Here is a 57,671-nt window from a genome sequence, read left to right on the forward strand (position 1 = left end):
GTCGGCCAGGGTCAGGTCTTCGCCGATGGGGCTGTTCAGCTTCAGTTCCACGCCGAGATTCAGGATTGCATCGATCTCCTGCTGGAGCACCTCTTTGGGGAGGCGGAAGGCCGGTATCCCGGTGCGCAGCATCCCCCCCGCGTAGGGGGCTGCCTCGAAGATTGTCACCCGGTAGCCGAGCAGGGCGAGATCGTGGGCTGCCGACAGGCCGGTCGGGCCTGAGCCGATGATGGCCACCCGGGGGGCGGACGTTCGTGACGTGGCCGCTGTTCCGGCCTTTTGCGCGGCGGACATGGTCAGGATATGGTTGCCGGTCCGGTCTCCCACCCATCCGTTCTGGCGCGAGATTTCCTCAAGCCTCGTGGCTACGGCGCGGGGCGATGCCACGCCATGCCGGTCGCAGGCAAACCGCTTGAGGGCACGGATATCAACCGGGTGACCCTGTTCCCCTTTCCGGCAGGACTTTTCGCAGGGGGCGGTGCAGACCCTACTGCATACGGAAACCAGGGGATTGGTCTGCCTGGCGATGAGAAAAGCCTTCTCGTAATCCCCTTCGGTGATGGCCCGTACGTACCGCTTGGTATCGGTTCCCAGGGGGCAGGCGCTCTGACATGCCGTCATGGCCTGATAGTCCTCGATGCCCAGGATCTTCACCTGATATTTGCCGCTTGGGTTTGCCATCGTCTTCTCCTCTGTTCGTTGTGCTCAATTCAGGGCTGGAACGACATTGACAACACTTATTCGGGAGCAGGGGGAGGCCCGGATGGTGGGAAGGGTGCCCTCAGGAAATAGAAGTTGTGGATGAGCGTGAGCAGCGCGATGAAGTGCAGGGTGTAGAGCACGGATACCACGTTGATATCGAACGGAAGCCCCGCTGCCTGAACCTTGGCGACAATGGGCTGCATCAGTACCCGGAGCATGACGATCCAGACGAAGGCCAGGGCGATTTCCGTCAGGAAGTTGCAGATACCCCGTTTGGGCTGACTGAATTTCTGGAATGGGTAGTAGCCGAAGATGGCACCGTGGAAGTTCTGCATGCCGATGATGGAACCGGCGACGGCGGCGAAGGAGAAGGTCGGGCCCATGAACGTGAGGCTCGTGGTCCAGCAGAGCCAGCCGAGCACGATGGAAACGACCGTATTGGCGATCTGCCCCCAGGGCTCGCCGAGCTTGTAAAATGGCCACTGCTGGAAGGTCAGCACGTTGGAGAAGGCCTGTATCCAGACGATGATCCAGACCAGGAACCCAAAGAACCACTCTGCCTGGAAGGGGCCGCGGGGATCATAGGGGGCGCCGGCAAAGGGAGTGCCGCTCAGGTTCACCAGTCGCCAGAGGATTGCGGTGATCAGAAGGATGATCAATCCCCCGCCGATCCCCCGCACGGCCGGAGAACATTTCTGGTTGAGGGGCCAGCCGTTCCAGACCATGGAATACCAGAGGGTGACCGTGAAGAGGATGATCCCCCACCAGAACCCGACCGGGAAAAGGGGGATTCGGGGATAGATCGTGCTCGTGAAGAGAGGGCCCGCGATGGCGGCGGCCACCAGGAGAGCGGTCGTCCCCAGCCCCGGCTTCAACCAGCTCTGGCCCGGACGCCAGCTGCCGAGGGGGGGAGCGAAGGGCCAGCCGCCGGAAACCAGGGGCGAGAAAACCACCAGGCTGTAAAGGACGTAAAAGGAAGCGGGGAGGAGTACGGTGAAGAGGAACGTCGTGGGGATGTAGAACATCATCGCCCAGCTTATGGCCATGAATATCACCAGGTAGAGCCCTAGTTGAGCGATGCCCGGGACAGCGGCCCTTGTGCCATCATTAACGTTATCCAGCCCGTTGTTCACCAGTTCTTCCATGGTCGCCCCATGCTGCCCGTCATTCATTGCGGTCATGATCAACTCCCATCCTTTCAGACCCTGTTGTTTCCTGAGCGCTTATACATGCCTGATACGCAGAACATTGTTATGTATGTTTTAGTTATGCGTAGCTCCAGTTGATTGCTTGCGGGTTGACTGCCTTGCGTAAAGCACTGGATATGCCAAACGCTGTTGTAAAAATCGAATAGGCAATGGAAGTGTTTAGAAAAGGCAGTACTGGCAAGGTTTCACGGTTTTCAGGGAGGGTTGGTTGGTCGCTTGTTTTGACCAAAATGGCAAGTACCATCGTTTTATCATTTGGTGAATTGCTGTTGACGGGGAGTGGGGATTGTTGATTAAATGGTGAAAAGCGAATGCAAGGTATCACGGCCTGGATTGTTGCGAATAGTGGCTTGAGGCAATTTTTGAGCGCCGGGATTGCAAAAGATGTGAAGTTGATGGGGTGAAACATTATAAAATTAGTAAGCATTTATAAAACTGCTGAATAAGTAAACAATAGATTAGTGTGCTGCAATGTTTTCCCGGCACCATAAATTGTTATTATCGCAAGACTGGCGGGCGGTTACATCGTGACTGCCAACCATATGTACTGGACAAATATACATGTGTGGTATAACGTAGTTTTATATAAATCCCGGTGGCAGGTATTCCATGTACAAATATTCCGGTAAAACCAGACCGGTCCGCGACACGAACGACACGGATCTGCGCTCGCGCTTGAGGTTCTGTGTCGAAACCGGCCAGATATGGCTGCACGAGCATCGCATGCTCCTGATCCACGCCGAGGTCCAGGCGTCGTTGCGCAGGGAGTTGATCGACACCCTCGGCATGGACCGGGCCCGGGGACTTCTCACCCGCATGGGGTACGCGGCGGGGATGCGTGACTTCGAACTGGCCCGCACCAGGGCCGGAAGCGATGGAGATGTGGAGGCGTTCATTGCCGGCCCACAGCTGCACATGCTGGAAGGTATCGCCAAGGTATCCACGGTCTCGCTGGAGTACGACCGCAGCGCGGGCAGCTTCTATGGCGAGTTCATCTGGGAAAACTCCTGGGAGAGCGAGTGGCACAAGCAGTACTACGGCACCTACTCGGAGCCGGTCTGCTGGAGCCAGATAGGGTATGCGTGCGCCTATGCGTCATCCTTCATGGGACGTCCCATTCTGTACAAGGAGCTGGAGTGCGCCGGCATGGGGGAGAACCACTGCCGCATCGTTGGAAAACCCCTTGAGGAGTGGGAAGACGCGTCGGAATATTCGCGCTTTTTCGACAAGGAGTCCATTGCCGAGCAGCTGATCGATCTGCAGACCCAGGTGGTCCAGCTCCGTTCGGCCATTAGCGAAAAAGAGAAGCTTCCCGCTGACATCGTCGGCAATTCAAAAGCATTCCGCATGGCCTACGACATGCTCCAACAGGCGGCCAAAAGCCAGATAACGGTCCTGCTTCTTGGGGAGACCGGCTCCGGCAAGGAAGTCTTCGCCAGGGCCCTCCATAACCGCAGCACCCGTCGCAACGAATCGTTCATTGCCATAAACTGCGCTGCCATCCCCCACGATCTGGTGGAATCGGAGTTGTTCGGGGTGGAGAAGGGGGCCTTCACCGGGGCGCTCAATGCCCGGCCGGGCCGCTTCGAGCGGGCCAATGGGGGGACGCTGTTTCTCGATGAAATCGGCGATCTGCCGCTATCGGCGCAGGCCAAACTGCTGCGGGTTCTCCAGGAAGGTGAGATCGAGCGTCTGGGGGACCACAAGGTCCGCAAGGTGGATGTGAGGCTGGTCGCGGCGACCAACGTCGACCTGAAGCAGCTGGTCAAGGAGGGTAAGTTCCGCTCGGACCTCTATTACCGGCTCAACGCTTTCCAGATCAACATCCCCCCGTTGAGGGAGCGCACGGAGGACATCCCCCTCCTCGCCAACAGGTCGATCGAGAAGTATTCCGCCATCCATGGCAAGAAGCTCAATGGCTTTACCGATAAGGCGATGCGGGCCATCTTGGCCTACCCCTGGCCGGGCAATATCCGTGAATTGCTGAACATGGTGGAGCGGGGGGTCATTCTGGCACCCAACGGCACCCGTATCGAGCTGGAACAGATGTTCTCCTCCAGCAGCATCGATCCGGCCATGGAGTTCGCCCTCGACAGCAACGGCAGCCTGGGTATCGATACTCAGGAGCCCGTGAAAGACCTCTACGAGTTTGTGGTTAAGGGCAACATGACTCTTGACCAGGTTGAGGCCACCCTGATCGAATCGGCCGTAAAAACGGCCAACGGCAATCTTTCGGCAGCGGCACGGGCGCTTGGTGTGACCCGGCCTCAACTGGCCTACCGGCTCAAGCGCCTGCAGGAGAATGGTGTGGCGCACGCCGGCGTTGCCCTGGCAGCCGTTCCGGAGTGAGGTGGCGAGGAACACGCCATGCAAACCAAAGCTACCGAAAATTTTCTCAAGAGATTCCGAAGCAACAAATCCCTTCCGAAAGACGAGGCATTTCTCCAAAGCTACGCCCTCCTGTCGGTCGTCTTTGACGAAGCGTTTCAATTGATGGGGCTCCTGAAGCCGGATGGAACCCTCATCAAGATCAATAAAGCCGCCTTCCGTTCCATCAAGGGGAAGGAATCGGAAGTTATCGGCAGGCCTTTCTGGGACACTCCGTGGTGGGCGCACTCCCGCGAGGAGCAGAAGCGAGTGCGCGAGGGGGTCAAGGCTGCTGCCCGGGGGGAATTCATCCGCTTTGAAACCACCCACGCGGCGACCCATGACGGAGGAGTTGCGTACATAGATTTTTCGCTTAAACCCGTGAAGGATGAGAAGGGAAATGTGGTCCTGATCGTTCCGGAGGGGCGCGATATCACGGAGCGACGGCGCGCGGAAGAGGCCCTGCGGGAGGCCGCGGTCAAATACCGGATCGTCGCCGACAACACCTTCAACTGGGAATTCTGGCTGAGCCCGGAAGGAAGGGTCATTTACACGTCCCCTTCCTGCGAGAGGATCTGCGGCTATGAAGTCGAAGCATTCAATGCCGACCCGGGCCTGATCTGGGATATCGTTCACCCCGATGACCGGAGGCTTGTGGAGGGGCACCGGCACGAGGTGAGAGAGGCAAAGGTTCTGGGGGAGCTCGAATTCCGCATCGTTCACCGTGATGGCCATATCCGCTGGATTCACCATGTCTGCCAGCCCGTGTTCGACGACAACGGAACATACCTTGGTATCCGGGGGAGCTTCTCAGACATCACCGAGCAGAAAAAAGCCGCCGCCGCACTTCTGGACAACGCCCGGATCAACCGGGAGTTGGAGATAGCCAAGGAGATCCAGCAGTCGTTCCTGCCGGTTTGCCCGTCGGCGTTGCCGGGGGTGCTCATGGCGTGCTGCTGTCACCCGGCGACCCATGTGGGGGGCGATTACTACGATTTCTTCACTCTGGAAGAAGGCGCCATCGATATGGTCATTGCCGATGTCACCGGCCACAGTGTCGGCTCGTCCCTCCTGATGACCATGGCCCGCAGCGTGCTCAACGCCAAGGTCACCGCCGCCCGGCCTCCCGGAAAACTTCTCGAAGTGGTGAATGACCTGCTCCACGATGACCTCTCGCGGGCCGAGCTTCAGATCAGCATGTTCTATATCCGGCTGGACGCTGCTAACCATACCCTGTCCTACGCCAATGCCGGGCACAATCATCCCGTTCTCTACCACTCGGAGGAAGGGAGTTTCGTGGAGCTTGACGCCGACGGAATGATCATGGGAGTCATGAAAGAGGTCGGGTTCGAGGAGAAAAGCATCCGGGTGGCGGCGGGAGACATTTTCATCCTCTATACCGATGGCGTAACGGAAGCGGAAAGTGCCGGGGGAGAGCCGTTCGGCACCGGGCGGCTCTGTGAGGCCATTGCTGAATACCGGCACAGTCATCCGAGGGAGATCATGGGCGGGATTTTCCAGAAGTTAACCCTGTTTACCGGCGCCAGGCCCCTCTCTGATGACGTGGCCATGATCATTGTGAAAATAGCTTAGCAACGATAGACGAGGACGTGAGACGACGATGAGCAAACCCCGCGGTAACCGAAAAATCGCCTGCGACGCAACTAACAGCGACCTGCGCTCACTGGTGCATTTCTGTGCCGAAACCGGTCAGATATGGCTGCACGAGCACCGCATGCTCCTGGTTCATGCCAACGCACAGGGGGGGATGCGCAAGGAGTTGATTGACACCCTCGGCATGGAACGCGCGCGCGGGCTTCTCATCCGCATGGGCTTTGCATCGGGCATGCACGATGCGGAAGTCTTCAGCAGGCGGGATCAGGGGGCAACCGACTACGAAGCTTTCATGATCGGCACTCAACTCCATACCCTTGAGGGGATCGTCAAGGTTACCACGCTCAAGCTGGAAGCCGACCGCGCCACCGGCAGGTTCTACGGCGAGTTTCTCTGGGAAAACTCCTGGGAGGGGCAGTGGCACCGGCACCAGTACGGCACCCATTCCGAACCGGTCTGCTGGAGCCAGATCGGCTATGCCTGTGGCTATACCACGGCCTTGATGGGGCGGCCGATCCTGTACAAGGAAATCGAGTGTATCGGCAAGGGGGACAACAACTGCCGCATAGTCGGCAAGCCCATCGAGGAATGGGAAGACTCGGCCGACTACCTGCGCATCTTCAACCAGGAGTCCATTGCCGACCAGCTCATCGATCTGCAGACCCAGGTGGTGCAATTGCGTTCGGCCATAAACGAGAAGGAAAAGCTCCCCACGGACATCGTCGGCAATTCCAAGGCATTCCGGGTCGCCTATGACATGCTGCAACAGGCGGCCAAAAGCCAGATAACGGTCCTGCTCCTCGGGGAGACCGGCGTTGGCAAGGAGGTCTTCGCCCGGGCGCTCCATGACCGCAGCACCCGTCGCAACGAATCATTCATTGCCATCAATTGTGCCGCCATCCCCCACGATCTGGTGGAGTCGGAACTGTTCGGGGTGGAGAAGGGAGCCTTCACCGGTGCCCTCAACACCCGACCGGGGCGCTTCGAACGGGCCAATGGCGGAACGCTGTTTCTCGACGAAATCGGCGATCTGCCCCTTTCGGCCCAGGTGAAACTGCTGCGGGTTCTGCAGGAGGGGGAAATCGAGCGTCTGGGTGATCACAAGGTCCGCAAGGTGGATGTGAGGCTGGTTGCGGCGACCAACGTCGACCTGAAGCAGCTGGTCAAGGAGGGTAAATTCCGCTCGGATCTCTACTATCGGCTCAATGCCTTCCAGATCAATATCCCTCCTCTCAGGGAGCGCAAGGAAGACATCCCTCTCCTTGCCACCAGGTTCATCGAGAAGTATTCCGCAATCTACGGCAAGAAGCTCAACGGCTTTACCGATAAAGCCATGCGGGTCATATTGACCTACCCCTGGCCGGGCAATATCCGGGAGTTCATGAACATGGTGGAACGGGGGGTCATTCTGGCACCCAACGGCACCCGTATCGAACTTGAGCAGATGTTTTCCTCCAGCAACAATGATCCGGCCATGGAATTCGGCCTCGACAGCAACGGCAGTCTGGGTGTTGACCACGGTGAAGCGGAACCCGGCAAAGATCTCTACGACGAGGTCCTGAACGGCAGCATGACCCTGGACCAGGCCGAGGCCATGCTGATAGGGGCCGCCGTGGAGAAGGCCAATGGCAACCTCTCCGCTGCTGCCAGGGTGCTCGGCCTGACCCGGCCGCAACTGGCCTATCGTCTGGGACGGCTGCACGATGACGAGCCGGCGACCGGTGGCCGGGCATGAGTGACGCCCTGGGCATGCGGGTGCAAAGGTACCTGAGGGACCACAATGTTGCCACCGTGGCCACCAGCGGCAGCGACGGCCCCTGGGCGGCGGCGGTATTCTATGTCAGCGATGGCTACACCCTCTATTTTCTGTCATCGCCAACGAGCCGGCATTGTCTTGATTTGGCCCAAACGGCGCGTGTCGCCGTGACAATCCAGGAGGATTATTCCGACTGGCTCGAAATCAAGGGGGTGCAGATCGAAGGCGTTGCCGGCGAGATTTCCGGTGCGGAGGAGGAAAAAGCCCGCAAACTGTACGGTCGGAAGTTTCCCCTGGTCGGTCTGCTGGCACAAGCTCCTGCGGCGATTGTCAAGGCGATGGCCAAGGTGCGCTGGTACAAGGTTGTCCCGCACCGTCTCTATTTCATCGACAATTCACTCGGCCTGGGCAATCGCGATGAGGTTGATCTGAGCATGTCAGATAAGGCTTGAATCGGTAGTTCCGGGAGTAATCATGGTATTTGAAGGGCATTCTACGTTTGGTGCCGAGGCGGGGCTCGGGGCAGAGTTGTGTTGCTCGCTCGCCGTCAGGGCGGTACTGTTCGATCTTGACGGTACGCTGGTCGATTCGGTCGGCGCCTACATCGAGGTGGCGCGGGTCGCTGCCGAGCCGTTCGGCTTTGAGGTGACAGAGGAACAGGTGCGGCTGGCGCTCTCTTCTGGGGGCAGCTTCTGGAAAGGCATTGTGCCGGAGGATCGGAGTGATGGCGCTGCCATTTTGAAGGCTATTTCCGCCAATGCTGCCCGGGAGTGGCCGCGGATATTGCGGGAGCACGGCAAGCTGTTCGACGGGGTGCTGGAAACGCTCGATGCGCTGAAAGGTCTCGGGATACTGCTCGGCATCGTGAGCGGCGCCCGCCCGGAAGTTCTGGAACTGCTTCGGCCAAACGGTGTCCTGGAGCGCTTTGACGCGGTCGTGCTCGGCAAGGATGTCTCCAAGAGCAAGCCCGACCCCGAGGGGATCCTTAAATGCCTGGATCACCTCAGCGTCGCACCCGCCGACGCCCTCTACGTGGGTGATGCCCCGATAGATATTTTCGCCAGCCGCGCCGCCGGCGTGCGAGTGGTGAGCGTGCTCACCGGGGCCGGCGACAGCGCCTCCCTGTCGATGCATGCTCCTGACCGGTTGATTTCCTCCCACACCGTGCTTCCTGCCATCGTCACCTCGTTCTGAACCGGCGGATTCTAGGCTGGCTCACGGTCAACATCCATTTCTGCTTTGTCACATTCCCCACCAAAGGTTCCCGTAAGGGGCGGAGCGAGAGTTCCGCCCCTTACGCCGCCATGCCGACACAATCCGGCAACGTAGAATTGCCGCTTCAAGAACATCCCCCAGGCACCTCTTCATCAACGATGACGGTTCCCGGGGGGATGTTGAATTGTTCTTCATGCCGCAAGCGCATCTCCTGTTGCTTCCGGTGTGGTGTGCTGATTACCGGAGAAGCGGTCGAGGGTGTGCAATGAGCTGTAAGGGTTCCAGGTTGCAGGTTGTCGGGACGGCAGCCGATCAACCTCGATTTTCCGCAGTCCGCCGATTTTTTGCAGTGCTCCGACAATCACTTCAGAAAACGCTTCATCGTTGATATGCAGCGGGACGGTTTCAAAATGGATGGTGCGCGTTAACGCCTTGGCGAAGGTTTCGGCGAAAACGCGAGGCCCCTCCGGGTCCGGTTGGGGGCCATCCTCATGATCCAGGCACGAGAACCCCTTCATGGGCACGAGGACGGCAACGGGCCCCGTGCTTTCATTGCAGTAACCTGCCATGATTTCGGCTATCCGCTGGATTTCCTCCAGACTAGTCCGGACGCAGGTGATGTTGGCGTTATGTTTGTGCCCCCGTCTGCCGGGAAAGTTAACCCGGGCCTGGGCCATGGGACCGGTTACCAGAAAATCGATGTTGCCCGGAACGATCACCGTCGGTATCCCCTTTTGCAGAGCCGCTCTGCCGCGCTCCGGACCGGGATCGAACGCTCCTCCGAAATGGTGGTCTATCAGTTCATGAAGGGACAGGTCCACCACTGCGGAGACCGGCTCGAAGTTGACCATCCGCTCCATGGCCTGGCCACCGGTTCCCGTGGTATGGAACGTCACGCTTTCGTATCCCCACGCCTCAAAGTGGATTCTCATCCGGGCCGCGGTGGCCTCCGTTGTGCCCAGGGTCGTCAGGACGGCCAGCGGGCGCGAAAATTCGTCATGGAACTCCCGTTCCCGGACCAGGCCGGCAATTGCCAGCGCCCCGTTTCGCAATACTTTACGGGTGATCCGGTTCAGACCAGCCAGATCGGACACCGAATTCAGCATGAAAATATCCATGTTCCCAATAAATGCCTCGGTATCCTTGGCGGCGATGGTGGAGATCATTACCTTGGGGAAGCCAATGGGGAAAGCCCGCATCACTCCCGTGCCCAGGGTGGTGCCCATTGTTCCCCCGAGACTGATGACCCCCTGAATCAGATCCGCTTTGTACAGGGCAAGCGCACACTTGACGCCGCCGGAGATCATGATGTCCACGGCGTCCCCCTCGCTGGTGACATTCCGTATGTCATCCCAGGTTTTTCCGGCAGCGCGCAGCACTTCATCCCGGGTGACTGCGACCGGACCGGGCCTTTTGCCACGGATACCCATATCCATGATCAACGTGGTGAAACCCGCCTTCGCCAGGCACGATTCGATGTAGCGGGCTTCCACGCCCTTGGTGTCCATGGCCGCGATTAACAGTACCTTGCTGGTCTTGCCATCAGTCTTTAACATGTGAGCCTCCTCTTTCTGTGATGGGAATTGGCTGTTGCGTAACCGCGTTTCTATAGCAATGTTTAGCAACAGGCGTTCCAGTGGAGGAGGCTCTTGATAAAATATACAACTAGCTGAAATATTTATAGTAATTGTTGTGCGTGGCAATGCTTATGAGCTGGCTAATAGTGATTTTTGCCCATATGTTGGAACGGCGCCCAAATGATGGCAGAAAATTAGAACTGTATTTTGCTAAACGGAATGGTTTTGAGGGGCTGTTCACTGCAGAGCCAAGCCGATGCGGCCGTCAGCATGGCCCGCAGCCCCGTTTCCAGTGTTGGGTGAATGACAGGCGCGAACTGGGGAGAATGATTGCTCGGTATCCTGTTGATCTGTTTTTCCGTTCTCGCTTGCGCGTAGACCTCCGCGTCCGTGCCGCCGACGAACCAGAAAACATACGGTACGTGCCAGCTCCGCCCGAAGATGCTGAAGTCTTCGCTGGCCGATGCAGGTGCCGCCTCGTAGGCATTGTCGCCAAATTGCGCCTTGAAGGCTGCCGCCACCCTGCGGGTGGCAGCGTCATCGTTCTGAGTAAGAGGGTAACTGCTGAGAGTGGTGAACTCAGGCGGTCGCTCGGCATTGGAGGCATCGCATTCGGCACAGCAGATGCGCCTGATCGACGACAGCATGTTCTCGCGCACGTCTGCGTCGTAGGTGCGCATGTTGAGCTTGATCACGGCATCGTCGGGAATGATGTTCTCCTTTGTGCCCGCCTGGAGTGAGCCGATGGTCAGCACGGCATTATCCAGGGGGGATATCTCCCGCGAGACGATGGTTTGCAGACGCAGCACCGTGGCGGCTGCCATGATCACCGGGTCGATGGCGGTCTGCGGCTGCGAGCCATGGGAGCCGCGACCGAACAGCCTGATTTTCAGACTGTCTCCCGCTGACAGGATGACCCCCGGACGGTAGCTGACCGTACCGGCTGGCCCCACCATCACGTGCTGGGCGAGGATGATATCCGGTTTGGGAAACCGTCCGTCATCCCAGTCATTGACCATGCAGGAGGCGCCGCGTCCCACTTCCTCACCTGGCTGGAACACGACCATGACGGTGCCGTGCCAAACGTCGCGGTGCTCGGCAAGAATGCGCGATGCTCCCAACAGCCAGGTTACGTGGAAATCGTGGCCGCAGGAGTGGGCCACGTCCACCTCGATGCCATCCTCATCCTTGGCCTTGACGGTGCTGGCGTAGGGGAGACCGGTGTTTTCCGCCATGGGGAGCGCATCCATGTCCGCGCGCAGCATCACCGTGGGTCCCTCGCCATTGCGCAACACTCCCACGACACCGGTAACGCCCACCTCGCGGGTTACCTCATAGCCCAGCGCCTCAATGTAGTCGGCCGCTAGACTGGCGGTGCGGACCTCTCGCATTGACAGTTCCGGATGCTGGTGAAAGTCCTTGTACATCGTTTCGAGTTCAGCCAGCAGCGTGTCGCCGCGGCCAGTCATGGCTTGGATGAGCGGGTTCATAACAACCTCCAGACGCGGCAGCCTTATGCAGACCATGCAACTGTTGCAAGTTTAGCATGTCCGCTCGTGCAACGCTAACGGAGGGAGCAATAATCAAGGGTTACATATTTTGAAAGGGGAGGTGGAGAGAGAATCAGTGTGCGTGCGGCAAGGCTGGCAGACCCTGCCGGTTTATGCCGAGCTTGCGCATCCTCGCCTGGAGGGTCGTGCGTTTCAGTCCGAGGATTTCAGCCGCCCCTTTTGGCCCGCCGACTCGCCATGCCGTTGTTTCGAGAGCACGGATGATATGTTCCCGTTCGGTCACTTCCAGAGGTGAGATGGGGGTTGCGTCGGCGGCTATGACCATTTTAGGGAGGGAGTCGATCTCCAGCTTGTTTCCCTGGCTGATGATCACCGCCCGTTCGATAACGTTCTGCAGTTCCCGGATATTGCCGGGCCACAGGTACCCCTCCAGTGACTCCATGACATGGCGCGGAATAAGCTCGATGCTTTTTCCGTTCCTTTCGCAAGAGGCTTTGACAAAATGCCTGACCAGGAGGGGGATGTCTTCCCTCCGTTCCCTGAGGGGAGGGCATTGGATCGGAAAGACATTGAGGCGATAGTACAGGTCGCTGCGAAACCGCCCCTCGGCAAGCAGGGCTTTCAAATCCACATGGGTCGCGGCCAGGATGCGTACATTGACCTTTATCGTTTCAGCGCCGCCGAGCCGCTCGAATTCTCCTTCCTGCAAGACGCGCAGAAGCTTGCTCTGCAACTCCATGGGGAGATCACCCACCTCGTCGAGAAAAAGGGTCCCCCCGTCAGCCAGGTCGAACTTGCCGGGTTTGCGGCAGTTCGCTCCCGTGAAGGCTCCTCTTTCGTGGCCGAAAAGTTCGTTTTCCATGAGCGTTGCCGGCAATGCGGCGCAGTTGAGCCGGATGAGGGGGCGATCACGGCGGTTGCTCAGGTTGTGGATGGCGCGGGCGATGAGCTCCTTGCCGACGCCTGTTTCTCCGAGGATAAGTACGGACGCATCGGTGGGGGCAACCTGTTCAACGAGCTGCAGGGCCTTCATGAAGATGGGATTGCCGGTGACTATTTCATCGAAGTTGTGGGAGAGTTTGATCTCGTTCATCAGGTAGACGTTTTCGGCTTCCAGACGGTTTTTGAGCGTTTGCACCTCGTCCAGGGCCCGCCTCAGGGCTTCCTGGGTCTGGAAATGCTGGGTCATGTCCTTGATGAAGCTGCAGGAGTATTCCCTCCCTTCGAACCGGATGAAGTTTTCCTCGACCTCTACCGGGAATTTCTCCCCGGAGCGTTTTCTGAAATGATCCGAAAAGGTGCGAAATTGCATCCACTTCAGCTCTGCCCAGTGCTGCGGCCACAATTCCGTGGGGATCCCCGGGGCGATGTCCTGGGCAGTCAGGCGGATGAATTCATCGGGCGAGTAACCGAAACACCGGCATGCTGCGTCGTTTACCCGTGCAAAACGGGTCGTGGAGTCCACCCAGACAATAGGGGTGCCGGTTCGCTCAATGGTGAAATTTGCCAGCCGAAGCATCTCTTCCAGATGCTGCTCTGTGTCGGCCATGGAATCCCCCACTGCAATGAAGCGTGGTCACGGTGAATATCCCGCCTTTTCCAACGCTGCCCAGGCCAGTTGCCTGCCGGTTCCGGTGAAAAACCAGGAATCGACCTGCGCCGCCGTCCAGTGCAGGTGTTCCTCGGGTTCCTGCCGGAACCAATCGGCATCGATTGCCAGCCCCTCGGCCGTAACGCGCCACAGTTTGTCCGCATCCTTCACGATCTTGTCGCTGTCGGAGATCGCCTCCAGGCGAGAGTCGTGACCATCGATAATTTCCAGGATCTCGCGGCTTTTTTGCGGGTCATAATCCACGCATCTCAGAATTTCCCGGGCCAGTTCGACCCCTTCGACCTCGTGAATCCGCCGCAGATCAGGATCGAATCCCGGTCCAAATGCCTTCGAGTGCAACGCTTCCGGGAGCTTTATCCACCCGATGTCGTGACAGATGATGGCCGGGATGGCCACGTCGGGATCGCCCGGCTCATCCTCGAGCAACCGCAGGGCAAAACGATAGGCTACCTCGGTATGAATATCGTTGTTCCGGGTATTCAGATGAGGCTTGGCCAGGTCGTAGATATGTTCGTAAATTTTCGACATTTCCCGCATGGGCGTGCCTTGTCCCTCTTCGGAACCGTTGAAATTGATCAGCCGCGTCAGAGCCGCTCCTGACACGGGGGGTCAGAATGCGTAGGAGATTTTGAACTGGGTCTGGGGGCCGGTGGCGATATTACGGGCGCCATACTCCCAGTACTGCTTGAAGGTCATGCTGAATGGCCCCTGTTTTGGCCAGTACTTGATGCCGAAGCCGATGCCTCCCACCCTGCTGTTTGCGTCCTCGACCGTGGCCCCGTTGACCTTGTCGTCAGTGGTCTGCCAGTAGTTGTAGCCGACTACGCCTCCGCTCAGCCCGTTGCTGAGTCCATAGCCCACTGCCCAGTCAATGTGGAATTCCTGGCCGGGGTCGGTGCCGGTGTCGCTGTTTCTGGTGTTGAAGTCGTACATGAGCTTGGCGGAGACGTCGAAACCCTCCTTGAGGTATGAGACCGCCACGACCGGTTCGAAGGTCCAGTGGTTCCTGGAGAGGATCTGGGTTGCTGGCCGGTTCTTGTCATAGTCCCCGGTGGGGGCCCAGGTGTCCAGCGCAAAGACGGCATGGAGCGAGGGGCTCAAGTGCCAGCCAAGGATGAGGGGGCTGAAGATGAGGTCCCCCATCCCCGTGTCGCGGGAATCGAAATTGAGCGGGGGGATGGCCGAACTGCTTTTCACATCGGCGTGGTAGAAGGGAAGAAAGACGTGGGCGCCCCAGTTGGCTCCCAACAGCTTGAACGGACTGACGTAGATGAGTCGGGGGACCTCGGCCAGCACATCAGCCTTGAAATCCGCCGGCACGCTGTTTCCGGAATTGTCCCGGATGCTGTTTTTCTGGACGAGCAGCAGGTAATTCACGAGATAGACGCCGGGAGGGGGAAGTGCCCCCACGGCGAAGTCTTCGACTCCGTTCGGATAGTGCTGCCCTCCGCCGGCCCACGTCATGGGGGCGGAGAGCAGAAATACGACAAGAGCGATGCCAGATAGGGACAACAGCCAGCGGCGGGAGAACCGTTTCATGATTAATCCTCTTTCTCGTAGATAGTGAATTGATTGCCGCCCGTTGCAACCGGTCAGGCGGCGTACACAGACAGCTCTTCTTCCTGGCTGAAGTAGCGCATCGCCGCGTCGGCCAGGGCCTCCATCTCGTTCTCGCCGGGGTTCAGATGGACCGGGGCGATGAAGGCGATCTTCCTCTTCAGGCTCTCCAGGAGCCTTTGAGAATAGACCAGGCTCCCGGTGAGGGCGATGGCGTCCACCTTCCCCTCCAGCACGGCCGCGCAGGCGCCGATCTCCTTGGCCACCTGGTAGATCATCGCCTCGAACACCTCGGCCGCCTTCCCGTCGCCCGCCGTGATCCGCTTCTCGATCTCGATCACGTTGGTGGTACCCAGATAGGCGTACAGCCCTCCGCCGCCGGTCAGGAGCTTTAGCACCTCCGTCTTCGTGTACTCGCCGCTGAAGCAGAGTTTGACCAGGTCGCCGGCCGGCAGTGTCCCGGCCCGCTCCGGCGAGAAGGGGCCGTCTCCGTCCAGCGCGTTGTTCACGTCGACGATCTTCCCCTTCTGGTGTGCCCCCACCGAGATGCCGCCCCCCAAGTGGGCGACGATCAGGTTCACCTCATCGTACCGTTTCCCCAGTTCCGCCGCGATTCTGCGGGCAGTGGCCTTCTGGTTCAGGGCGTGGAAGCTGCTCGTCCTCGTGAGCTGGGGAATCCCGGAGTAGCGGGCCGAGGCGCAGAGCTCGTCGGTCATGGGAGGATCGGCGGTCAGGACCGGGATGCCGTACTGGTTCCCCAGATCGAAGGCCACGAGCCCCCCCACGTTAATCGGGTGGCCGCCGTAGATGCCGCTCTTCATGTCGGCGATCATCCGCGGGCAGACCCGGTAGATGCCGCCGGGGAGCGGCTTGACGTTGCCGCCGCGGCAGGCGATGGCGTCGATGTCATCCATGGCGAGATGGTGGTCCCTCAGGAACCCGAGGAGGGCGTCCTTGCGGTAATCGTACTGGTCCCAGATGGTGGGAAACTTCCTCAGCTCCGCGTCGTCATGCCTGACCGACACGTTGATTTTCATCTCGCCTGCCGAGAAGATGCCGATCTTCGTCGACGTGGAGCCGGGATTGATGATGAGTATTGTCTTGTCACGGTTCATGGTCTGCCCCCACAGTCCCTGGATGTGGCTCAGTTGGCGATCCTGAGGGACTCCCGGACCTGCTCCTTCCGGTTGTTCCCGTGCCAGCGCTTGAAGAGGTTGTGCTCGATCCCCACCTGGTCCAGAGCCTTGCCGATGCTCTGGTGAACGATGTCCATGATCGACTCCGGCTTGTGGTAGAAGGCCGGCATTGGCGGCAATATCTGGGCGCCGCAGTCGGTGGCGCGCGACATGAGCTCCAGGTGCCCCTTGTGCAAGGGCGTTTCGCGCACCATGAGCACCAGGGGTCGCCGTTCTTTCAGCGTCACATCGGCGGCGCGTATCACCAGGTTGTAGGTGAACGAGTTGGCAATGGCCGAAAGCGTTTTTACCGTGCAGGGCGCCACGATCATGCCGCGGGTGCGGAACGAGCCGCTGGCCACCGAGGCGCCGATATCCTTGTTGTCATACACCACGTCGGCCAGTGACCTGACCTCGTCAAGCGAGTACGACGTCTCGATCTCCAGGTTCTTGCTGGCGGCCTCGCTGACGATGAGATGGGTCTCCTGCCCCAGTTCCTTCAGCACGTTCAGCATCTCCACCCCGTAGATCACGCCTGTTGCGCCGGTGATTGCCACTACCAATGGAAGGCTCATGGTCTTGCTCCTTTCTCCGTTTGTCGTTGACGGGGTGGCGGGATAATCCCGCGAGACGTCCGGACCGGGTTCCGGCGTCACTGCGCTTTCCGCATTTTCTCCGCTTCCATGGTCCCGCACAGATGGGCCGCCAGCAGGAAGATCTCGTTGGCGGATATGATTCCCACCACCGAACCGTTTTCCATGACGGGAAACTGGGCCACCATCAGCTCCTTGCCGTATTCAAGGCAGTGTTCCATGGTGTCGTTCGCATCCACGGTGGCCGGATTGCGGACCATGAAGTCCCTGACCTTGAGCCGGTTGACGAAAAAACTGACCTCGTCCGGATTCTGGGTGCGCGTGACATAGTGCCCCATGCGCATCACGTTGTGCCGCGTCACCAGGCCGCGCAAACGTCCATTGTCCACGACGAGCAGGGCATTCAGGTTGTTGTCGAGAAGCAGCCGCTTTGCTTCCGAGGCCAGGGTGTCGCTCGAAATCGTCAGAGGGTTGTTCTGCATCCAGTTGCGGACTATCATCGCGCACTCTCCTTTTTAACCGGCCACTGCCTGGGCCGGCGTTCCCTCGTACAGCCGCACGAACTCGTCGACGGCGACCCGGGCGAATTCCTTCGTGTAGAGGTGCAGGTCGACTTCCTTGACCCGCTCCGGTTCATCCAGTTTTTCTTTCAGCCGGGCAACGAAGGCGGCATCGGCGGCCGGATCGTAGATGATCCGTCCTTCAAGGTCCTGGGACGACCACCCTTTCAGAGGGATCAGGAAGGTCCACTCCCCGTTGGCCCGGTTGAGCCGTTCGGCAATCACGTCGGCGGCCTGGCGCAGTTCGTCGGCGGTGGTGCGTACCTGGACCCTCAGGGAGTCCTGCACGTACTGGGGCCGGTCTTTAGTCTTCTCCAGCATGTCGGGGCGGCCGCCGTAGGAGAGGATGTCGAGGCCGCAGGGGGCCAGCACCATGGGTATGCCGCTCTCCACCGCTGCCATCAGCCGGTCGGGCCCCGGGTCCCGGTTCCCCTTGAAGAGGTTTTCGACTATGCCGCCGGTGCAGATGTCCAGCACGCCATGGAAGGCGCCGGCACGGATCATATCCTCCATTGCCTTGTCCCCCTTTCCCTGCGCATGACAGACGATAGGGGTGAAACCGGCCTCATCCAGCATGCCGAGGGCGGTCTGCACCGCCATTTCGCCGAAGCCGAAGGAGGAGATGGCAACGCATGGCTTGTCAAACGTGATGTTTGTTCCCTGGGTCATCTCGACCATGCCGCAGATGGCGCCGACCGCATTGGTGATCTGCGCCTTCAGGAGCGGGTTCATTTTCACGACGTCGAGCACCGTATGGTGCATGGTGATGTCGTGGGTCCCCACGTACTTCCCCACGTAGGACGGATGCGCCGCCATGGGGGAGGCCATGAGCTTCGGGATCCCGAAAGGGACCCCTTTCATGACGCTGGTGCCGACGAGCGATGATGTCCCGCCGCCAACGCCGAAGACTCCCTGGATCTTTCCTTCTTTCATCATGTCGGCGACGATCGAGCTGGCGCCCCTGATCTGGTTTTCCATCGCCCGGTCACGGTCGGAGCGGTAGCATTCGCGCACTGCCTCAATGGTCATGCCGCCGCGCTCGGCCACCTGCTCGCAGGTGATATCGCCCGGGAAGGGAGGGGGTTCCTCCATGCTGAAATCGAGAAAATAGGCCCTATGTCCCCGCGCCTCGATCAGCTGTTTCACGAAAATGATGTCCTCGCCCCGGGTGTCCAGGTTGCAGATGATGACGATTCCCTTTTTCTGGGCCATGGTGTCTACTCCTTTGGGATCGGAACGTCCCCCCTCCCCCGCCAGGGGGGAGGGAGTGCTTGGATATCCTATTTTTTCTTCACTTCCGGCCGGGTGAGACGCGGGATCATCTCGGCGACCGGGCTTGCGCCGGTGAAGCCGTATTCGTTCCAGCGGTCGGAAACCTTCTGCAGCACCGTCCGGTCCATGAAAATCTCGTTCGGCTTGTTTTTCCACTCGTATGGTATGGTGGCATCCAGGATGATGCGGCTGACCACATCGCGCGCCTCGATGGGGAGGCCCGGGTCGAGCGGGGTAGAGCGGCCGCGAGTGATGATCTGGGTTGAGCGTTTCGGATCGAAACGTACGGCCAGCGCCCACCAGACACGATCCATGTCGTCGGCGGCTATGTCATGGTCGACGATGATGATCCCCTTGACGCCGTAGTGACCGGTGGTGCTGCCGTTGATGGCATCGGCCACGTGGTTCGAGTGCCCCGGGTACATCTGCTTGACCGAGGCGACGACCCAGAAACGGCCGGTGGCCGCAGCGGGGAAGTAGACACTCTGGATTCCCGGCACCTTCATGGTTTCCAGGTCGTGCCACAGGGTGGCCGTACGGTTGATGGACTGGACCATGTGGGTGTCATTGATCGGCTTGCCGACCGTGGTTGACCAGAAGATCGGCTTGTTGCGATGGATGATCCGTTTCACGCGGATGACCGGCTTGGGATAGTCCTTCATCTTGTTGCCCGAGTAATAGCCGGTGTACTCGCCGAACGGCCCTTCTTCCATCAACTCCTCGGGATCCATCCACCCTTCGACGATGATCTCGGCGTTGGCCGGCAGAGTCAGTCCCGTAAGATCCGACTTGAATACTTCGATTGGACGGCCGCGCAGGGCGCCCCCCACGTCGTACTCATCGGTCTGGGCGCTGACCAGGGTGGAGGAGGCCAAAAACAGTATGGGATCGCCCCCCACCACGTAGGCGACAGGCATCTTCTCGCCCCGCTCCTGGTACTTTTTCATGTGGAAGTCGCCGTGCTTGCCGCTGATGATCTGGGAGCCGAGGATGTTCTTGCCCAGGATCTGGGAACGATAGGTGCCCAGGTTTGTCCAGCCCGTATCCGGGTCCTGGGTCACCAGGTAACCGGAGGTGCCGAAGAAACGGCCGCCATCATCGGGATAGAACCAGGGTGCGGGGAAGTTTTCCAGGTCCACATCTTTTTCTTCAATGATGTTTTCCATGACCGGCGGATTCTTGACAAAGGTCGGCTTGATCATCTGCTTGGTGGTCAGCTCCATCCATTTCCGGGAAAGCTGGCACATGGTGAGTGACGGGTCCTGTTCCAGGCAGATGGCGATACGTTCGGGGGTGGTGAAGGCACTGGTGAAAACCGGGATGGTGTTCCCCTTGACGTTCTCATAGAGCAATGCCGGCCCCTTCTGCTCTTCGTTCACCTTGGAGATGTGGGCAAGTTCGAATTTCCAGTCCACCTCAGCCTTGACGCGGTGGAGTACCCCATGAGCTTCCAGGGCTGCGATGTAGCTGCGAATGTCGTTGATGGGGGGTACCGCGGGCCGCGAGTCGAGTTCTTCGTTGATCTCTTTCACTTTAAGCTGTGTTGTGCTCATACTGCCTCCTTATCTGTTGGGTTTGTGAAGCAACCGTGGCTCCCGAGGGGTTAGTTCAGCCGCTTCCCTTCCAGCATGCTGGCCAGGATGTAGTCCATGGCCGAAGCGCCGCCCCTGGCAGCTCCCGGCGGTTGCTGTTTCTGGCTCCAGACCGTTTCCGGGCGCGCCTGCAGGATGAAGATGTTGCCGCCGAAGGGGAGGTCCTTATCCACCGCCCATTCGATGTCCATGGGGCGGCCGTAATGTTTTTCGATCAGCTTTCCCATCTTGGCCAGTTCGGTGATCTCGTCGTCCATGAGCGACTGTACCTTCTGCCGCTCGAACGGGACCTCGATGGGGCGGGACACCTGGGTCTTCTGGTCCACCGTGTAGTAGATCTCCTTCTGTGAAATGGTCCGCTCCAGGATATCCAGGGTGATCTTGTTGACCACGAAGTTGTCCGGGGTCACTTCCCCCGAAACCACCGACTCGCCGAACCCGTAGTTGGAGTCGATGACGATCACCGAGCGGTCGCCGTTGCCCGGATGAAGGGTGAACATCACCCCGGCGGTGAACGAGTTGGCCATCTTCTGCACCCCCACGCTGATCGCCACCTGCTCGTCGGCATACCCCTGGTTGATACGGTAGGCGATGGCCCGGCCGGTGTAGAGGCTGGAGATGCAGCGCCGCATGTTGTGCAGCACCTCGTCCGCACCGCGGACCCAGAGGTAGGTGTCCTGCTGGCCGGCAAAGCTTGCGCCGGGCAGGTCCTCGGCCGTGGCGCTGGAGCGGACCGCCACCGGCACCGCCGGCAGGCATGAGCGCACCGCCAGCTTGCGGTATCTCTCCGCCACCAGGTCTTCTATCTCGGCGGAGAAGGGGTGGGCCTCGATCATTTCCCGGATCGCCCCGCTGGTATTCTCCAGTGCCCCCATGTCACCGGCGTCGAGACCGGACACCATGGATTGAATCTCCCGGTCGATCCCGGCGTCGGTCATGAAGCGGCGATACCCCTCGGTGGTGAGCGCAAAGCCGGGAGGGACCCGCACGCCGGCGTTGATCAACTCGCCGAGTGATGAGCACTTTCCTCCCACCAAGGGGACCGAATCCTTCCGGCACTCCTCGAACCAGCAGACCAGCGGCGTGTCCTTCCCTGCCGAACGGACGGTTCCGTACTTGTTTCCCCACCTTTTGTCATGCATGTTCACTGCAGTGCTCATGTCCTTTGCCTCCTCTGTCCGGTTTCCTCAGCGGTCTATGGTGACGACGCCGGTGGCGCCGTCGACCCGGAGCATCATGCCGGTCCGGATGATCTTCGTCGCGTGGCCGGTGCCGACCACCGCCGGCATGCCGTATTCACGGCAGACGATTGCCGCGTGGCTCATGACTCCCCCCACATCGGTGATTGCCCCCTTGATCCTGGCAAAGGCCGGTGCCCAGGAGGGCGAGGTGGTGGGGGCCACCAGGATTTCTCCCTCCTGCAGCAGGCGGATGTCGTCCGCGCTGCGGCAGACCCGGGCTTTCCCCTCCACCACGCCGGGGCTGCCGGCGAAACCTTTCAGGGTGGTGATGCTGTCCGGATCGGAGATGTCCTGTACTTCGGACCAGTCCGAGATGGAGGAGTTGGTGACCCCCCAGAGCACGATGGTGAACGGCTCCCGGATCACTTCGGGGGGGATGCCGACGGCCGGCGGCGGACTCCACTCCTGGAACTTTTTCATCACCCCTTTGCGCCAGGCGATCTCCTTGGGCCATACCGCAGTGCCCCGGGGCTTGACGCCGGTTGCCCAGGCGGTGACCATGTCCCACAACCCCTGCTTGATCTCATCCCGGCGCAGATACCAGACATCCTCCACGTCCTCGAACATGCCGTGATCCTTCATTATGGCCGCCACTTCGCGCATCTTTTTCCAGAACACGGTATGGAACCAGTGCTCGACATAGAAGAGGTGGTTCTCCACATAGGGGAAGACCGTCTTGGCGGTGCCGAGCAGTTCGTCGAAGGTCTTGCGGTCCTCGTCCGATGTAATGAGGTCGCGGTACTCCTCGGTGATCCTGTCCCGTTCGGCTCGTACCTTTTCCATTGGCCGTTCTATGTCCATCCCCTGCCTGAGCTGATTGATGTAGGTGGCGATGCCGGAAAGCGGAATGTTCAGGTCGTCGTTCCACGACTTGTCGCTGTGGGACCAGCCGGTGCCGGTGGAGACGTGAAACCAGGGATACCGGGCCTCTTCCAGGGCATCCAGCCAGGTCCTGCCTTTCGGATGCGCCTTCAGCGCGGTCTCGGCATCCTGCCACTCCCCGAAGGTGGTCAGGATCAGGTCAACCCCCAGTTCGATGGCTTTCTTGGCCAGTTTTTTCAGCTCGTCGTCGGAGCGGTACATGATCACGTCGATACCGGCGATCATCTGGGTCACCCGCTGCAGCGGGATGCTCGGGAACAGCTTCTGCACAAAATCGAGGAAAAAGACGTAGGCGGCATAGCCGAGGTTGAGGAATTCGAAGTGGTACTGCCAGCACTGGATACCCAGGTTGATCAGGTCGTCGTAGGCTTTGATCAGATGAAATCCCTTTGATTCGCCGATTCCTTCCGTGACCACACTGATATCTTCAAGATCGGGGAGGCTGGGGATCGGCAGTTCTTCGATCTGCTTGATGATCCCCTTCATCTTCAGTTCCCACTTGGCCTCCAGCTCATTCCAGTTTTTGTAGTAGTAGCCGGCGCGTTCCATGAAGTTGGGTACGCGGCTCCCTACCTCTTCCGGGTCTGTTACCGGAACCGGCGAGATATACACGTAGCCGTTGATGATCCGGTGGTCGACGCCACGCACCGGCGGCACCTGGAAGATGCGGTTGTTGTACTGGGACAACCCCAGGTACCAGGCCTCATCCCAGATCGTGTCGAAGGGGTAGATCGGTTCGGGATAGTGGAGTCCATCATAAAACCAGAAGGATTGCGCTTCGTAAGTCATCCGTTCCGGGTCATCAGTGACGAACTGATACTGGTACGGATACATCCTCTCCCAACCTTCTGTTCCAGGGATTGTCCCGACATCATGTGGTTTTGGAAATTTCATCGCGTGTCTCCCGAATGTTCGTTGATGCTCCATGGTTAGTGATGCGAGGCCTCGTTGCCGTTGACGAAGGTTCTGGTTTGTGGTGAGTGGGACATTTGGGAGGGGTATGAGCATGCTCTGTGCCAAACAGTGTTTTGCAATGAGTGGGGCGCCCAGGTCTATCGATTGTGTTGAGCGAACAAGGCTGTTTTATCTGGCTAATGAGCGATTTGCGCGCTTCGTAAATTGCCTGCAAGAAGCCCGGGCTGAATCGGCAGTGGCGATCAGGCCTCTGTATTCGGCAGTTGACCATTTTGTAACTATTCTCGTTTACTCGTCCGGGAATTGGACAATTTTGTCAATTCGTGGCGGGGATACTGTTTGCCATGGCACCGCGGTAACGGCGCATAATGCGACGGAACGGAGAATTGGCGGTAGTTTGTTGTCCCTGGTTTGGGTGAGAGGCGGGCAGTGTGGTGGATTTCGCCGTGACATATTTGTCATGTGCATGTAATCTGTATAACGACGTTTTTGCATGGTACGAAACTGGTTCATCTGACAATCTGCTAGATTAAACAATGATAATAAAATATCGTTATGAAATGACGGTTCAAAAGATGATTCTGGTACCAATTTGCGGTGAGGTGGAAAAATGACTAAACAGCGACGTTCCGATAAATCTGGCTGCACATTGACGGACGGTGATCTCCTCGGACGGGTGCATTTCTGCAGGGAATCGGGGAATATCTGGCTGCACGAGCATCGCATGCTCCTGGTGCATGCCGAGGCGCAGGCCACTCTGCGGAGGGAGCTGATTGATACGCTCGGCATAGAGCGCGTGCAGGGGCTTCTCACACGCATGGGGTACGCGGCCGGCATGCACGATGCTGAACTCGTCTGTACGCGCGTTGAGGGTGCAACGGATGTGGAACTCTTTATGACCGGACCGATGCTTCATAAGCTGGAGGGAGAAGCCAATGTCATTACGGTCAAGGTCGACTTTGATCGAGCCACAGGAAGCTTCTACGGCGAGTTTATCTGGGAAAACTCATGGGAAGGCCAATGGCACAAGCGCCACTATGGAGCCTGTTCCGACCCGGTCTGCTGGAGTCAGATCGGCTACGCCTGCGGCTACTCGACGGCCTTCATGGGACGACCGATTTTGTACAAGGAAGTGGAATGCATAGGAATGGGGGATAATCATTGCCGCATCATCGGCAAGCCGATTGATGAATGGGATGACGCACGTGACTATGCGCGTCTTTTCAGCCGGGAGTCCATTGCCGAGCAGCTCATTGACTTGCAGACCCAGGTGGTACAGCTCCGCTCCGCCATAAACAGAAAGGAAAAGCTCCCCTCAGACGTTGTCGGCAATTCAAAGGTCTTTCGGGCGGCCTATGATCTGCTCCAACAGGCGGCCAAAAGCCAGATTACGGTGCTGCTCCTGGGGGAGACCGGCGTCGGCAAGGAGGTGTTCGCCCGCACCCTCCACGCCAGCGGTGCCCGCAACAAAGAACCTTTCATCGCCATAAACTGTGCGGCAATTCCCCATGATCTGGTGGAATCCGAGTTGTTCGGCCACTACTGTCCGGTTAATAGTTAAACAAATTCAGCTGGTTGCTGTTAGGGTTGTCGGGATTTCGCTTAAGAGCTTCCGCAACCAGCGATGAAATGGGCTTTTTCTCGAACAGATTGACCTCGAGAATCTGTAGAAAAGTGTAGAGCGAGCACGGGATGCCGAGTTTCTTCTTGGTGATCGCCACCAGCAGATAGATGCACAAGGCTACCCATATCTGACTCTTTACCGCATTGACCGATGTCCCGATGAACGACTTGATCCGCAGGTGCTGCTTGATCCATTTGAAAAACAGCTCCACCTGCCAACGCTGCTTATAGACCGCAGCTACAGTCTCTGCGGGGATCTCGAAGTTGTTCGTGAGAAACACCAATCGTTTGTTCCGTTCCTTGTCAACAAAGCTGACCCGGCGCAGCTTTTCCGGATAGCCTTTTTTCGACTTCTGAGTTACCAGGGTGATGATCTGGTCTGCCCGCACGCCTGTTTCTTTGTCCTTCGGATTGGAATACAGCCGCTTGCACTTCAGATTGTCCTTGGCGCGAACGACAAAGAAGGCCCCCTGCTGGTGAATGGCGTGCAGCCTAGCGAAGTCGACATAGCCTCTGTCCATCGCATAGAAGGTATCCTTTTCAACCGGCAGATGATCCAGCATCCTGACATCGTGGACCTTGCCGGTGGTTATGGCCACCCAGGTCGGGATTGGCCCGCGCAGATCAATGAGCGTGTGCATCTTGACCGCTGCCTTGGTCTTACGGAAATCGGCCCAGGGAAACAGGGAAAGGCACAGGTCAATGGTTGTCGAGTCGAAGGCGTACAGAGGTTGAGCAAGCTCGACTGCAATCGAATCGCTCTGATACTCCTTTTGCGCCATGCGGATCAGAACGTGGCCGAAGTCCTGAAAGATGCGCCAATCCCTGCGTTCGTTGGCATCGGCAAGAGTCGTCCGGGAGACGTCACCACGGAAACCGATGTGGTAAAGCTTCTCCTGATGAGAGTTCAGGCAGGTTTCGATATCCCGCAAACTCTCGCGACCGGCCATCTGGGCGTATCCCAGGCAGAGGAACTGGTCATAGGTTGAGAACTTCTTGACCCTGTGCTCCCCTCGGTATCGGCTGACACAGAGATTGAATTCGTACCGAGGCAAAAACTGCAAAAGCTGCTTGAAAACCGTTTTGCCGGATTGCATCGCCACCCTCCTGTGAAGTCAGGAAGGTAGCATCCGAAACGAATTCAAATCGAAAAAAGAACAATTGTGTCAAAGAGCCATAAGAATCAAACCGTTACAGAAGTACATTCAAACTTTACCGGACAGTAGTGTTGTTCGGCGTTGAAAAGGGTGCCTATACCGGGGCAGTAACGGCCCGTGCCGGGCGCTTCGAACGGGCGAACGGCGGTACTTTGTTTCTCGACGAGGTGGGTGATTTGCCCCTTTCGGCGCAGGCCAAGCTCTTGCGTGTCTTGCAGGAAGGTGAGCTCGAACGCGTCGGCGACCATAAAACCCGTAAGGTCAATGTGCGCTTGGTGGCAGCGACCAACATCGATCTGAAGCAACTGGTCCAGGAGGGGAGGTTCCGGTCGGACCTCTATTATCGGCTCAATGCCTTCCAGATCAACATCCCCCCTCTCAGGGAGCGCAAGGAGGATATTTCACTGCTTGCCCGACGTTTCCTGGAAAAATATTCCGCGATCCACGGCAAGAAGCTGCGCGGCTTCACCGATAAGGCCAAGCGTGCGCTCCTGGCCTATCCCTGGCCGGGCAACATTCGCGAACTGCAGAACATGATTGAGCGTGGCGTCATTCTTGCCCCAAGCGGCACCCGCATCGAGCTGGAGCATATGTTTTCGGCCAGCGGCGACGAGCATGCCCATGAACTCGGGCTCGACGGCAATGGCGATCTTAACGGCAGCCGCGGGAAAGGTGCTGAAGAAATTTGTGAGATGGTTTTTAGTGGCGCCATGACGCTGGATCAGCTGGAGGCCATGTTGATTGAAACCGCTGTGAGCAAGACCGGCGGCAATCTTGCCTCGGCTGCCAGGAAACTCGGCCTGACCCGGCGACAGTTTGCCTACCGATTGAACCGGCTGCATGAAGGAGAGGTGGCGGGAATAGGGGGCACTGCCTGACCATGGGGCAGGCAGGGCTAACCTGTCCGTAATCAGAACGAACTTTCTTATTAATTGATTAAACGATAAAACACGGTTACATGATTATTTGATCATATGATCAAATGCCTTGCCTTTGCTCGCCGATCAATGCATCAAGCCCGGTTACCTCCATGATCGCTTGCCTGATCCGCTTATGCCCTCCTTCGTGTGTCCGCAGCCGGTCCAGGTCGTAACTAGTCGTAACAAGACTGGTTTTTCAGAAAAAATAACAACCAATAATTACAGCATGCTGGCGAATGATTTTGCTGCTGGAATTGCGCTGTGTAAATGGACTGATAATTGCAAAACAGTATTTTACAAAAAGTACGATGGGTGCCGTTGCCGCCGGTCCCGTAGGTGCGGGGAGGGAGAGGGATTTCAATTCAAAAGGAGAGTAGACATGCTTAAATCATTCGATGAACTGATCGCTGCCGTTCAGGAAAAGCCGAAGAAGAAAATCGCCATCGTATCCCCGGAGGGGACGACGGTGATGAAGCTGGTCAAGCAGGCGCTGGAGGCGAAACTGGCCGAGTTCATCCTTGTCGGCGACGAGGGGAAGATAAAGACCATGTCGGCCGAGGCCGGCTTTGATTCGAATCTCATCAACATAATCAACATCCCGAATCAGAAGGATGCAGCGGAAGAGGCGGTCAGGCTGGTGGTTGTGGGCAGCGCCAACGCCATCATGAAGGGGAACCTTCCCACCGCCACCTTCATGCGGGCAATTCTGGACAAGCAGAAGGGGCTGAACGACAACAGGGTAATCAGCGAGATCACCATCTACGAAAAGATAGTGGACGCACCGGGAGGTGGTTTCCGTTTCCTCACCGATTGTGCCATCAACGTCCAGCCGACCCTGGACGAGAAGAAACAGATCATCGAAAACGCCGTCGGTCTGGCCCACAAGCTGGGAAACACATTGCCGAAGGTGGCGGTCATCTCGGCCGTCGAGGTGGTCAATCCGGCCATGCCCGATACCATCGAGGCTGCGGCCTTGAGCAAGATGGCGGAGCGGGGCCAGATCGAAGGGTGTCTTGTCGAGGGGCCGCTGGCCTTTGACAACGCCATATCCATGGAGGCGGCCAAGTACAAGAAGATCAAAGGCGAGGTGGCCGGCCAGGCGGATATCATCATGGCCCCCAACCTCCTCTCAGCCAATCCCCTGCGCAAATGCCTGGTCTACTACACCCAGCAGCGGATCGCCACCGCGGTGATGGGGGCGAAAGCGCCGATCGTGCTCACGTCCCGCTCCGATTCGGCCGAAACCATGCTCCTTACCATTGCCCTGGCAGCGTACATATCCTGACTAAGGGAGCGTCCTGGCGGTCAATGGTAGGTGTGAAACAGGCAGCCGAGCCTCGTGCAAAAGCCATCTCGTCTCCCCGCAATGGGAGGAGGTTGCGCGAGGCTCGGCCGCCGGCATGGATGTGCCGGGGAGTGGAGGGGAAAGGCTGCTGTACCGAAGAAGGGGCGGGGCAGGGAGGTAAACGATTGACGGGACGGTGCCGGATCGTTCGTTGAGGCAAAGGGTTCAGCTGTTCTGGGTTTTGATCTCAGCCCGCTGGCGTGCGCCCTTCAGGGCGGTTTCCAGGGTGATTGTGTCCAGAACTGCTTTGGTGAGGTCGTCGATTTCGTTCGCGATGCTCTTTAGCTCCGCAAGTATCGGGACGTCTAAAGGGCTTCCGTGGGGCACATCAAGCTCGGATTCCATATTTTCGAACATCTGGATTATATCCAGCAACGTCGTTCGCTGAATGTTGCCCGAAAACCGATAGCCGCCGCCAACGCCGCGTACTGCCTGTACCAGTCCTTCGTGGACCAGGTCGCGCATGATTTTTGCGAGATGATGGGGAGATACGCCGTATTTGGAAGCGATCTCGCCGGTCGACAACTGCCGCTCAGGGTCGCTGGCCAGTTCCAGTACGGCAAATAGGGCGAAAAGGCTGGCTTTATTGAGTCTCATGGTATTCCCTCTCCAGGGTGAAACGTATGTGGAGTTTTGCCATGCACTTTGTATTGCAGAGGGCAGCCGGCAACCTTTCGGTCAGTCGAGCGGTTTCTCCAGCTCGATATACCTGCCCGTCCGTAAGCCCATGCTGCGAAAGAAGGACAAGGTCAACTTGTTATCGCGATCAACCATGGTGCGTACCGTGGTGACCCCGGCCTGTTTCAAGCGGGCGGATATTTCGTCGAACATGCGCCGGCCGATGCCTCCCTCACGCGCTTTCGGCGAAACGGCAATGGCAAACACCCACCCGCAGGGTGGTGACCCGAATTCCCAGGCGCGAACCTCGCCGGCAATGAATCCGACAACCCTGCCGTTCGATTCTGCCACGAGGAAGATCCGATCGCTTTTGCCGCCGGTAACAAAACGGTCAAATATCCCGCGCCAGTAATCAGCCTTTTCCGTCTTGGAAGTGACGGTATCCAAGGAGATTACATCGTTGAGATCGCTTGGCTTTGCGTTACGGATGGATAATTGATCGCTCATTCGTGACCTTGCCGGCACTCGCATCTGGAACCGGGCCGGCGCTCTTTCTCTGGCCCGGTGTGCGAGATAGCCCAAAAATATTTTCCGTGCTTGAATGATCCTCTTGGTAAAAGTGGTACCATAATACCGTAATAGGTCGGGGGATTCAAGGATATTTCCGCAGATTGTTTTTTATCTCGTTATTGCGGGAGGTAAATCTATGAAAATGCAACTGTTTATTGCATGTGAGCTGCTTCGTGCCAAGTGCGCCGGAATTGTCTTGACATCTAAAATATTAAAATGGTACCAAAATACTATAATATCTCGTCCCCGGTGTCCAGGTAGACGGCACGTTTTTGAACAGATCGTTTGATATGTGAGGTGTCTATGTCCCCGTCAGATATCTATGGGAGAAAGATAAATTACCTCCGGTTATCGGTAACGGATCGCTGCAATCTCCGGTGCACATACTGCATGCCGGCCTCTGGCATCAAGAAGCGCGCACACTCTGACATCCTGAGCTACGAGCAGCTGCATCGGATTGCGGAAGCGGCGGTAGACATCGGTGTCGAGAAGATCCGGATAACCGGTGGTGAACCGCTGGTCAGAAAGGGGATGCCCGGTTTTCTTGCCGGCCTGAAGCGGATTCCCGGCTTGAAGAAACTCGTCCTGACCACAAACGGCGTGTTTCTGGGGAGTATGGCCGGTGAATTGAGAGACGCCGGTGTTGAAAGTGTCAACATAAGCCTGGATTCGCTGCGTCCCGACGTGTTTTCCCGGATTACCCGGCGCGGCGATTTGTCCAGGGTGTTGGAGGGAATCGCCGCTGCCGAGCATGCCGGGTTTGAGCATATCAAGCTGAACATGGTGGTGATGCGCGGGGTAAACGACGCCGAGGTGCTGGATTTCGCAGCGCTGACCCTCGATAGGCCATTGAAGGTGCGATTCATCGAATATATGCCGACGCTGAAGGAACGGAACTGGCAATCCTTCATGGTCCCCGGGGACGAATTGCTGTCCCGGCTTTCAAAACGGTATCCACTGCGAAAAGTGACCAATGACGCACTTGACGGGCCGGCCGTCTACTACCGGATTGACGGGGCCGCGGGAACGCTCGGATTCATCACGCCGATATCCAGCCATTTCTGCCAGAACTGCAACCGGATCAGGGTCACCTCTTCGGGAACGGTAAAGAGCTGTCTGTTTGACGATGGGAAAACGAGCCTCAAACCTTATCTTGACAATGGCGATGACGCCGGACTGCGGGAAACGCTGCGCCAGGTTGCCGGCATGAAACCCCACAGGCACATGTTCATGTCCCGGGAAGCCGACAACCATTCGTTCACCATGTCGCAGATTGGCGGGTGACGGACGCGAAGTCCGAAGGAGAATCCGATGGGTAAAGTCATGGCAGTCTGCGTGAGCAAAAACAAAGGCGAACGGAAGACCCCAGTGGATAGTGTCCGCCTGCTCCCGAACCATGGCATCGACGGCGATGCCCACGCGGGGGATTGGCACCGCCAGGTAAGCCTCCTGGCGCAGGAAAGCATTGAGAAGATGCAACGTATGGGACTCTCGGTGCAGGCGGGGGATTTTGCCGAGAACATCACCACCGTGGGAATCGATCTCCCCGGCCTGCCGATCGGAACACGGCTCAACGTGGGAGAAACGACCCTGGAAGTTACCCAGATAGGGAAGGAATGCCACACGCGCTGTGCCATCTATTACCAGGCCGGTGACTGCGTGATGCCAAAGGAAGGGATCTTTGCGAAAGTCGTGCGCGGTGGCGGGATACGGCCGGGGGATGCCATCGACGTCGTGAAGCCTGTGAACTGAAACCTTACCCACGGTGGGGAGTCGCAGATTTTGTGATTCTGGCGGCTCTATTTTTTCGACCAACGGCTCTCGGCGTGACCTGTGCGGCGGCGACAGAGTCTACGCCGTTGTTATGTGCTGTTTTTTGTAAAATACCAGAAAATCGCTTGGAGAAAGAACCATTACTCCCTGACACAGTTCCATTGGGAAATGCACTTGATTTCCTGTAACTACGCATATCGAACATGCGGCTATGGTGACTTCCAAGAATGGTTCATCATCAATATCGGGGAGAGGTTGGGGAAGCGGAGAGGAAGCAACGGTAACCCCACGATGTTCAATATGATCGAGGAGTGCTGCCACCTTGTCTTTGTCAAATGTGAACTTAGGGCGGTTGAGCCGGTGCGCAGCTGTTTCGCGCGACCGGTTGAGCGCGTGGTGTACGCCCGGCATGGGCGTGAACTTATGGGTGCAAGTACCCTGTGCGTAGAATCCAACAGGTCGTGAGACAGCGTAAAAGGCCGGGGTGTCCAGGCAAGTCAGCACCACATGACGAAGTCCCGCGGATTCAGGATGCCAAGGTAAATGCTGCGGTTGTATGGCGGCAGTTCACGTTCTTATCCGGGGAGATCAGCTCCACATGCGTTTCGTGAAGACGTCGCCACTCATGGTGATGTGGAGGCCGGGGGAGAATAACCCCCGGCTATCCGATTGGAAGGGAATTCTGCTATTACCCCTCTATCTTGGAGGGGCCATGTTCGGAAATTTTTCAGCAAATGTCTTCTCGCTGGTTTCCATCATCCGCTTCCCCTCTGAAATCATCACATCTGCTTCTTCAATTTTGTCCTTTCCGTCCTCTATCATTTTCTGCCCTTTTTTCTTTAACTCCTCACCTTCGATAAGCAGGCTATTCCCCTCATTCCACTTTTTAGACAGTTCCCGGGCAGTTTCACCCTGGAGAAGCATCGTATCGCCCACGGTAGGCTTAGAACTCGCACACCCACCAGCAAGCATGGTTACAACGATAAGGCACACCTTGCTCCAACACGCTTTTCGCATGATATCTCCTTTGGGGTTGTTATGAATATGTCTGACGGGGCCGAGGCTGACCCGCCCACTCAGGTTTTTCGGGCGGGCAGCATCCACGGGTCTGTTGGGCGCGTGCCGTTGTAGGATCAGGCGGCACGTCCCATCTCTTCACGAATAACTTTGCGCAAGGTCTCTTCAAGGTTGGCTGAATCATTCTTTAGGTACTTACGCAAGGCATCGTTAATCAGTGTCTGATAGCCTTTGCCCGCTGCATCCGCACGATTACGAAACTCTTCGAGGATGGCATCGTCTAGATAAATGGTGATCCGCGTTTTCCCGGTCTGCGGCACGACAGCGCCACGCTTTGCTTTAGAAAAATCGTATTCAGCTTTCATAGCATTTCCTTTCTTTCACGGTTGCCGGACGTGCCGAAATAAGCCGGATTTCCTCACCGCGGTATGTGAAGACGACAACAAGAACTCTCCCGATAGCATCCACACCAATCGACACGAATTTCTGCTCTCCGTCCGCGTCCTTGCCTTCGCGCTTCAGGGCCATGGGATCAAACAGTACTGGTTCAGCATCGGAGAACCTGATCCCATGCTTGCGGTAGTTGGTTGCAGCCTTGTTCGGATCGAAGGTAATTTTCATGATTTACCCACATAATATGTATTTTGTATGCATATATCAAGGGAAGAGAACAGAGAGATTTGTAGGCGTCAAAGGGCTTATTAAGCAGGCCTCCAGCGATGACTACAGTCATTGCATCGTTTCTTTTCCGTTTGCAGGAGCAGAGGCAGTCCCAATAATTCCCAAGTCAGAAATTAATTCAACGAATTCATCTGGATGCTTATCTCGAAAGTCATCATGGCGTAGTTAAAAGTTTATACGGTGGTTCCGCATCGCTTCGCACCGCGTAAACTCTTAACACGTTGACCGGGTTTAAGAATGAGGCGGGTTTTCATTGTTCTCTCGGGGCAGTAAATTTCGCCAACTATACGCAACTTTTGATGAAATATAAATTAAAAATCATGAACGTGTGACGCCACGCCCACACCCGGTTTCTTCCCGAACCACCGAACTTCTCCGCAATATCTGGTAATTTCACAATCCGTTTCAGGTGGCCCCGATGTGGCCGGAGCAAGAAGAAAAAAAGTGCTTGACACTAAATTGGTAATGAAGTACTAATTTACATAAATAGAGCTTGAAACGTTGTTTGAATAGCAGGTCTTGTACGAAACTATCCAATGGGGAGGAAAAGCAATGGCGACAACAGACGAGATAATCGCAAGGACCGCACCGGGGCATCTGATCGATCACAATCTTATCGACCGCGAGGTGGAGAGCCTCTGCGACGGCATGGTCCGGTACGAGAAGCGGCCGGCCAAGCGTCGTGACGGTTCGGTGGTGGAGGGGCTCTATAACGCCTGGATCATCTTCAATAACCCCAAGCAGTACAACTCCTATACCACCGACATGGTCAAGGCCACCATCCTGGCCTTCCGTCGCGCCTCCGTCGACCGCGAGGTGAATGCCGTGGTCTTCACCGGCGTGGGCGACAAGGCGTTCTGCACCGGCGGCAACACCAAGGAGTACGCGGAGTACTACGCCGGCAATCCCCAGGAGTACCGGCAGTACATGCGGCTGTTCAACGACATGGTCTCCGCCATCCTCGGCTGCGACCGGCCGGTCATCTGCCGGGTGAACGGCATGCGGATCGGCGGCGGCCAGGAAATCGGCATGGCCGCAGACTTCAGTATCGCCCAGGATCTGGCCAACTTCGGCCAGGCAGGCCCCAAGCACGGTTCGGCCGCCATTGGCGGGGCAACCGATTTCCTGCCGCTCATGATCGGCTGCGAGCAGGCCATGGTCTCCGGTACCCTCTGCGAGCCCTTCTCGGCCCACAAGGCGGCCCGGCTCGGCATCATCGCCGATGTGGTCCCGGCCCTCAAGGTCGGCGGCAAATTCGTCGCCAACCCCACCGTTATCACCGACCGCTTCCTGGACGAGTATGGCAGGGTAGTCCAGGGCGAGTTCAAGACCGGCGCTGACTTCAAGGCGGGGCAGGCCCAGATCAAGGAAGGGGAGATAGATCTCAGCCTTCTCGATGAGAAGGTGGAAGAACTCTGCGCCAAGCTCCTCGACACCTTCCCCGAGTGCATGACCAAGAGCCTGGAGGAGTTGCGCAAGCCGAAGCTCCAGGCGTGGAACCTGAACAAGGAAAACTCCCGCGCGTGGCTGGCGCTTAACATGATGAACGAGGCCCGCACCGGTTTCCGCGCCTTCAACGAGGGGACTAAGGAGACCGGCCGCGAAATCGACTTTGTGAAGCTTCGCCAGGGTCTGGCCAAGGGAACTCCCTGGACTGAGGAACTGATCGAGAGCCTCATGCCGACCGGCCAGAAGTAAAGGATGCAGAACGCGTCCGGTGCCTCTTCTGGACTGGGGCACCGGACGCAGGAAGCGCGGAAAGCATTTCGAAAAGAGTCTCTAATCAAATAATGTTTGACAGAAAATAAGTATTGTAGTACTAAATTACCAAAGAGCAACAATGTTGCATCGGTCCCGATAGGCGGAGCCCGTATTAAGGTTACTTACGAAGGGGTAATAATATGAGGTATGCAGAGACCGGATATGTTCTGGAAGTCGATCTGACCAAGGGAAGCATTGAGAGGGTGGCCACGGATCCGAGGGACACCGAGATGTATCTCGGTGGGTTGGGAACCAATGCCAAGATTCTGTGGGACAGGGTTCCCCCTGAAGTCGAGCCATTCTCTCCGGAGAATCTCCTGATTTTCGCCGCAGGCCTGTTGTGCGGGACGCCGGCAACGGGATGCAACCGCACCATCGTCTCCACCGTTTCTCCCCAGACCAAGCTGATGGCTTTCTCGATGATGGGGGGATTCTGGGCGCCGGAACTGAAGTATGCCGGTTATGACAAGATCATCTTCCGCGGCAAGTCGCCGGAGCTGGTCTACCTCTATATCAATAACGACAAGGTTGAGATTCGTGACGCCTCCCACCTGAAGGGAAAGGGGGCCATCGAGACGGCGGAGATCATCAAGAAGGAGCTGAACGAGCCGCGGGCCCAGGTGGCCGCCATCGGCAAGGCCGGGGAAAACCGGGTCTTCTATGCCTCCATCGAACAGGGGCGGTCCAGTGCCAGCCGCGGCGGGATCGGCGCCGTCATGGGGGACAAGGGGCTTAAGGCCGTCGTCGTGCGCGGGACCAAGGACCTCTGTGTGGCCAAGCCGGAGGAGTACATCGGTCTCTGTAACGAGGTGCTCGACTACATCAAGCACCGGGAAGAGAATCCGATTCCGGACGTCATGCCGATCCTGGCCGGCCTCGGGTCGCCCCAGGAGATGAAGGTTCACGACGAAAAGTGGCACACCGAGAACTTCAACTGGGGTAACGCCCGTACCCGCCGGAAGGACTTCTGGACCGACGAGGTGTCGCACGCCTGGGAAAAAACCATGGATAAGGCCCGGACGCGCCTCATCAGCTGCTACAACTGTCCCATGAAGTGCGGGGCCACCATTTCCATGGAGGGGCTCCCCACCTACATGATGAAGTGCTTCACCAAGCTCACCTATACCATGGCCGCCTATTCGGACCTGGATTTCGGGCTGCGGATCGCCCAGAAGGCCACCGAGTACGGGCTTGACGGCTTCTCCGCCCCGCAGGTCATGGCCTTTGCCTTTGAACTCCTGGAAAAGGGAATCCTCAAGGAGTCCGACTTCCCGGGCCTGCCCGAGGGGAACGAAGAGAGATTCTTCTACCTCCTCGACAAGATCGTCAATCGCGACGGCATCGGCGACATCCTGGCCAACGGCACCTACTGGGCGGCGCAGGAGATCGGCAACGGGGCCGAAGAGTACGCTCACAACAACATCAAGAAGCATGAGCAGCTGCCGCTCAAGCTTTCCATGCTCAACCCCATCTACTATCTCATGTACTGCACCGGGGAGAAGATCAACATCACCCAGATCGAAGGGCAGTTCCCCCAGGCGCCGTATCCGAAGCTCGAGCAGCGGGAAGCCTTTGTCAAGGACTGGATCCAGGTGCCGGACGAGAAGTTCAAGAAGATCTTCCTGGAGTGGGAGCCCCGCGGCGAGAAGTCGATGCCGCACTTCCCCACGGTCGACATGTGCTGCGACATCGTCGACTGGCAGGAGATGATGCACTACATCGACGACGCCCTCGGGCAATGCGCCGGCCTCTCCTCGTTCCCCCTGAAGCCGCCGTACCACATCCACAACTATCCCAAGTTCATCGCGGCAGGCGCCGGTATCGAGATGGACACGGAGAAGCTCAAGAAGGCGGCGAAGCGCTACCGCACCCTGGTCAGGGCCTTCAACATCAGAAGGGGGATGAGAAGGGTCGACGAGCAGCCCCCCGCGAACCACTGGAAGAACAGGTTCCCCGAGCTGGAGAAGGAGCTTCTGGATTCCTACTACAAGCTCAAGGGATGGAACGATGACGGCATCCCGACGAAGGAAACCCTGGACGATCTGGGTCTGGGCTACGTGGGCGAGGAATTCATCAAGCGCGGGATTCTGTCGGCCAGCTGAAAAGGCTTCCGCGGCAACAGAGTTACTTGAGAGTGGAGGGCGAGAACTTGAACAGCGAGACGAAGAAGAGAATAGTCAAGACCATAAATATCGATGCCGACAAATGCAATGGTTGCCGGGCCTGCGAAGTTATCTGCTCCGCCTTCCACGCCATGCCGCCGTACAGCAGCAACAATCCGGCCCGCTCCCGGGTCAGGGTGGTGCGCGACCCGCTTCGGGACATCTATGTGCCGCTCTATGCCGGGGAGTACACCGAGTCGGAATGCATCGGCCGGGACAAGTTCATCATTGACGGCAAGGAGTACGACGAGTGCGGGTTCTGCCGGGCATCCTGCCCCTCCAGGGACCTGTTCCGGGAGCCCGATTCGGGCCTTCCCCTCAAGTGCGACCTCTGCGACGGCGAGCCCGAGCCCCTCTGTGTCAAGTGGTGCCTCGTGGGTGCCCTGAGCGTCACGGAGCGGGAAGTGGAAGAGCCCGATGAGAGCGTGAAGAGAACCGAGATGGAAATAGGTCTGGAATCCCTCATCAGCAGATTTGGCGCTGACGTGATCGCCGATACGGTTGAGCAGCTCACCAAAAAACGCTAACTCGACAGAACAGGATGGGTGCCATCGTGGAAACCGTTACTCCATACAAAGAGATCATAGATGTCATCAAAGAAAAGGGGGGCGACTCGCTCAAGTACTGCTACCAGTGCGGTCTGTGCGATTCGGTCTGCCCCTGGAACCGGGTACGGCAGTTCAGCATGCGCAAGATCGTCCGTCAGGGGACGTTCGGCCTGACCGAGATCGAGCAGGAAGACATCTGGCGCTGCAGCACCTGCGGCACCTGCCCCAGCCGCTGCCCCAGGGGGGTGAACCAGATCGAGGCCGGGGTCGCCATGCGCCGGATCGGCGCGGAATACGATGTCTATCCCGGCCACGTGGGGACGATCCGCAACGTGGTGGCGAGCCTCACCTCCGAGGGGAACTCCCTGGGGGGCGATCGGACCCAGCGGGGTGATTGGGCCAAGGACCTGCCGGTCAAGCCCTATGCCGAGGGGATGGAGCTTCTCTACTTCACCGGCTGTTACCTGAGCTACGACCCGAGGATGAGAAAGGTGGCCGCTGCAACCGCCGCCATTCTCAACAAGGCCGGGGTTGATTTCGGCATCCTCGGATCAAAGGAGAGCTGCTGCGGCGAGAGCATCCGCAAGACCGGCAACGAGGAGCTGTTCAAACGGCTGGCCAAGGAGAATATCAAGCAGTTCATCGACAACGGCGTCACGAAGATACTCGTTTCCTCGCCCCACTGCTACCACACCTTTGTGAACGAGTATCCTGAGTTCAAGGTGAACTTCGAGGTGGTTTTCATCTCCCAGTACATCGGCCAGCTCATCAACGAGGGGCGGCTCACGATTACCGGTGAGTTTCCCAAGGCGGTCACCTACCACGACCCCTGCTACCTGGGGCGCCACAACGGTATCTACGACGAGCCCCGGGAGGTGTTGAAAAAGGTTCCCGGCCTGGAGTTGCTGGAGATGGCCGACAACCGGGAAAGCAGCCTCTGCTGCGGCGGTGGCGGCGGCCGGATCTGGATGGAGACGCCGAAGGAAGAGCGGTTCTCCGACCTGAGGCTCAGGCAGGCGGTCGATGTGGGAGCAACGGTGCTGGCCACCTCCTGCCCCTACTGCATCACGAACTTCACGGACAGCAGCCTTGATCTGGCGGAGCATGAGAAGGTCGAGGTGAAGGATCTCACGGAAATCATCCTGGAAGTGATCTAGGCACTGAGCCGGAGCAACGGAAGCAGAGTATTGAAAGCACTCCAGTCGAAGGGCGAACTTCTATGAATACCTCAGACAGAAACATTGGTGACGTACTTATTGTCGGCGGCGGGATCAGCGGTATTCAGGCCGCTCTCGATCTGGCCAATTCGGGGTTCCGGGTCTTCCTGGTCGACAAATCTCCCGCCCTGGGCGGCAAGATGTCGCAGTTGGACAAGACCTTCCCCACCAACGACTGTTCCATGTGCATCGAGTCGCCGAAGTTCATCGAATGCGCCAGGAACCCCAACATCGAGATCATCACCTATACGGAAGTGGAGCGTGTCGACGGCGAGGCGGGTGACTTCAGGGTTACGCTGACCAAGAAGCCCCGGTACATCTCCGAGGAGAAGTGCACCGGCTGCAACATCTGCGTGGACTACTGCCCGGTCAAGATTCCCGACCCGTTCAACCAGAACCTGTCCGAGAACAAGGCGGTCCATATCTACTTCTCCCAGGCAGTTCCCTTGGTCACCTATGTGGACCCGGAAACCTGCCTCTATCTCAAAGAGGGGAAGTGCCAGATCTGCGTCGGCGCCTGCAAGACCAAGGCGATCGATCTCCACCAGAAGCCGGAGACCATGGTGGTGGAGGTGGGGGCGATCATCCTCTCCCCCGGCTACGAGACCTTTAACCCGAAGCTTCGGGGCGATTTCGGCTACGGCCGGATGCAGAACGTAGTCACCAGCCTCGACTTCGAGCGGATTCTCTGTGCCACCGGTCCCTACGAGGGTGAGATCCTGCGCCCTTCGGACAAGAAGCACCCCCACAAGATCGCCTGGATCCAGTGCGTCGGCTCCCGGCAGGTGAACGAGGGTGGGAACAACTACTGTTCGGCCGTCTGCTGCGCCTACAGCCAGAAGCAGGTGATCCTGGCCAAGGACCACGACGCCGACCTCCAGGCCACCATCTTCCACAACGACATCCGGGCCTACGGCAAGGACTTCGAGCGCTTCCACCAGCGTGCGGAAAAGCTCTCCGACGTGCGCTTCATCCGGAGCTACGTAACCGTGGGGAGGGAGATTGAAAGCACCAAGAACGTCACCATCCGGTATTCGACCCTTGACGACGGGGTGAAGGAAGAAGAATTCGACATGGTGGTCCTGTCGGTGGGCCTCAATCCGCCAAAGGATGTTGAGTCGCTGGCCCAGAAGATCGGCATCGAGCTCACCAATCAGAAATTCTGCAAGAACAACCCCTACAACCCCATCGAGACCTCCCGCAAGGGGGTCTTCGTTAGCGGCGCCTTCCAGGGGCCCCTCGACATCCCGGAGTCGGTCGTGACCGCCAGCGGCGCTGGCGCCCTCTGCGGCCAGCTCCTCTCCTACCGGCGCGGCCGGCTGGAGCGGGAGCGGGTCTACCCGCCGGAGAAGGATGTCTCCCAGGAGGAGTTGAAGATCGGGGTCGTCGTCTGCTACTGCGGCGCCAACATCGGCCGGGTCGTCAATATCCCCGAAGTGATCGAATACGCGGCCACGCTTCCGAACGTCGCCTGGGCCGGCGAGAACCTCTTCGCCTGCTCCACGGAGAACGCCAAGCAGATCTCTGACGCCATCGTGGCAAAGGGGCTCAACCGGGTTGTCCTGGCCGCCTGCACCCCGCGGACCCACGAGCCGCTCTTCCGCGATACCTGCCGGGAAGCGGGGCTCAACCAGTACTTCTTCGAATTCGCCAACATCCGCGAGCACTGCTCCTGGGTCCACTCCCGCGAGAAGGAGAGCGCCACCCAGAAGGCAAAAGAGATCGTCAGGATGTCCGTGGCCCGGGCCGCGCACCTGGAGCCGCTGCAGGAGTTCCAGCTGCCGGTGGACCACACGGGGCTCGTGGTCGGCGGCGGGGTGGCCGGCATGACCGCCGCCCTCAACATGGCCGAGCAGGGTTTCGAGGTCTACCTGATCGAGAAGGACGACGACCTGGGTGGCATGGCACGGCGCCTCCACTACACCCTGGAGGGGATGGATGTCCAGTCCTACCTCGCGGACCTGGTCAAGAAGGTCTACCGGCATCCTCGGATACATGTCTGGACCGATGCGAATATCACCGACGTCTCCGGCTACGTGGGGAACTTCGTCACCACGGTGGCCTCCCAGGGTCGCAACCGGGAAGTGAAGCACGGCGTGGCCGTGATCGCCACCGGCGCCCAGGAATACAAGCCCACGGAATACCTCTACGGCCAGAGCGACCGGGTCTTGACCCAGCTGGAACTGGAAGGGGAGATCGTCAGCCAGAGCGAGAAGGTGACGGGCGCCCAGAGCGTGGTGATGATCCAGTGCGTCGGCTGCCGCCAGGCGGACCGCAACTACTGCAGCCGCGTCTGCTGCAGCCAGGCCATCAAGAACGCCCACAAGCTCAAGGAGATCAATCCGGAGATGGAGATCCAGATCATCTTCCGGGACATGAGGACCTACGGCCTCAAGGAGACTTACTACCGCGAGGCGTCGGAGAAGAACGTGAAGTTCATCCGCTACGAGGCGGACACCAAACCGGTGGTGGAGGCTGCCGGGGATGGCTTCAAGGTCACGGTCCCCGATCCGGTCCTTGGCCAGATGATGGAGCTGGAAGCCGACCTGGTGGTGCTCGCCGCCGCGGTCATCCCGGCCGAATCAAGCCAGGACGCCGGGAAGTTCTTCAAGGTCTCCAACAACCCCGACGGCTTCTTCCAGGAGGCCCACGTGAAGCTCAGGCCGGTGGATTTTGCGGCGGACGGTGTCTTCCTCTGCGGCACGGCCCACTATCCGAAGCACCTGTCGGAAACCATCAGCCAGGCCTATGGCGCAGCAGGACGCGCCGTGGGGATCCTCTCACGGGAGACGGTCACCGCCTCCGGGGCCGTATGCGATGTGACCGAGAGCGACTGCGTATCCTGCGGGGCCTGCATCACCGCCTGTAAGTACGGCGCCATCTCCTTTGTCGACACGCCCCAGGGGAAAAAGGCGCGGGTCGAACCGATCCTCTGCAAGGGTGACGGTCTCTGCAACGCGAAATGCCCGACCGGGGCCATTTATCTGAAACACTACACGGACGACGAGATATTTGCCCAGATCGACGCGGCCTTTCCTGAGCACTAGGAAGGCACTACACAGAGGGCAGCGGCTGTTGCCCGGGAAGGAGAGTACAGATGAGTAACGGACTAGATCATAAACCCAGCGTAGTCGGTTTTCTGTGCACATGGTGAGCGTACGGCGCTGCCGACCTGGCTGGAGTTTCCAGACTGCAATATACAACTGAAACAAAGATTATCCGCGTAATGTGTACCGGCAGAGTGGACCTGGCATTCGTGCTCAGGGCATTCTCCAAGGGGGCTGACGGGGTGTTCATCGGTGGCTGCTGGCCCGGCGAATGCCACTATGTCACCGAAGGTAACTACGATGTGCTGAAGAACGTGCACATCGCCAAGAAGATCCTGGAGAGGATCGGCATCAATCCCGACAGGCTGCGACTCGAATGGATCTCCGCCTCGGAGGGGATGCGGTACGCCGAGGTGATGAACGACTTCGGCAAGAGGCTGAAGGAGCTGGGGCCGTTGGGCAAAGGGGAAGGAATAGAGCCGGGCGCCCTGAAGCTCAGGCTGGAAGCGGCCAACAAGCTGGTACCGTACGTGAAGCTGGTGGAACGGGAACGGCTGCGGCAGCGCTTCAAGACGGAGCAGGAGTACACTGATTTCTTCGCCAGTGATGAGCTGAAAAAGCTCTTTGACGAACTGGTGGCAAGCAAGCTGGCGGTGAGCCAGATTACGCTTCTCCTGCAGGACAAGCCCCTGAACACGGGAGAGATCGTAACAACCCTCGGCATGAACGCATCAGAAGTATCACGGCACTTGAAGAGCGCGACCATGCACGGGCTGGTCAGGTTCGACGAAGAGCTGAAGCGGTACGCACTGGCCTGATATGAAGGCGGATGCGGACTACGGAAGAAAAGGAAGGCGACCATGGATATCTCAAAAATAGACCAGATCATTGACAAGCATGACGGTGAAACCAGTTCGCTCATACAGATCCTGCTGGATATCCAGAGCGAGCACAATTGGTTGCCCAAGGAGGCGCTGAAAAGAGTCTGTGAGAGACTGCAGGTGCCCATGAGCCGCATCCAGCACATTGCCACGTTTTACAAGGCCTTCAGCCTCGTTCCGAAGGGGCGTCATCAGGTTCACGTCTGCATGGGGACCGCCTGCCACGTCCGGGGCGCCCAGCGGGTCCTCGACACGGTGCAGGAGGTGACCGGCGTCAAGTCAGGCGAGACGGACTCCGACATGAAGTTCAGCGTCGAAACCGTTAACTGCCTCGGTTGCTGCGCCCTGGGACCGGTAATGGAAGTGGACGGCAAGCACCATGGCAACATTGCCCCGTCCCAGATTGCATCCGTGCTGAATAACTGCGAGTAAGGGTGATTTATGACAAGGTTGAACTCCCCTGAAAAATTGGAATGTGCCAGGAAGGACATCGTCTCCCGCATTGACCCGACCAAGCCGTGCATCTCGGTATGCGCCGGCGCCGGCTGCCTCGCCTCCGGGGCAGCCGAGGTCATCGCGGCCTTCAAGACGGAGCTTGAATTCCATGGCCTGACGACTGAAGTGAACACCAAGGGAACCGGTTGTCCTGGCTTTTGCGAGCGTGGACCCATCGTGATGATCTACCCCGAGGGGATCTGCTATCTCAAGGTGAAGCCCGAGGACGTCCCCGAGATCGTCTCCCACACCATCAAGGAGAAAAAGGTGGTGGACCGCCTCCTCTACGAGGATCCGGCCACGGGAACGAGGGCACTGCGGGAGTCGGATATTCCCTTCTACAAGAACCAGCAGCGTAACATCCTCAGCGAGAACATCCGGCTCGATTCCAAGAGCATGGACGACTATCTCGCCATCGGCGGCTACTCGGCCCTCTCCAAGGTCCTCTTCCAGATGACTCCGGAAGATGTGATGGGCGAGATCAAGAAGTCGAACCTGCGGGGGAGGGGAGGGGGCGGCTTCCCCGCCTGGAGGAAGTGGGAAGAGTCCCGCAATGCCCCGGACCCGATCAAGTACGTGATCGTCAACGCCGACGAGGGTGACCCCGGCGCCTTCATGGACCGGGCGCTCATCGAGGGGAATCCCCACTCGATCCTCGAAGGCCTGATCATCGGCGCCTATGCGGTCGGCGCCCATGAGGGGTTCATCTACGTCCGCCAGGAATATCCCCTGGCCGTCGAGAACATCAACCTCGCCATCCGGCAGGCCAGTGAGCGCGGTTTCGTCGGCAAGGATATCCTCGGGTCGGGTTTTGATTTCACCGTTAAGGTGCACATGGGTGCCGGCGCCTTTGTCTGCGGCGAGTCCTCGGCACTCATGACGGCACTGGAGGGGCGAGCCGGCGAGCCGCGGCCCAAGTACATCCATACCGCCGTCAAGGGGGTCTGGGACCACCCGAGCGTCCTGAACAACGTGGAAACCTGGGCCAACGTTCCCCAGATAATCAATAAGGGGGCCGACTGGTTCACCTCGTACGGCACCACGGGGAGCACCGGGACCAAGATCTTCTCCCTGGTGGGGAAGATCACCAACACAGGTCTCGTGGAAGTGCCGATGGGCGTTACCCTGAGGGACATCATCACGAAAGTGGGGGGGGGCATTCCCGGCGGCAAGAAGTTCAAGGCCGTGCAGACCGGCGGCCCCTCCGGCGGCTGCATCCCCGAGTCGATGCTGGACCTGCCGGTGGATTTCGACGAGCTGACCAAGGCGGGCTCCATGATGGGGTCAGGCGGCATGATCGTCATGGATGAAGACACCTGCATGGTGGATATCGCCCGATACTTCATCGACTTCCTCAAGGACGAATCCTGCGGCAAGTGCACCCCGTGCCGGGAGGGGATCCGCCAGATGCTCGCGGTCCTAACCAGGATCACCGCTGGCAAGGGAAAAGAGGGTGACGTCGAACTCCTGGAGGAGCTGGCGGAGTCCATGGGGGCGGCACTTTGCGCCCTGGGCAAAAGTGCCCCCAACCCGGTCCTCAGCACCATCCGCTACTTTAGGGACGAGTACGAGGCCCACATCAGGGACAAGAAATGCCCGGCCCTCTCATGCAAGGAGATGATCGCCTTCCATATCGATCCGGAGAAGTGCAAGGCCTGCGGCAGCTGCTTCAGGCAGTGCCCCGCCGAGGCGATCCACGGCGGCAAGAAGCTGATTCACATCATCGACCAGGAAAAGTGCACGAAGTGCGGAACCTGCCTGGATGTCTGCCCGTCACGCTTCGGCGCGGTTCGGAAGATTTCCGGCGAACCGGTTCCGGCCCCTGTCCCTGAAGACAAACGAGCTATTGCCTGAGAGAGAAAACCATGAGCGAAATCAACTTGACGATTGATGGGAAAGAGGTTGTCGCCACCGAAGGGATGACCATTCTGGATGCGGCGAAGTCAGTTGGGATTTCCATCCCCACGCTGTGCCACCACGAGAAGCTTGAGCCCTACGGCGGGTGCCGCATTTGCACGGTGGAAGTGGAGGTCCGCGGGTGGCCGAAGCTGGTCGCCGGCTGCATCTATCCGGTGGAGAAGGGGCTGGTGGTACGGACCAGGACCGAGAAGGTGGACAAGGTCCGCAAGGTGCTGCTGGAGGAGATGCTGGCGCACGCTCCCGACTCCGAGGAGCTGAAGGCGCTGGCCCAGGAGTACGGGGCGGACAGGGATCGCTTTGAGAAACATCCCTCCTTCTGCATCCACTGCGGCCTCTGTGTCAGGTACTGTGCCGAGATAAAAAAGAAGAATGCCGTAGGATTTGTTGACAGGGGGTCAAACCGTGAGATAAGCTTCATTCCGGAAATAGCCGCCAAGGAATGCTGGGACTGCAAGGAGTGTTTCCCGCTCTGTCCCACTTCGGCGCTGCAGGCGGCATACGTGCTGGCCGGGGCGCTGATGACACCTCCCGAGGAGGCACATTCAGGCGGCTGCGGGTGCTCATGTTCATGCGGCTCCGCGCCGGAACAGGCCGGATAGAATCTTACCTCAAGGAGGAATCACGTGAACCCATTGGCTGTTGAATTGAATGATCTGCTTGCCCAGCACAATCCCTACGTTCTGGAGATGCTGTCCGATCTCGGCAAGAACCTTTTCTTTCCGAAAGGGATCCTGACCCAGTCGGCTGAGGCAAAGGAGAAGGCTCACAAATTCAATGCAACCATCGGCATTGCCACGGAAAACGGCGGGCCGATGTACCTGCAGTGCATCCAGGACAAGCTGTCCGCCTTTGATCCAAAGGACATCTATCCCTATGCTCCCCCCGCGGGCAAGCCGGAGCTGCGCTCCCTCTGGCGGGAGAAGATGCTGCGGGAAAACCCCAGCCAGCAGGGTAAGCACTTCAGCAACCCCATTGTCACCAACGCGCTGACCCACGGTCTCTCCATCGTGGGCGACATGTTCCTCGACAAGGGAGATCACCTGCTCCTCCCGGACATGCTCTGGGGGAACTACAACCTGACCTTCGGTACCTGCTGTGGGGCCGTCATCAGGAAATATCCGACCTTCACCGTAAACGGCGGCTATGACGTCGATGCGTTCAAGGCGGAGCTGAAGAACAGCGCCGAGGAAAAGGGGAAGGCGGTTGTGCTGCTCAACTTCCCCAACAACCCGAGCGGCTACACCCCGACCGTTGCCGAGGGGGATGCGCTGGTGGCCGCCATCAAAGAGGTGGCGGAGGGTGGCTGTAACATCGTTGCCATCACCGACGATGCCTATTTCGGCCTCTTCTACGAAGACAGCCTGAAAGAGTCCCTCTTCGGCAAGCTCGCCAACCTTCACCCCCGCATCCTGGCGATCAAGCTGGATGGCGCCACGAAGGAGGAGTTCGTCTGGGGCTTCCGTACCGGCTTCATCACCTTTGCCGATGGCAACAGCTATGAGAACGCACCGGTCATGACTGCCCTTGAGAAGAAGGCCATGGGGATCATTCGCGCCCGCATCTCCAACTGCCCGCACCCCTCCCAGACGTTCGCCATTGAGGCGCTCCGTTCGCCGAAGTTCCTTGAGCAGAAGGAAGAAAAATTCCAGGTTCTCAAGGGGCGCGCCCTCAAGACGAAGGAAGTTCTGAACAGCGGCAAGTTCGACAAGGCCTGGGACTACTACCCGTTCAACTCCGGCTATTTCATGTGCCTGAAGCTCAAGACCGTGGATGCCGAAAAGCTGCGTGTCCATCTGCTTGACAAGTACGGTGTCGGGGCCATATCCATCGGTAAGACCGACCTGCGCATCGCCTTCTCCTGCATCGACGAAAAGGATATCCCCGAACTCTTCGCCACTATTCACCAGGCGGTGCAGGATCTTTCGTAATCTCTCCTCGTATCGGATATTGTTAACAAGTAAAGGCGGTTGGGTTTTCCCAGCCGTCTTTTTTTATGTGCGCCAGGCATGGCGCGTGGCGCGCAAGCGCCATCCACTCAACTGTGGTGGTTGAGTGGTGACTTGGAGGTGAAAGTCCTCTACGGACCCTGATGACGGGAACCGTTAGCCGAACAGCAAGGGTGTCCGGGGTGACCCGGAATCTGAAGGAAGCTGTAAGCAAAGCCCCGGCCTGACGAACAGGAATCGCATGAGGCAGCCATACCGGCCGAAGAAATCAGCACAAGAAGCCGTAGGAGTCGCGCGGCGCAGATGCTGGCGTTACGACTGGGTGCTTGATCTCGATATCAAGGGTTTCTTTGATGCAATCGATCATGAACTCCTGATGCGGGCGGTATTTGCCCACTGGCAATTTCTTCAGATATGGGCTGGACGATAAGAGCCGGATGAGCCGAGAGGTTCACGTCCGGTTCTGTGAGAGCGTGGGGGTGAGATTCCCCGGCGCTACTCGACTGGGAGGACGGCGGGAGTAATCCCGCCTCCTACCCAATATTTCTCAGTTCTATTCCTCATTTTATTACATAAAATAGCTTGCCCAAAATTATGTATTGTGGTACTTAAATACCATAATACGTAGGTGAGTGTCACCTGGTGCTAGTTTCTGCCGAAATCATGGAGAATTCCTATTCGGGTACGCATATGAAAGAACAGATTTTCATCCGTAACGCCAGACCGTCTGATTTCGACGCCGTAATTGCCCTGGATGAAACGGGCCATGTCGAAGGAAAACAGGCCTATTGGCGCAGGATCTTCGAGCACTACGTGAACTGCGGGGACGATGCCTGCCATTTTCTTATATCCGAAATCAATGACACGGTCGTCGGCTTCATTGTCGGTGAAGTCCGTGCCTGGGAATTCGGCTCCCCCCCATGCGGATGGGTCTTCGCGCTTTCGGTTTCGCCACGGAATCGGAAGATGGGGATCGGGCAGCGGATGTTTGAGGAGATCTGCGACTGCCTGAAACGTTCCGGGGCTGCAACCGTGCGGACAATGGTGGAACGCGAGGACAAGCTGACCTTGTCGTTCTTCCGCAACCAGGGGCTGTCTTCCGGCAAGTATGTGGAACTGGAGACATCATGAGCGTAGCAGGGGAATCGACCATGAAGAGCATCTACCACTACGACAAAGGTAAACTGGCGGCAACGGAGAAAGAGTTCGTGGGTGAGTTTCCGCTCCTCTTGAATGTCAACGGCCGGGAGATCGCCACCCTCATCGCCTCGCCCCATGATCTCCGTTTTCTCGTCGCCGGATTCCTGCGGTTGCAGGGGTTCGTGGAGAAAGTGGAGGACTTCCAGCTTCTCTCGGTCTGCAATGATTTCGGCATTGCGCGGGTTCAGATCAAGGGGGAACTGCCGGAGAAACTGAAGCCGGTCCTCACGTCGGGATGCGGCACCGGGATTACCTTCACGATTCCGCAGGCCACTAAGGGACGGTCCGGTTCCCCTGCGGACAGGCATTTCTCGCCTACGGCAGTTTTCGCCATGATGGAAGAGCTGGCCAGGAAGGCGGAGGGGTACCGCAGCCACGGCGGGATGCACTCGGCGGCGGTGGGGGACGGTTCCATCGTCCTCTACGCGGAGGATCTGGGCCGGCACAACACCCTGGACCGGATAGCCGGGGAGGCGCTGCTGAGAGGGATAGACCTGGCCGGCACGATGCTGGTCACGTCGGGGCGGGTCTCAACGGAGATGGTGGCGAAATGCGTTCTTCTCGGCATTCAACTCATTGCCTCCCGAACCTCTCCCACGGATATGGCGGTCAGGATGGCGGATGAAGCGGGTATAACCATGATCGGCTACGTGCGGGGCGGAAGGTTTGAGCTCTATACCCATCCCGAGCGACTGCAGGTTGACTTATCGGAGGAGGGGGGCTGTGCGTGTGCCACCGGCATATAGTCGCTGGAGTGGCCAGGACGGAATCTGTCCGGGATTAATTTCAATCACGGGCAAAATTCTCTTGACTTAAAATCGGTATTCCGGTACTTGTTTACTTGAAGGTGACAGTGTTTTATTTGCCGCATGTGGGAACAGAGGCAAGTCATATACAAACTGCCTGGGAAAGGCCCGAAAGGAGACGAAAATGAGTGTTACTACAGAACTGACGGATTACATGGGGTTCCAGGGACTTCTGACCGACGAGGAGAAACTCGTTCGTGAGACTGCCCGCAAGTTCGTCAATGATGAGGTGCTGCCGATCATCGAGGAGCACGCCCTGAACGAGACCTTTCCCAGCCACCTGATCCCCAAGATGGGCGAGCTCGGTTTTTACGGTCCGAACCTCCCTGAGAAGTACGGCTGTGCCGGTCTTTCCAACGTGGCCTACGGCCTGCTGATGTACGAACTGGAGCGCGGCGACTCGGGCCTTCGCAGCTTTGCCTCGGTCCAGGGCTCCCTGGTCATGTATCCCATCTATGCCTACGGCAGCGAGGCCCAGAAAGAGTACTGGCTCCCCAAGCTTGCCGCCGGTGAGAAGATCGGCTGTTTCGGCCTTACCGAGCCGGACTTCGGCTCCAACCCGGCCGGGATGCGCACCAACGCCGTGCGTGAAGGAAACGGCAAGTGGCGGATCAACGGCTCCAAGATGTGGATCACCAACGGCAGTGTCGCCGACGTGGCCGTGGTCTGGGCCAGGACCGACGAGGGGGTCAGGGGCTTCCTGGTGGAGAAGGGTACCCCCGGCTTCTCCGCTCCCAAGATGCACGGCAAGTGGAGCCTGCGGGCCTCCGTCACCTCCGAGCTCGTCTTCGAGGACGTCATCGTTGACGAGGAGAAGAGCCTCCTCCCCAACGTGAAAGGTCTGAAGGGCCCCTTGGGGTGCCTCACCCAGGCTCGCTACGGTATCGCCTGGGGCGCCCTGGGCGCAGCCGACGCCTGCTACCAGGCTGCTCTCGAATACTCCCTGAGCAGGATCCAGTTCGACAAGCCCATTGCCTCGTACCAACTGCAGCAACGGAAACTTGCCGAAATGGTCACCGAGATCACCAAGGGGCAGCTGCTGGTCATGCAGTTGGGGCGCCTCAAGGATCAGGGTAACTACTCTCCGGCCCAGGTTTCCATGGCCAAGATGAACAACGTCCATGTGGCCATCAATATCTGCCGCACGGCCCGGACCATGCTGGGGGCCAACGGCATCATGAGCGAGTACCCGATCATGCGCCATGCCAACAACCTGGAGGCGGTCTACACCTACGAGGGTACCCACGACATGCACCTCCTGATTATCGGCGAGAAAGTCACCGGCATTTCGGCCTTCCGGTAAGGAGCGACAGATATGAGTGACGTTTATGTAATCGAATCGCTGCGCACCCCCCTCGGATCCTTCGGGGGGGAGTTGTCCGATGTGGAGGCGCCGCGCCTGGCCGCCACCGTCATCCGGGAGCTGCTTCAGCGCTCCGGTCTTCCTGCCGAAGGCGTGGACGAGGTGATTATCGGCCAGGTTCTCGCGGGAGGGACGGGGCAGGCCCCAGCCCGGCAGGCCATGCGCTACGCAGAACTCCCCGACAGCATCCCTGCCTTGACCATCAACAAGGTCTGCGGCAGCGGCCTCAAGGCGCTCATGCTCGGCGCCGATGCCATCCGTCTCGGTGATGCCGGCGTGGTTGTCGCCGGCGGCATGGAGAACATGTCCCTGGCCCCCTATCTCCTCGCCAAAGGCCGTAACGGCTATCGGCTGGGTAACGGCGAACTGGTCGACCTCCTGGTACATGACGGCCTTCAGGACCCTTACAGCGGCAACCACATGGGGGTGATCGCCGAGGCCACCACGGAAAAACACGGCATTTCCCGCGCGGATCAGGATGCCTTCGCCTTCCGTTCCTACCAGAAAGCCCAGACAGCGGTAAAAGAAGGAATCTTCCGGGATGAAATCGTTCCGGTCGTAAAAAAGGGGCGCAAGGGGGACGTGACCGTCAGTGACGACGAAGAGCCGTTCAAGGTTGATTTCCCCAAGCTGATGGGGCTGAAAGGCGTCTTCAAGAAAGACGGGACCATCACCGCCGGCAATGCCTCCACCATTAACGACGGCGCTGCCCTGACGCTTCTGGCCAGCGGCGAAGCGGTGAAGAAATATAATCTCAAACCCAAGGCGCGGCTGGTGGCCTATGCATCCAACAGTCTGCATCCCGACCAGTTCACCGAGGCGCCGGTGGGGGCGATCGAAAAGGTCTGCGCCAAGGCCGGTCTGAAGCCCGCTGATATCGATCTGTTCGAGATCAACGAGGCCTTTGCCGCCGTGACCATGCTTGCCATCAAACAACTGGGACTCGATGAGGAAAAGGTCAACGTCAACGGCGGGGCCGTGGCCATCGGCCATCCCCTCGGGGCAAGCGGCGGACGCCTGGCCGCAACCGTCGTCCGCGAACTGCATCGTCGCCAGGCTCGCTATGGGCTCGCCACGCTCTGCATCGGGGGTGGCGAAGCGGTGGCGGCAATCTTCGAGCGGGTCTGAAAACCATTTGAAACACAGAGCAACTGAGCAACGGAGAAAGACAAAAATTTCTATTTTATTCAAACCCTGTTTTCTCTGTTGCTCAGTTGCTCCGTGTTATTCCGTTTTTGAAATGGAGGCAGGTAATGGTTAGCAAAATCGGTGTACTCGGCGCAGGGCAGATGGGGAGCGGCATCGCCCATGTGCTGGCCCAGCAGGGAATAGAGGTGGTGCTGTTCGATATCGCCGAGGCGCAGCTTGCCAAGGCTGTGACCGGCATCGAAAAGAACCTGGAGCGCCAGGCCAAGAAGGGGCAGCTGGAAAGCGCCGCTATCCCGGCCATCATCGGGCGCATCCGCACCACCCAGGACATGGAGGATCTGGCCGACTGCGATATGGCCATCGAGGCGGTGACCGAGAAGGAAGCCCTGAAGCTGGAGATCTTCAGGAAGCTGGACGGAATCGTGAAAGCAGGGGCGATCCTCGCCTCCAACACCTCGTCGATACCCATCACCCGCATTGCGGCGGTGACCGGACGGCCCGACAAGGTCATCGGCATGCACTTCATGAATCCGGTGCCGGTCATGCAGCTCGTAGAGGTGATCCGGGGGCTCGCCACCAGCGATGAGACCTTTGCCGCCACCACGGCGCTTGTGGCAAGGCTCGGCAAGGAGACGGCGGTATCCGCCGACTATCCCGGTTTCATCGTGAACCGCATCCTCATCCCCATGATCAACGAGGCGGCCTTTGCCCTCTTCGAGGGGATCGCCACGGTGGAGGACATCGACAAGGGGATGAAGCTCGGCACCAACCAGCCCATGGGGCCCCTGACCCTGGCCGACTTCATCGGCCTCGACACCTGCCTCGCCATCATGAACGTCCTCCACGAAGGATTCAAGGATAGCAAGTACCGCCCCTGTCCGCTCCTGGTCAAGATGGTTGAGGCCGGGTATCTGGGCCGCAAGACGGGTCGGGGATTCTACACCTACTGATTGGGGGAGATGCCATGGGAACCGAGAATCTGCTAGTTGACATAAAAGATGGCGTGGCGCTTCTGACCATCAACCGGCCCAAGGTGCTGAACGCCCTTCACACCTCGGTGATTGCCGAGTTGCAGGAGACCTTCGAGGCGTTGAACGCCAACCAGGCCGTCAAGGTGATCGTCATCACGGGCAGCGGCGAGAAGGCCTTCGTTGCCGGGGCCGACATCGCCGAGATGGCGGTCATGGACGCCCAGCAGGCCCTCGTTTTCGCCCGCACGGGACAGAAGCTGGTGAACTTTATCGGCACCATGCCCAAGCCGGTCATCGCCGCCGTCAACGGCTTTGCCCTGGGGGGAGGGATGGAGCTGGCCCTGGCCTGCGATTTCATCTACGCCTCGGAAAACGCCAAGATGGGACTGCCGGAGGTGACCCTCGGGATCATGCCCGGATTCGGCGGTTCCCAAAAGTTCGCACGGCTCCTGGGGCGCAGCCGGGCCAACGAGCTGATCTTCACCGGAAAGATGCTGACTGCCACCGAAGCGAAGGAGTGGGGGGTCGTCAACGCCGTCTTCCCGGCCGCGGAACTGGTGGGAAAAGCCCTTGAGACAGCCGCCAGGATCGTCGGCAACGGCCTCCTCGGGGTCGCCCATGCCAAGGAAGCCATCCGCCGGGGCCTCGATATGACTGAACCGGACGGCATGGACTACGAGTCGGTCCTCTTCGCCTCCCTCTTCGCATCCCGTGACCAGAAGGAAGGGATGGGGGCCTTTGTGGAAAAGCGGAAACCGAACTTTACCGGGTCGTAAGACTTTGTTCGAGATGTGAACCTATCAACACTATTGGAGATTGAGCCATGGAAGCTACCCGCGAACTCTATTGGAATATCGGCCACGGGGCATCGGTCCTCATACCGATGTATCTCTTCACCTTCGTTGCCCTGGGATTTCTGGTGCGAAGCGGGTTGCAGCGGCTGAATATCTACAAGCAGGGGAAGCCCCTGAACCGCTTTGACCAGCGTGATGTGCGCATCAAAAACCTCCTGAAGAACGTCCTGTTGCAGAGCAAGGTGCTGAAGGTCAAGGGTCCGGGCTATGCCCACGGGCTCTTCTTCTGGGGGTTCTTTCTCCTCTTCATTGGCACTGTTTTCGTGGCTCTCCAGGCCGACTTCACCGATCTTCTGTTCGGGTTCCGTTTTCTTCACGGGGACTTCTACCTCATCTTCTCGGCAGTGCTCGACCTTGCCGGTCTCGTGGCCATCGCCATGCTCGCCGGGTTCTTCGTCCGCCGCTACCTGGTGCGCCCCGAGGGGCTTGAAACCACCCGCGACGACGCCATCATGCACGGCCTCCTCTTCGCCATTCTCATCACCGGTTTTGTGATCGAAGGGGCCCGGATGGCCGTGACCGAACTCCCCAACAACATGGCCCTGGCGGCGTGGTCGCCGGTGGGCCTCGTGGTGGCCAAGGGACTCTCCGGCATGGGTGAGGGTTCCCTCCGGGCCCTCCACCAGGGGATGTGGTGGCTCCACTTCGCTCTCGTCATCGGCTTTATCTGCTCCATTCCCTTCACCAAGTTCCGTCACATCCTCACCACCAGCGCCAACTACTTCCTGGCTGATCTTGGCCCCAAGGGCGCCCTCGTCACCCTCAACATGGAGAGCGAGGACGCCGAGAGCTTCGGCGCGGCCCAGATCAAGGACCTGACCTGGAAAGACGTCTTCGACACCGACGCCTGCACCAAGTGCAAGCGCTGCCAGGATCGCTGTCCGGCCCACAACACCGAAAAGCCCCTCTCACCCATGAAGGTCATCAACCAGTTGGGCGAGGTGGCCTCCTCCAATCCGGACGCGAACCTCATCGAGACTGTGAGCAAGGACGCCCTCTGGTCCTGCACCACCTGCCGGGCATGCCAGGAAATCTGCCCGGCCAGCATCGAGCATGTGGGTAAGATCGTGGACATGCGCCGCAACATGGTGCTGATGGAAGGGGAATTCCCCGGCGAAGAGGTCATGGTGGCCATGGACAACACCGAGGTGAACGGCAACCCCCTCGGTCTGGCGTTCGCCTCCCGGGGCGACTGGGCCGAAGGGCTTCCGGTCACGCGCCTCTCCGACGACGCCGAGGTGGACATCCTCTACTTTGTCGGCTGCTATGCATCCTTTGACAAGCGCAACATCAAGGTCGCCACCAGCTTCGTTCAACTCTGCGCCGCGGCCGGCGTCAAGGTCGGCATCCTCGGCAAGGAGGAGAAATGCTGCGGCGAGCCGATGCGGAAACTGGGGAACGAATACCTCTACCAGTCCATGGCCACTGAGAACATTGAGACCATGGAGTCCTACAAGGTGAAAAAGGTTGTCACCGCCTGTCCCCACTGCTTCAACACCCTGACCAAGGATTACCGTGATCTCGGCTTCAGCATCGAGACCGAGCACTACACCACCTTCCTGAACCGTCTCATCCAGGAAGGGAAACTCAAGGTGAAGGCCGATGGCTTCGACTGCACCTACCACGACTCCTGCTACATCGGCCGCCACAACGACCTCTATGAAGAGCCGCGGGCCTTGGTGGCGGCAGCGGGCGGCACCATCCGCGAGATGGAACGGAGCAGGGCGGAGGGGTTCTGCTGCGGCGCCGGCGGCGGGCGGATCATGGCCGAAGAGAAACTGGGGAGCCGAATCAGCGGCAAGCGCGCCCTGATGGCGGCGGAAACCGGCACCGGCACCCTCGTCTCCAACTGTCCCTTCTGTCTCACCATGTTCGAGGACGGGATCAAGGGAGCGGAGCTGGAAGGGAAGCTCGTTCCCCGGGATATAGCCGAGATCCTGGTGGAAAGGGTGATTGCCTGAGAAATGAGGCTCCTGCAAAGCTACGGTTTGCAGGAGCCTCACGAGTTGCTCCAGGGAGAATGCCATGAATTCAAACCCTGATGAACAGGAGCTGCTTGCCGTACCCCGATCGGGCGGGGCAAGCAGCTCCCCTGCCATAACCATGCATGGCTATCGATGCATTAGAACAAATCTCGCACGCTGCTGCACTGATGGTCACTTCCATATGCCGCCATGAAAAGTGAAATTTTTGCTTGCCATTAAATTGGTATTGAAGTACCGTATTGCTAAATTGGTACTGCGATACGGGAATAAAAAAAACTGACTCGCGGGAGGAATCGGATGAACATCCACGAATACCAGGCAAAAGCAATCCTTCGCAGATTCGGCGTACCCGTTCCTGACGGGCACGTCTGCTATAACGGCGCGAGCGCCCGTGAATGGGCCAAGCGTCTCGGTGACGGCCCCTGGGTGGTGAAGGCCCAGATCCACGCCGGCGGCCGCGGCAAGGGTGGGGGGGTCAAGCTGGCCCGCACCAACGAAGAAGTCCAGCTCATCGCCCGCAACATGCTCGGCATGACCCTGCGCACCCATCAGACCGGTCCCGACGGCAAGGTCGTCACCCGGGTCCTGGTGGAGAACGGCTGCAACATTGACCGGGAGCTGTACGTGAGCCTCCTGGTGGATCGGTCCACCTCCAAAGTGACGGTCATGGCCTCCACCGAAGGGGGGATGGACATTGAGGAAGTGGCGGAAAAAACCCCGGAGAAGATCTTCAAGGAAGCCATCGACCCCCTGGTGGGTCTGACCCCGTTCCAGTGCCGCAACCTGGCCTTCAGCCTGGGGCTCACCGGGAAACTTCTTCCCAAGGCGCAGAAGCTCCTGGAGAATCTCTACACCACCTTCATCGCCTGCGACTGCTCGCTTCTCGAAATAAATCCCCTGGTCGTCACCAAGGAAGGGGACCTTCTGGCCCTGGACGCCAAATTCGGCTTTGACGATAACGCCATCTTCCGGCACCTGCAGATCGCCGACATGCGCGACTACGACGAGGAGGATCCCAACGAGGTTGAGGCCTCCCAGCATGACCTCTCCTACGTCTCCCTGAACGGCAACATCGGCTGCCTCGTGAACGGCGCCGGTCTCGCAATGGCCACCATGGACATCATCAAGTTCTCCGGCGGCGAGCCGGCCAACTTCCTGGACGTGGGGGGCGGGGCCACCATCGAGCGGGTCACCGAGGCCTTCAAGATCATCCTCTCCGACAAGAACGTGAAGGGGATCTTCGTCAACATCTTCGGCGGCATCATGAAGTGCGACGTCATCGCCACCGGCGTCATCGAGGCGGCGCGGCAGGTATCGCTCCAGGTGCCGCTCGTGGTACGGCTCGAAGGGACCAACGTGGCCCTCGGCAAGCAGATGCTGGCTGAGAGCGGGCTCAATATCGTGGCCGCCGACGGCATGGCCGACGGAGCACAGAAAATCGTCCAGGCCGTTGCCGCCTGAGGAGGGGAGAGAGATGAGCATTCTTATCAATAAAGACACGAAAGTCATCACCCAGGGCCTCGGCGCCACCGGCCTCTTTCACGCGCAGGGGGCCCGGGAGTACGGCTCGCAGATGGTCGGCGGCGTCACCCCCGGCAAGGGGGGGACGGTTATCGACGGCTTCCCCGTCTACGATACGGTGAGGGATGCGGTCTACCAGACCGGCGCCACCGCCTCGGTCATCTACGTACCGCCGCCGTTTGCGGCTGACGCCATCATGGAGGCGGTCGACGCCGGCATCGAGCTGGCCATCTGCATCACCGAGGGGATCCCGGTTCTCGACATGGTGAAGGTGAAGCAATACATGCAGGGGAAAAAGACCCGGCTCGTGGGCCCCAACTGCCCCGGGGTCATCACCCCGGGCGAGTGCAAGATCGGCATCATGCCTGGCTACATCCACAAGCCGGGGAAAGTGGGGGTTGTCTCCCGCTCCGGCACCCTTACCTACGAGGCGGTCTGGCAGCTCACCAACGTGGGTCTCGGCCAGTCCACCTGCGTCGGCATCGGGGGCGATCCGGTGAACGGCACCAACCACGTGGACGTGCTCCGGATGTTCGAGGAGGACCCGGATACCGAGGCGGTGATCATGATCGGCGAGATCGGCGGCAACTCCGAGGAAGAGGGGGCTCGCTTCGTCAAGGAGCACATGACCAAGCCGGTGGCAGCCTACATCGCCGGGATCACCGCCCCTCCGGGCAAGCGCATGGGTCACGCCGGCGCCATCATTGCCGGCGGCAAGGGGACGGCCACGGAGAAGGTCGCCATTCTGGAAGAGTGCGGCATCAGCGTGGCCCAAAGCCCCGCCGACATGGC

Annotated in this window: 48 protein-coding genes and 2 pseudogenes (2 of these 50 cut by a window edge); 29 read left to right on the top strand and 21 right to left on the bottom strand. The window is 58.7% G+C overall.

From position 1 onward, the window contains the following. The 3 genes from KJB29_RS14760 to KJB29_RS14770 form a co-directional block, all read right to left on the bottom strand. On the bottom strand, positions 1-681 hold the start of the coding sequence (locus tag KJB29_RS14760) for an FAD-dependent oxidoreductase (RefSeq protein ID WP_215735187.1). 1,167 nt of this gene lie to the left of the window's left edge; the window shows 681 of its 1,848 coding nt (coding positions 1-681); the start codon lies at positions 679-681; the stop codon falls past the left edge of the window. Positions 682-737: 56 nt separating this feature from the next. Continuing rightward, a complete protein-coding gene (locus KJB29_RS14765) occupies positions 738-1,883 on the bottom strand; it encodes a hypothetical protein (RefSeq protein ID WP_215735188.1) in 1,146 nt (381 codons plus the stop codon). 85 nt (positions 1,884-1,968) lie between these two features. Further along, positions 1,969-2,337 carry a hypothetical protein gene (locus KJB29_RS14770; RefSeq protein ID WP_215735189.1) on the bottom strand — a complete coding sequence of 123 codons (369 nt, stop codon included), beginning with the start codon at positions 2,335-2,337 and terminating at the stop codon, positions 1,969-1,971. Positions 2,338-2,519: 182 nt separating this feature from the next. Between KJB29_RS14770 and KJB29_RS14775 the strand changes: the two genes are divergently transcribed. The 5 genes from KJB29_RS14775 to KJB29_RS14795 are packed head-to-tail and all read left to right on the top strand — an operon-like array spanning position 2,520 to position 8,841. Then, positions 2,520-4,259 (top strand): sigma-54-dependent Fis family transcriptional regulator, encoded by a 1,740-nt coding sequence (locus tag KJB29_RS14775; RefSeq protein WP_215735190.1) that lies wholly within the window; start codon positions 2,520-2,522, stop codon positions 4,257-4,259. A gap of 18 nt (positions 4,260-4,277) precedes the next feature. Next, on the top strand, positions 4,278-5,870 hold the full coding sequence (locus tag KJB29_RS14780) for a SpoIIE family protein phosphatase (RefSeq protein WP_215735191.1): 1,593 nt from the start codon (positions 4,278-4,280) through the stop codon (positions 5,868-5,870). 28 nt (positions 5,871-5,898) lie between these two features. Further along, the gene (locus KJB29_RS14785; protein WP_215735192.1) at positions 5,899-7,626 is read left to right on the top strand and encodes a sigma-54-dependent Fis family transcriptional regulator; all 1,728 of its coding nucleotides are present in this window, start codon (positions 5,899-5,901) and stop codon (positions 7,624-7,626) included. After that, positions 7,623-8,099 (top strand): pyridoxamine 5'-phosphate oxidase family protein, encoded by a 477-nt coding sequence (locus KJB29_RS14790; RefSeq protein WP_215735193.1) that lies wholly within the window; start codon positions 7,623-7,625, stop codon positions 8,097-8,099. Before KJB29_RS14785 ends, KJB29_RS14790 begins: the two co-directional genes overlap by 4 nt. Positions 8,100-8,121: 22 nt before the next feature. Continuing rightward, a complete protein-coding gene (locus KJB29_RS14795; RefSeq protein ID WP_215735194.1) occupies positions 8,122-8,841 on the top strand; it encodes an HAD family hydrolase in 720 nt (239 codons plus the stop codon). A gap of 212 nt (positions 8,842-9,053) precedes the next feature. Here the strand turns inward: KJB29_RS14795 and KJB29_RS14800 are convergent, their stop codons facing one another. From KJB29_RS14800 to KJB29_RS14855, 12 genes are all read right to left on the bottom strand, one after another. Further along, on the bottom strand, positions 9,054-10,418 hold the full coding sequence (locus tag KJB29_RS14800; RefSeq protein WP_215735195.1) for a Tm-1-like ATP-binding domain-containing protein: 1,365 nt from the start codon (positions 10,416-10,418) through the stop codon (positions 9,054-9,056). 215 nt (positions 10,419-10,633) lie between these two features. Beyond that, entirely contained in the window at positions 10,634-11,929 is a 1,296-nt protein-coding gene (locus KJB29_RS14805; protein WP_246561578.1) for a M20 family metallopeptidase, read from the bottom strand. A 133-nt stretch (positions 11,930-12,062) separates the two neighbouring features. Next, positions 12,063-13,499 carry a sigma-54 interaction domain-containing protein gene (locus KJB29_RS14810; protein WP_215735196.1) on the bottom strand — a complete coding sequence of 479 codons (1,437 nt, stop codon included), beginning with the start codon at positions 13,497-13,499 and terminating at the stop codon, positions 12,063-12,065. Between the two features lie 27 nt (positions 13,500-13,526). After that, complete coding sequence (locus tag KJB29_RS14815; RefSeq protein ID WP_215735197.1) at positions 13,527-14,099, bottom strand: HD domain-containing protein; 573 nt, start codon at positions 14,097-14,099, stop codon at positions 13,527-13,529. A gap of 72 nt (positions 14,100-14,171) precedes the next feature. After that, the gene (locus tag KJB29_RS14820; protein ID WP_215735198.1) at positions 14,172-15,101 is read right to left on the bottom strand and encodes a SphA family protein; all 930 of its coding nucleotides are present in this window, start codon (positions 15,099-15,101) and stop codon (positions 14,172-14,174) included. A 53-nt stretch (positions 15,102-15,154) separates the two neighbouring features. After that, entirely contained in the window at positions 15,155-16,234 is a 1,080-nt protein-coding gene (buk, locus tag KJB29_RS14825; RefSeq protein ID WP_215735199.1) for a butyrate kinase, read from the bottom strand. 29 nt (positions 16,235-16,263) lie between these two features. Beyond that, entirely contained in the window at positions 16,264-16,869 is a 606-nt protein-coding gene (locus tag KJB29_RS14830; RefSeq protein ID WP_215735200.1) for a UbiX family flavin prenyltransferase, read from the bottom strand. A gap of 77 nt (positions 16,870-16,946) precedes the next feature. After that, positions 16,947-17,387 carry a CBS domain-containing protein gene (locus KJB29_RS14835; RefSeq protein WP_215735201.1) on the bottom strand — a complete coding sequence of 147 codons (441 nt, stop codon included), beginning with the start codon at positions 17,385-17,387 and terminating at the stop codon, positions 16,947-16,949. A 15-nt stretch (positions 17,388-17,402) separates the two neighbouring features. Next, entirely contained in the window at positions 17,403-18,659 is a 1,257-nt protein-coding gene (locus tag KJB29_RS14840) for a Tm-1-like ATP-binding domain-containing protein (RefSeq protein WP_215735202.1), read from the bottom strand. A gap of 68 nt (positions 18,660-18,727) precedes the next feature. Further along, positions 18,728-20,272 (bottom strand): phenylphosphate carboxylase subunit beta, encoded by a 1,545-nt coding sequence (ppcB, locus tag KJB29_RS14845; protein ID WP_215735203.1) that lies wholly within the window; start codon positions 20,270-20,272, stop codon positions 18,728-18,730. Positions 20,273-20,322: 50 nt separating this feature from the next. Then, entirely contained in the window at positions 20,323-21,471 is a 1,149-nt protein-coding gene (locus tag KJB29_RS14850; protein WP_215735204.1) for a PEP/pyruvate-binding domain-containing protein, read from the bottom strand. 27 nt (positions 21,472-21,498) lie between these two features. After that, positions 21,499-23,361 carry a PEP-utilizing enzyme gene (locus KJB29_RS14855; RefSeq protein WP_425514123.1) on the bottom strand — a complete coding sequence of 621 codons (1,863 nt, stop codon included), beginning with the start codon at positions 23,359-23,361 and terminating at the stop codon, positions 21,499-21,501. Between the two features lie 598 nt (positions 23,362-23,959). Here KJB29_RS14855 and KJB29_RS14860 point away from each other — a divergent pair. Then, positions 23,960-24,886, top strand: a pseudogene (locus tag KJB29_RS14860) (XylR N-terminal domain-containing protein); the annotation flags it as partial. A gap of 13 nt (positions 24,887-24,899) precedes the next feature. Here the strand turns inward: KJB29_RS14860 and KJB29_RS14865 are convergent. After that, entirely contained in the window at positions 24,900-26,069 is a 1,170-nt protein-coding gene (locus KJB29_RS14865; protein ID WP_215735206.1) for an IS4 family transposase, read from the bottom strand. Positions 26,070-26,200: 131 nt separating this feature from the next. On the opposite strand from KJB29_RS14865, the pseudogene KJB29_RS14870 reads away from it, so the two are divergent. Then, positions 26,201-27,007, top strand: a pseudogene (locus tag KJB29_RS14870) (sigma 54-interacting transcriptional regulator); the annotation flags it as partial. Positions 27,008-27,428: 421 nt separating this feature from the next. Then, complete coding sequence (locus tag KJB29_RS14875; protein ID WP_215735207.1) at positions 27,429-28,334, top strand: bifunctional enoyl-CoA hydratase/phosphate acetyltransferase; 906 nt, start codon at positions 27,429-27,431, stop codon at positions 28,332-28,334. A gap of 225 nt (positions 28,335-28,559) precedes the next feature. Here the strand turns inward: KJB29_RS14875 and KJB29_RS14880 are convergent, their stop codons facing one another. Together KJB29_RS14880 and KJB29_RS14885 are read right to left on the bottom strand one after the other, a co-directional pair. After that, positions 28,560-28,991 (bottom strand): RrF2 family transcriptional regulator, encoded by a 432-nt coding sequence (locus tag KJB29_RS14880; protein ID WP_215735208.1) that lies wholly within the window; start codon positions 28,989-28,991, stop codon positions 28,560-28,562. Positions 28,992-29,072: 81 nt separating this feature from the next. Next, the gene (locus KJB29_RS14885; RefSeq protein ID WP_004513108.1) at positions 29,073-29,519 is read right to left on the bottom strand and encodes a GNAT family N-acetyltransferase; all 447 of its coding nucleotides are present in this window, start codon (positions 29,517-29,519) and stop codon (positions 29,073-29,075) included. A gap of 366 nt (positions 29,520-29,885) precedes the next feature. Here KJB29_RS14885 and moaA point away from each other — a divergent pair, with 366 nt between their 5' ends. Continuing rightward, positions 29,886-30,866 (top strand): GTP 3',8-cyclase MoaA, encoded by a 981-nt coding sequence (moaA, locus tag KJB29_RS14890; RefSeq protein WP_215735209.1) that lies wholly within the window; start codon positions 29,886-29,888, stop codon positions 30,864-30,866. Positions 30,867-30,893: 27 nt separating this feature from the next. Beyond that, positions 30,894-31,334: an MOSC domain-containing protein gene (locus KJB29_RS14895; protein WP_215735210.1), complete on the top strand. Its 441-nt coding sequence runs from the start codon at positions 30,894-30,896 to the stop codon at positions 31,332-31,334. A gap of 717 nt (positions 31,335-32,051) precedes the next feature. On the opposite strand, the gene KJB29_RS14900 is transcribed toward KJB29_RS14895, so the two are convergent. The 3 genes from KJB29_RS14900 to KJB29_RS14910 form a co-directional block, all read right to left on the bottom strand. Continuing rightward, positions 32,052-32,372, bottom strand: a complete 321-nt coding sequence (locus KJB29_RS14900; protein ID WP_215735211.1) for a hypothetical protein — start codon at positions 32,370-32,372, stop codon at positions 32,052-32,054. A gap of 116 nt (positions 32,373-32,488) precedes the next feature. After that, on the bottom strand, positions 32,489-32,737 hold the full coding sequence (locus KJB29_RS14905) for a BrnA antitoxin family protein (protein WP_215735212.1): 249 nt from the start codon (positions 32,735-32,737) through the stop codon (positions 32,489-32,491). After that, on the bottom strand, positions 32,727-32,993 hold the full coding sequence (locus KJB29_RS14910) for a BrnT family toxin (protein WP_215735213.1): 267 nt from the start codon (positions 32,991-32,993) through the stop codon (positions 32,727-32,729). The genes KJB29_RS14905 and KJB29_RS14910 overlap by 11 nt, the downstream gene beginning before the upstream one ends. Positions 32,994-33,605: 612 nt before the next feature. On the opposite strand from KJB29_RS14910, the gene oah reads away from it, so the two are divergent. The 19 genes from oah to sucD form a co-directional block, all read left to right on the top strand. Next, the gene (gene oah, locus KJB29_RS14915; RefSeq protein ID WP_215735214.1) at positions 33,606-34,751 is read left to right on the top strand and encodes a 6-oxocyclohex-1-ene-1-carbonyl-CoA hydratase; all 1,146 of its coding nucleotides are present in this window, start codon (positions 33,606-33,608) and stop codon (positions 34,749-34,751) included. Positions 34,752-34,954: 203 nt separating this feature from the next. Then, positions 34,955-36,916, top strand: a complete 1,962-nt coding sequence (locus KJB29_RS14920) for an aldehyde ferredoxin oxidoreductase N-terminal domain-containing protein (protein ID WP_215735215.1) — start codon at positions 34,955-34,957, stop codon at positions 36,914-36,916. 47 nt (positions 36,917-36,963) lie between these two features. Continuing rightward, complete coding sequence (locus KJB29_RS14925; protein WP_215735216.1) at positions 36,964-37,503, top strand: 4Fe-4S dicluster domain-containing protein; 540 nt, start codon at positions 36,964-36,966, stop codon at positions 37,501-37,503. Positions 37,504-37,529: 26 nt separating this feature from the next. After that, positions 37,530-38,681, top strand: coding sequence for a (Fe-S)-binding protein (locus KJB29_RS14930; protein WP_425514124.1), 1,152 nt, complete (start codon positions 37,530-37,532; stop codon positions 38,679-38,681). 62 nt (positions 38,682-38,743) lie between these two features. Then, positions 38,744-41,788 (top strand): FAD-dependent oxidoreductase, encoded by a 3,045-nt coding sequence (locus KJB29_RS14935; protein WP_215735218.1) that lies wholly within the window; start codon positions 38,744-38,746, stop codon positions 41,786-41,788. A gap of 50 nt (positions 41,789-41,838) precedes the next feature. Beyond that, positions 41,839-42,606, top strand: coding sequence for a hydrogenase iron-sulfur subunit (locus KJB29_RS14940; protein WP_215735219.1), 768 nt, complete (start codon positions 41,839-41,841; stop codon positions 42,604-42,606). A 42-nt stretch (positions 42,607-42,648) separates the two neighbouring features. Further along, positions 42,649-43,101, top strand: coding sequence for a complex I 24 kDa subunit family protein (locus KJB29_RS14945; RefSeq protein WP_215735220.1), 453 nt, complete (start codon positions 42,649-42,651; stop codon positions 43,099-43,101). 9 nt (positions 43,102-43,110) lie between these two features. After that, a complete protein-coding gene (locus tag KJB29_RS14950) occupies positions 43,111-45,018 on the top strand; it encodes an NADH-ubiquinone oxidoreductase-F iron-sulfur binding region domain-containing protein (RefSeq protein WP_215735221.1) in 1,908 nt (635 codons plus the stop codon). Positions 45,019-45,029: 11 nt separating this feature from the next. Further along, the gene (locus KJB29_RS14955; RefSeq protein WP_215735222.1) at positions 45,030-45,683 is read left to right on the top strand and encodes a 2Fe-2S iron-sulfur cluster-binding protein; all 654 of its coding nucleotides are present in this window, start codon (positions 45,030-45,032) and stop codon (positions 45,681-45,683) included. 24 nt (positions 45,684-45,707) lie between these two features. Further along, a complete protein-coding gene (locus KJB29_RS14960) occupies positions 45,708-47,012 on the top strand; it encodes an aminotransferase class I/II-fold pyridoxal phosphate-dependent enzyme (protein ID WP_215735223.1) in 1,305 nt (434 codons plus the stop codon). A gap of 708 nt (positions 47,013-47,720) precedes the next feature. Further along, positions 47,721-48,161: a GNAT family N-acetyltransferase gene (locus KJB29_RS14965; RefSeq protein WP_215735224.1), complete on the top strand. Its 441-nt coding sequence runs from the start codon at positions 47,721-47,723 to the stop codon at positions 48,159-48,161. After that, complete coding sequence (gene fdhD / locus KJB29_RS14970; RefSeq protein WP_246561582.1) at positions 48,158-48,976, top strand: formate dehydrogenase accessory sulfurtransferase FdhD; 819 nt, start codon at positions 48,158-48,160, stop codon at positions 48,974-48,976. The genes KJB29_RS14965 and fdhD overlap by 4 nt, the downstream gene beginning before the upstream one ends. A gap of 184 nt (positions 48,977-49,160) precedes the next feature. Continuing rightward, positions 49,161-50,339, top strand: coding sequence for an acyl-CoA dehydrogenase family protein (locus KJB29_RS14975; RefSeq protein WP_215735225.1), 1,179 nt, complete (start codon positions 49,161-49,163; stop codon positions 50,337-50,339). A gap of 12 nt (positions 50,340-50,351) precedes the next feature. Then, positions 50,352-51,527 carry a thiolase family protein gene (locus KJB29_RS14980; RefSeq protein ID WP_215735226.1) on the top strand — a complete coding sequence of 392 codons (1,176 nt, stop codon included), beginning with the start codon at positions 50,352-50,354 and terminating at the stop codon, positions 51,525-51,527. A 125-nt stretch (positions 51,528-51,652) separates the two neighbouring features. Then, positions 51,653-52,498: a 3-hydroxybutyryl-CoA dehydrogenase gene (locus KJB29_RS14985; RefSeq protein WP_215735227.1), complete on the top strand. Its 846-nt coding sequence runs from the start codon at positions 51,653-51,655 to the stop codon at positions 52,496-52,498. A gap of 14 nt (positions 52,499-52,512) precedes the next feature. Continuing rightward, positions 52,513-53,295 (top strand): enoyl-CoA hydratase/isomerase family protein, encoded by a 783-nt coding sequence (locus KJB29_RS14990; RefSeq protein WP_215735228.1) that lies wholly within the window; start codon positions 52,513-52,515, stop codon positions 53,293-53,295. Between the two features lie 47 nt (positions 53,296-53,342). After that, a complete protein-coding gene (locus tag KJB29_RS14995) occupies positions 53,343-55,334 on the top strand; it encodes a heterodisulfide reductase-related iron-sulfur binding cluster (protein WP_215735229.1) in 1,992 nt (663 codons plus the stop codon). 321 nt (positions 55,335-55,655) lie between these two features. Next, positions 55,656-56,819, top strand: a complete 1,164-nt coding sequence (gene sucC, locus KJB29_RS15000; protein ID WP_215735230.1) for an ADP-forming succinate--CoA ligase subunit beta — start codon at positions 55,656-55,658, stop codon at positions 56,817-56,819. A 13-nt stretch (positions 56,820-56,832) separates the two neighbouring features. Continuing rightward, positions 56,833-57,671: the 5' portion of a succinate--CoA ligase subunit alpha gene (gene sucD / locus KJB29_RS15005; protein WP_215735231.1), read on the top strand. It continues 52 nt past the right edge of the window; only the first 839 of its 891 coding nucleotides appear in the window; its start codon is at positions 56,833-56,835; its stop codon lies beyond the right edge, outside the window.

It is taken from the genome of Geobacter grbiciae (assembly GCF_018531165.1).
GTDB classification, from domain to species: domain Bacteria; phylum Desulfobacterota; class Desulfuromonadia; order Geobacterales; family Geobacteraceae; genus Geobacter; species Geobacter metallireducens.

Coding starts and splice junctions, on each gene's coding strand:
- KJB29_RS14995 (WP_215735229.1), top strand. CDS start 53,343: ATGGAAGCTACCCGCGAACTCTATTGGAATATCGGCCACGGGGCATCG.
- KJB29_RS14990 (WP_215735228.1), top strand. CDS start 52,513: ATGGGAACCGAGAATCTGCTAGTTGACATAAAAGATGGCGTGGCGCTT.
- moaA (WP_215735209.1), top strand. CDS start 29,886: ATGTCCCCGTCAGATATCTATGGGAGAAAGATAAATTACCTCCGGTTA.
- KJB29_RS14805 (WP_246561578.1), bottom strand. CDS start 11,929: ATGAACCCGCTCATCCAAGCCATGACTGGCCGCGGCGACACGCTGCTG.
- KJB29_RS14790 (WP_215735193.1), top strand. CDS start 7,623: ATGAGTGACGCCCTGGGCATGCGGGTGCAAAGGTACCTGAGGGACCAC.
- oah (WP_215735214.1), top strand. CDS start 33,606: ATGGCGACAACAGACGAGATAATCGCAAGGACCGCACCGGGGCATCTG.
- KJB29_RS14895 (WP_215735210.1), top strand. CDS start 30,894: ATGGGTAAAGTCATGGCAGTCTGCGTGAGCAAAAACAAAGGCGAACGG.
- KJB29_RS14810 (WP_215735196.1), bottom strand. CDS start 13,499: ATGGCCGACACAGAGCAGCATCTGGAAGAGATGCTTCGGCTGGCAAAT.
- sucC (WP_215735230.1), top strand. CDS start 55,656: ATGAACATCCACGAATACCAGGCAAAAGCAATCCTTCGCAGATTCGGC.
- KJB29_RS14975 (WP_215735225.1), top strand. CDS start 49,161: ATGAGTGTTACTACAGAACTGACGGATTACATGGGGTTCCAGGGACTT.
- KJB29_RS14955 (WP_215735222.1), top strand. CDS start 45,030: ATGAGCGAAATCAACTTGACGATTGATGGGAAAGAGGTTGTCGCCACC.
- KJB29_RS14820 (WP_215735198.1), bottom strand. CDS start 15,101: ATGAAACGGTTCTCCCGCCGCTGGCTGTTGTCCCTATCTGGCATCGCT.
- KJB29_RS14875 (WP_215735207.1), top strand. CDS start 27,429: ATGCTTAAATCATTCGATGAACTGATCGCTGCCGTTCAGGAAAAGCCG.
- KJB29_RS14885 (WP_004513108.1), bottom strand. CDS start 29,519: ATGAGCGATCAATTATCCATCCGTAACGCAAAGCCAAGCGATCTCAAC.
- KJB29_RS14770 (WP_215735189.1), bottom strand. CDS start 2,337: ATGCTTACTAATTTTATAATGTTTCACCCCATCAACTTCACATCTTTT.
- KJB29_RS14965 (WP_215735224.1), top strand. CDS start 47,721: ATGAAAGAACAGATTTTCATCCGTAACGCCAGACCGTCTGATTTCGAC.
- KJB29_RS14830 (WP_215735200.1), bottom strand. CDS start 16,869: ATGAGCCTTCCATTGGTAGTGGCAATCACCGGCGCAACAGGCGTGATC.
- KJB29_RS14900 (WP_215735211.1), bottom strand. CDS start 32,372: ATGCGAAAAGCGTGTTGGAGCAAGGTGTGCCTTATCGTTGTAACCATG.
- KJB29_RS14800 (WP_215735195.1), bottom strand. CDS start 10,418: ATGTTAAAGACTGATGGCAAGACCAGCAAGGTACTGTTAATCGCGGCC.
- KJB29_RS14905 (WP_215735212.1), bottom strand. CDS start 32,737: ATGAAAGCTGAATACGATTTTTCTAAAGCAAAGCGTGGCGCTGTCGTG.
- KJB29_RS14865 (WP_215735206.1), bottom strand. CDS start 26,069: ATGCAATCCGGCAAAACGGTTTTCAAGCAGCTTTTGCAGTTTTTGCCT.
- KJB29_RS14855 (WP_425514123.1), bottom strand. CDS start 23,361: ATGGAGCATCAACGAACATTCGGGAGACACGCGATGAAATTTCCAAAA.
- KJB29_RS14835 (WP_215735201.1), bottom strand. CDS start 17,387: ATGATAGTCCGCAACTGGATGCAGAACAACCCTCTGACGATTTCGAGC.
- KJB29_RS14910 (WP_215735213.1), bottom strand. CDS start 32,993: ATGAAAATTACCTTCGATCCGAACAAGGCTGCAACCAACTACCGCAAG.
- KJB29_RS14920 (WP_215735215.1), top strand. CDS start 34,955: ATGAGGTATGCAGAGACCGGATATGTTCTGGAAGTCGATCTGACCAAG.
- KJB29_RS14850 (WP_215735204.1), bottom strand. CDS start 21,471: ATGAGCACTGCAGTGAACATGCATGACAAAAGGTGGGGAAACAAGTAC.
- fdhD (WP_246561582.1), top strand. CDS start 48,158: ATGAGCGTAGCAGGGGAATCGACCATGAAGAGCATCTACCACTACGAC.
- KJB29_RS14980 (WP_215735226.1), top strand. CDS start 50,352: ATGAGTGACGTTTATGTAATCGAATCGCTGCGCACCCCCCTCGGATCC.
- KJB29_RS14840 (WP_215735202.1), bottom strand. CDS start 18,659: ATGGCCCAGAAAAAGGGAATCGTCATCATCTGCAACCTGGACACCCGG.
- KJB29_RS14775 (WP_215735190.1), top strand. CDS start 2,520: ATGTACAAATATTCCGGTAAAACCAGACCGGTCCGCGACACGAACGAC.
- buk (WP_215735199.1), bottom strand. CDS start 16,234: ATGAACCGTGACAAGACAATACTCATCATCAATCCCGGCTCCACGTCG.
- KJB29_RS14935 (WP_215735218.1), top strand. CDS start 38,744: ATGAATACCTCAGACAGAAACATTGGTGACGTACTTATTGTCGGCGGC.
- KJB29_RS14985 (WP_215735227.1), top strand. CDS start 51,653: ATGGTTAGCAAAATCGGTGTACTCGGCGCAGGGCAGATGGGGAGCGGC.
- KJB29_RS14765 (WP_215735188.1), bottom strand. CDS start 1,883: ATGACCGCAATGAATGACGGGCAGCATGGGGCGACCATGGAAGAACTG.
- KJB29_RS14795 (WP_215735194.1), top strand. CDS start 8,122: ATGGTATTTGAAGGGCATTCTACGTTTGGTGCCGAGGCGGGGCTCGGG.
- KJB29_RS14945 (WP_215735220.1), top strand. CDS start 42,649: ATGGATATCTCAAAAATAGACCAGATCATTGACAAGCATGACGGTGAA.
- ppcB (WP_215735203.1), bottom strand. CDS start 20,272: ATGAGCACAACACAGCTTAAAGTGAAAGAGATCAACGAAGAACTCGAC.
- KJB29_RS14880 (WP_215735208.1), bottom strand. CDS start 28,991: ATGAGACTCAATAAAGCCAGCCTTTTCGCCCTATTTGCCGTACTGGAA.
- KJB29_RS14815 (WP_215735197.1), bottom strand. CDS start 14,099: ATGCGGGAAATGTCGAAAATTTACGAACATATCTACGACCTGGCCAAG.
- KJB29_RS14950 (WP_215735221.1), top strand. CDS start 43,111: ATGACAAGGTTGAACTCCCCTGAAAAATTGGAATGTGCCAGGAAGGAC.
- KJB29_RS14780 (WP_215735191.1), top strand. CDS start 4,278: ATGCAAACCAAAGCTACCGAAAATTTTCTCAAGAGATTCCGAAGCAAC.
- KJB29_RS14785 (WP_215735192.1), top strand. CDS start 5,899: ATGAGCAAACCCCGCGGTAACCGAAAAATCGCCTGCGACGCAACTAAC.